Raw genomic sequence first — 56,460 nt, forward strand, 5'->3', positions numbered from 1 at the left:
GGTTCAGTACCCGTTTCACGCCGAGCTCTTTGTGTGCCCAGGCGGGCCACCTGGCTGATCTCCAGCGGGAGATCGTCCCAGCAGCCGTCTGAGCCGGAGGTCCGGTGCAGGCGGCTCTTTTGTTTGCCCGGCCACTGGAGTTGGCCGGTCGTCGTCGGTGCGCAATGGTTGCGGACCGGATTCCAAACCCGCGTCAAGAGGGTTCGATTCCCTCCACCGATGCAATTCGGGCATTTACGGATGCCAATTCGAAGAATGACAACTGCATGTATTTTTCCAGCCGTGGGCCAGTGGTAGGCCACCTCATTTGGGATGAGGGGGACGGGGGTTCGAGTCCCTCCGGCTGGACCAGGCGCCCGCAGGATGCTTGCTACCGGCCGAGCGGGCGCCGCTAGCGTGCCCTGCGCCGGAAATCCGCTGCACATCCGGCGCAGGGCGCTCGAACGCCCGTGGCTCAACCGGAGAGAGCACCTGTCTACGAAGCAGGGGGTTGCAGGTTCGAATCCTGCCGGGCGTGCTGTGTCCGAGGCCGAAGCGGTCGAGGCGCCGGGATGTGAGCCCGGAGGAAGCGGGTTCGAGCCCCGCCGGAGACCCTGCGTAGATGTTTGCTCGACACAACGTAGTACCGGCCTGGCGGCCGACACCAAGACAACCGACCTGACGTGGTGGCGTCGGGCACACTGGAGGGGAGGAGGAAGCGCATGAGCGGTGTGATCGTTCTCAACGCCTCGTACGAGCAACTGCATGTCGTGTCGATTCCACACGCCATCCGGATGCTGGTGCGCGAGGTCGCCGTCGTCGAGGAAGCGCATGACGGCGCCAGCATCGGTCCGTTCCCTCTGCCCCGCGTGCTGCGCCTTGTGCGCTATGTCGTCACCAAGTGGCGGTATGCGTCCGGCCGGCTTCAGTACACGCGGTCCGGCGTACTGAAGCGCGACAAGTACACCTGTGCGTACTGCGGGCAGACCGGCGCCACGACCATGGACCACGTCGTGCCGCGGTCGCGTGGTGGGCGTGGCGAGTGGCTGAACGCAGTGGCCGCGCATGCGAAGTGCAACGAGAAAAAGGGCTCACGTACGCCCGATGAGGCCGGCATGCCGCTGTTGTGGCAGCCGTGGATCCCCTCACGCGCGGAGTTATCGCTCTGACGTGACATCTACCTGGTGTCGCGTTGGAGCGCGATGCCAGGTGGGCGACGGTGTCCCACCCTCGGTTCTGACCCGAGGCCCCGCAGGTTCGAGCCCTGCCCTGGCAGCTGTACGGCGTCGTGGACGCATACCTGTCAACGAAGAGGTGGGGAGATGAACGCGGAGTTTCCGATCGAGCTGAGTGGGGCGAAGAACTCCACGCTCATGTGGGCGCACGAGCACGAGGTCGGCGCACAGGCGCTGCAGCAGCTGCGGAACATCGCAGCACTGCCGTGGGTGCACGGCGTCCGGGTGATGCCGGATGTGCACCTGGGCAAGGGCGCGACTGTCGGGTCGGTCATCGCGATGAAGCAGGCTGTGTCGCCGGCCGCGGTCGGTGTGGACATCGGGTGCGGGATGGAGGGTGTGCTGACGTCGCTGACGGCGGCTGACCTGCCGGACGACCTGTCGGCGATCCGCTCGCGGATCGAGGCCGCTGTGCCGGTCGGGTTCCGTGCGCACGAGGACCCGGTGAGCGTACGGCAACTGGGGCTGAACCCGCGGGCGTGGGAGTGGCTCTGGGGTTCGTTCACGAGTCTGCACGACGGGGTGCAGGACCGGGAGCGGAAAGCCAAGCAGCAGATGGGCTCGCTCGGTGGCGGCAACCACTTCATCGAGGTCTGCCTCGACGACGAGGACCGGGTGTGGCTGATGCTGCACTCCGGTAGCCGCAACATCGGCAAGGAGCTCGCCGAGCGGCACATGAAGATCGCCCGGGAGCTGCCGCACAACGCGGATCTCCCGGACCGCGATCTGGCCGTGTTCCTCGCCGGTACGCCGCAGATGACGGCGTACCGGCGGGACCTCACCTGGGCCCAGCAGTACGCCTCACGCAACCGTGCGGTGATGCTGGCCCTGGTGATGCAGGCGGTCCGCGAGTCGTTCGCCCAGGAGATCACCTTCGACGAGCCGATCTCGTGCCATCACAACTACGTGGCCGAGGAGCGGATCGACGACGTGGATCTGCTGGTCACCCGCAAGGGGGCGATCCGGGCCGGGCTGGGCGACCTCGGGCTGATCCCCGGGTCGATGGGCACCGGTTCGTACGTCGTCCGCGGGCTCGGCTCGGAGCGCTCGTTCTACTCGGCCTCACACGGGGCGGGCCGACGGATGAGCCGCAACGAGGCGAAGCGGCGGTTCACGGTCGAGGACCTGATCGCCCAGACGGCCGGGGTCGAGTCCCGTAAGGACGCCGGGGTGCTGGACGAGCTGCCCGCGGCGTACAAGGACATCGAGTCGGTCATCGCCGCCCAGTCCGACCTGGTCGAGGTCGTCGCCCACCTCAAGCAGGTCATCTGCGTCAAGGGCTGACGTCCCGGCCGGCCCGCCGGGCTCGCCGTCAGCGGGTTCGCGGCTCGGCGGGTTCGCCGGCCGGTTGGTTCGCCGGTCGGTGGTTGGTTCGCCGGTCGGTGGTTCACGGGCCGGTGGGTTGATCAGTCGGTGGTTCATTCACGGGCCGGTGGTTGCCCTCAGGCGAGTTTGCCGTCAGGCGGGTTCGTGGGGCTGCGGGCTGATCGGCGCGCGTCCTTCTTCTGCACTAAGCGTACAAGCGGGGGCAGGTTGGGTGCGGAAGTTGTCCACAGGTCGTCCGCCCGTCGTCTTTCAGGGGAGACGGCGGTCGGGCGGGGTTGGGGACGGTGTGTTCATCGATGGTTGTCGAGAGGAGGGCCGGTTGTGGCCGGGGTTAGGAAGAGGAAGCGGGTGCCGGGTGGGCGGAGTGGCTCTCCGGTGCGGCAGGGGCATGCGATGCGGCGGGTTTTGCTGGCTTGTGGGCATGTGCAGCGGGATCGGTTGGCGCATGTCGGCGATCACGTGTGGTGTGAGGCGGACTGCGCGGACTGGGTTCGGGTTGTGTCGGTTGACGAGTAGGTGATGGGGCGCCGCCGGGCGGGGTTGGGTCGGCGGCGCTTCGGGTGGTTCGCGTGGGGCGGGCTGACGAACGGGTAGTAGTGGCCGTTTGGGCGGCGGTTGCGGTGGGCTCGGGACGCGGTTGAGGGACCTTTACCCGTTGGTTGGTACAGGTGGCGGGTGGCTGTCAGCCGTGGCTTGCCCTCTGGTGGTGGATTACGCCTGGCTGTCCGAAGGCTGGGTTCCTGGTTCGACTCCGGGCAGGGGGACGAGGGTTGGGTCGTAGTGGGTGGTGAGGGTGACGGGGGCGTCGGCGCGGGTGGAGTGGATGTGGACTCGGACGGCGTCGACGGTCAAAGGGTGGGTGAGGGGGAGTAGGCGGCGGTGGCCGATGGTGGTGCCTTCGGCGATGGTTGACCAGGTGCCGGCGGTTTGGGCTTCTACGGTGAAGGATTCGACCTGTTGGCCGTTGGTGATGTCTTCGCGGAGGTCGAGGACGTTGATGGTTGCTGGGAGCACCAAGTCGGTCGAGTAGTGGTCGCGGACGGCGGCGCCGAAGGCGGCCAGGGCTTCGACGTCGGGGGCCGCGAAGTGGCCGCGGCGGTCGGGTGGGATGTTGAGCAGGAGGACGGCGTTGCGGCCGACCGAGCGGCGGTAGATGTCGAGGAGGTCGGGGAGGGATTTGACCGCGGCGTCTTCGGTGGCGTGATAGAACCAGCCGGGGCGGATGGAGACGTCGACTTCGGCGGGGTACCAGCGGAGTTCGTCGGCGGCGGCCAGTTCGGCAGGGCCGGCGACGGAGGGTGCGGTTTCGGGGGCGACCATGCGGCCGTTGGCGAAGGGGACGACGCTCCATTCGGTTTCGCGGGCGAAGCCGTCCTCGTTGCCGACCCAGCGGACGTCGGGGCCGCCGATGGCGATCGTGGCGTCGGGGGCGAGGCGCCGGATCAGGTCGAACCAGGCGTCGTAGGCGTAAGCCTGGTCGGTGGAGGTCGGGTTGGCGCCGTCGAGCCAGACTTCGGCGATCGGGCCGTACTGCGTGAGCAGCTCGTACAACTGGTTCAGGTAGAAGCGGTTGTAGTCGTCGACCTCGTAGGTGAAGTCGCCGATCTGCGAGGCGATGGCCGGGCTGCCGTTGCCGTAGTACCCGCCGGGCGCCTTCTCCTGGTAGAGGTCGGCGGGCGACAGGTAGAACCCGAATCCCAAACCTGCTTGGGCGCAGGCCGTGGAGAGCTCGCGGACGACGTCGCCGTCGTACGGCGATGCATCAACGGTGTGCTTCAGGAACTGGCTCGGCCACAGGCAGAACCCGTCGTGGTGCTTGGCGGTCAGGATCACGCTCTTGAACCCGGCATCGACCAGGCACCGCACCCACTGCGCACAGTCCAGGTCCGACGGATCGAAGACGGCCGGGTCGTCGATCCCGGTGCCCCACTCGAGATCGGTGAACGTGTTCACGCCGAAGTGGATGAACGCCGTCAGCTCCTGCTGTTGCCAAGCGACCTGACGCGCCGAGGGGCGCACCTTCGAGGGATCCATCAACGCAGCACCTTTCCAGGGTTCAACAGGCCGTGCGGATCGAACGCCGCCTTGACGCGTCGATGCAGATCGAGGCCGATCGGGCCCAGTTCGTCCTCGAGCCAGCGGGCCTTCAGCAGCCCGATCCCGTGCTCGCCGGTGATCGTCCCACCGAGCGCGAGCCCCAGCTCCATGACCGCTCCGAACGCTTCCAGCGCCTTCTCCTGAGCCGCCGGGTTGTCGCGCTCGAAGATCACCGTCGGGTGCATGTTGCCGTCACCAACATGCCCAGGGCAACAAATCAGCACCTGGTACTTCGCCGCGATCTCACCGATCCCCCGCAGCAGCTCCACCAATCGAGAGCGCGGTACGGCGACGTCGTCCACCAGCGTCACCCCCAGCGGCTCCAGCGCCGGGTTCACCAATCTGCGGGCCTCGAGCAACATCCGCGACTCTTCCGCATCAGACGCCTCGGCAACCTCGACCGCACCGTGCGCCGTGCAGATCGCGGCGATCTGGGCGACGTCGTCCGCCGCGCGCGGCCCGCGATCGGATTGCGCGATCAGCAACGACCCCACGGAGGCCGGCAGCCCCATGTCCCGATAGTCCTGAATCGCCCGCGCCGTTGGCCCGTCCAGGAATTCGAGTAACGACGGCCGCAACCCGGACGCCATGATCGCCGCCGCGGCCGCGATCCCGTCCTCGATCGACAGGAACGTCGCCGCCGCCGTCAAGGCCGCCTCCGGCGCCGGGCGCAGCGTGAGCGTCGCCTCGGTGACCACGCCGAGCGTCCCCTCCGACCCCACGATCAGCCGCGTCAGGTCGTACCCGGCCACGCCCTTCGCCGAACGCCGCCCGGTCCGCACCACCTCGCCCGAGGCGAGCACGACCTCCAGCCCACGCACGAAATCCACCGTGACGCCGTACTTCACACAGCACAACCCGCCGGCGTTCGTCGCGATGTTCCCACCGATCGTGGACATCTCCCACGACGACGGATCCGGCGGGTAGAAGAGCCCTTGATCCAGCACAGCCCGCGACAGCTCGGCGTTCACCACACCCGGCTGGACGACGGCAACCTGATCCTCGGCCGAGATCTCCAGGATCCGGTTCATCCGCGCGGTCGACAGCAGGATGCACCCGTCGATCGCATTCGCCGCGCCCGACAACCCGGTCCGCGCCCCCTGCGGCACCACCGGTACGCCGAGCGCCCCGGCCACCTTGAGCACCTCAGCAACCTCAGATGTCGTCGACGGCCGCACGAGCACCGCCGGTACGCCGGCGGCGCAGAAGGTCGCGTGGTCGTTGCGATGCGTCGCCAGGACGTCGGAATCGTCGACGACCGCCGAGTCGTCGAGCACCGATCGCAGGCGGGTCACCAGATCCGTCATAGCGCTTCGTCCTGTTCGTCCAAGAGTCGCAGAATCAACTCGGCGCGGCGCACCCGCTCACGCCCCAAAGCCTCAGCGGTCGCCAGCAGATGCGCGCCGACCGGGTAGATGTTCGGCGCGTTCCGCAGCCCCATCTTCAGATAGACCGGCGCGGCCACCTTCACGATCTCCGGTACGTCGTAGAACCGCACGTGACCGCCCTGATCGTCCGGAACCTCGATGTACATATCGATCGGCACCGACGTCACCGACCGGATCTCCGCCAGTACCGGCACCGGCAGATCGGTCGACACGTTCAAACTCGTCGCCCCCAGCCGCTCGTAGAGCCGAGCAGTCGGTGCGTTCGGCAACGGCATCAACACCGAGGTCTTCAAGACCAGATCTGCAGGCAGCGACCCGTCCACCTTCAACTGCCCCAGCAACTCCAGCACGCCGAGATCCCCGACCAGCAGGCTGCGGACGCCGAGCTCCACCGCCCGGAACGCATCACACAGCGACGCGGCAACCATCTCATTGCCCCGCGCAACTCCGCCGACCGCAGCCGAGACCTTCGCCTGTCCGCCGATGTCCCAGGCGCCACGCGGCCCGAGGAACAGACACACCTCAACCCCGGCCGAGGCCCCGAGCGCGAGCATCTCCTCGATCTCGGCGTCCGTCAACATCATCACGCCGCTGCCCTGGGAGACCCGGTCGATCGTCACGCCCCGAGCGGCCGCCTCTTCCAGCACCGCAGCCATCACCCGCGGCCCTTCACAAGACGGGATCTCGACCTTGTGCGCCGATCCGTCGGCGAAGGTTCGCGCGGACGCGCCACCCGGCCGAAATCCCCGATCCGCCAACAGGGCGCGTGCTTCGCGAAGGTTCATTCAGTACTCCACGGTCCGAGCTCACCATCGATCGTCAGGTCGCGTGCGGCGCCGGTGATCTCGAGATCGAACCGGTCCCCCGCCTCGGCCAGCAGCGCTGGTGTCACCAGCAGCTCATGCGGGGTCAGCGTGTCCCTGATCCGCGCGAGCCGCAGCTCCGACCAATCCCGCCGTCCGCACATCGTGATCGCAGCCAGGACGGCGGTCTCGTCGTCCGCCATCACCATCGGCAGCCGCGATCTCCGCGCGCCCCCGGCCCCGGACGTCAGCGCGTTCACATAGCTGGCCTGCAGATCGATCTGGGACAGGATCCGCGCCGGCATCACGTCGGCCAGACCGAGCCCGGACGCGTTCCCGTGCGATGCCGGCGACAGCGAATGCACGGTGATCGCCGCGATCGACGGCGACTCGAACTCGGGGATGCCGTGCACCCAGCACCGCCCGATCACGTTCGTGTCCATGCCGGCGCCGGATTTGTCCTTGCCCAACTCGTCGACCACCAGGACGTCGAGTGATTCGAACGGCAGTCGCCCGAGCAGACTGTTGGCCCGCTGCAACAACGCGTGTTCGGCCGCGCCCGCGATCCCGGCCGCATCCACGAGCTCGACGGCTGCGGTCTGGTCAATGGCGTTCTCCAGAATCGCCAGCCCGCCAAGGATCTTGCCGCCAGCGACAACCATCCTCGCCGACGCCTCGATGTTGCCGCCGAGTGCGGGGATCCCGCCGGCATGCAGAGCAGCCGCGCCGGAATGGTTGCCGAGGCCAATGGCCAGGATCTTCGCCAGCCCGCTCTCGATCGGCCCCCGGAAGTCCGTGTGTGGCTTGATCCGGTTCACCAGCAGAACGCCGTCCGCCGCGGCGGCAATCGCGTCGTGATGCACCGGCGTACCGTCGTCGAGGTGGCCGACAACAACGGTCTTCATCGTTGCCTCGACGCGGCAACCAACCGATTCGGGTGTGATGCCGAGCCCGGCCAGCATCTCCCGCTGCCCGTCCGCGGTCGCGCCGCCGTGCGAGCCCATCGCCGGCACCACGAACGGATCCGCTCCGACCGAGGCGAGCCATTCGACAGCAGCACGCACGACCGGTACCAGATCGTGGATGCCACGACTACCCGCCGTCACCGCGATCCGAGCACCAGCAGCGATCTGGCCGCGCAACGGCTCCAGCGCCGTCCGAGTGGCCGCGACCGGGTCGACCGTCGGCAAGTCGGACAGCAGCCGGCGGATCGGCGTGACCTGCGGAATCGTCCCGGCCGGCCGCAGCCCCCGAACCGCTTCGAACGGGCCCCAGTTCATCAGTGACTCTGCCGGGCGACGGCGGATCCGGTCCGCCCGACGAGGAAGTCGAGGTCGCAGCCCTTGTCGGCCTGGGTGACATGGTCGACGTACAGGCGGGCCCAGCCGCGATCCGTCGGCGGCGCCGGCGGCTGCCAGTCGGCGCGGCGCTTCGCCAGCTCCTCCTCCGAGACGTCCAGGTGCAGACTGCGCGCGGCGACGTCGAGCTCGATCCAGTCACCAGTCCGGACCAGCGCGAGCGGACCGCCGACCGCGGCCTCGGGCGTCACGTGCAGCACAACCGTTCCGTACGCCGTCCCACTCATTCGGGCGTCGGAGATCCGGACCATGTCGTCGACGCCGATCGCGGCCAGCTTGCGCGGGATCGTCATGTTGCCGACCTCCGGCATCCCCGGGTAGCCGCGCGGCCCCGAGTTCTGCAGGACGAGCACCGTGTCCTCGTCGACATCCAGCTCCGGGTCGTCGACAGCCTTGTCGTACTCCTCGATACTGCTGAAGACCAGCGCCTTGCCGCGATGCCGCAGGAACCGCTCGGACGCTGCCGACTGCTTGATGACCGCGCCGTCCGGCGCCAGATTCCCCTTGAGGACGGCGGTGCCCGCGCCGCTGCCGAGCGGGTTGCCGACCGGGCGGATGACCTGGATCGCGGGCTGACCTTCCTGGCCCGACCAGTCGATCCGTTCGGCGTTGGCGACGTTCTCGCCCATCGTCCGCCCGGTGACCGTGATCGCGTCGGTCTTGATCAGCGGCAGGATCTCGCGCAGCACCGCGGGCAGACCGCCCGCGTAGTAGAAGTCCTCCATCAGGTACTTACCGGACGGCTGCAGGTCGACCAGCCACGGTACGCCGCGCGCCCACTCGTCCATGTCGTCGAGTGAGAGCTCGACGCCGACCCGGCCCGCGATCGCGAGCAGATGGATGACGGCGTTCGTGGAGCCGCCGATCGCGGCGTTCGCGCGGACGGCGTTCGCGAAGGCGTCCCGGGTGAGGATGTCGGACGGCTTGAGGTCCTCCTGGACCATCTCGACGATCCGCCGGCCGGCCTGCTGAGCGATCGAGTATCGGCGCGAGTCGACGGCCGGGATCGCGGCGGACCCGGTCAGCTGCAGGCCGAGCGCTTCCGCCATACAGGCCATCGTGGACGCCGTGCCCATCGTCATACAGTGCCCGTTGCTGCGGGACATCCCGGACTCCGCCGCGGCGTAGTCCGCCTCGGACATCCGGCCGGCGTTGCGCTCCTGGGTGAACCGCCAGACCGCCGTCCCGGAGCCGATGTCGCAACCGCGGAACTTGCCGTTCAGCATCGGGCCGCCGGTCACCACGAGGGTCGGCAGGTCGACGCTCGCGGCGCCCATGATCGAGCCGGGAGTCGTCTTGTCGCAGCCGGTCAGCAGGATGGCGCCGTCGATCGGGTTGCCGCGCAGCGACTCCTCGACGTCCATGCTGAGCAGGTTGCGGAAGAGCATCGCGGTCGGCCGCAGCATGGTTTCGCCGAGCGACATCACCGGGAACTCGAGCGGGAAGCCGCCGGCCTGCCAGACGCCGCGCTTCACCGACTCGGCCACTCGGCGCAGGTGCGCATTACACGGCGTCAGCTCCGACCAGGTGTTGCAGATCCCGATCACCGGCCGCCCGTCGAACACCTCGTCGGTGAACCCTTGGGCCCGCATCCACGACCGGTGGATGAACCCGTTCCGCCCTTCCTCGCCGAACCAATGTTCGTAGCTGCGCAGGTCGCTCGACGACCGCGGCGGCGCCTCGGAGCCCTTCTCCGGGGTCGGCTCCCCCGAGGACGGCGGTACGTCGAGGTCGCGCGGATCGTCGGTCGGCGGCACGTCGCTCATCGTTTCACCTCACCTGTGCTGATGGCTCCGTCGATTCGGCGGCTGATGCCGAGTGGGTTGGCGTCGCGGAGTACGGCGGGCAGGACGGCGTCCGGCGCGTCCTGGTAGGCGACCGGGCGCTGGAAGCGGCGGGCCGCGGTGACGCCGACGCTGGTGTGGATCGAGCCGACGGTGGAGGGGAACGGGCCGCCGTGATGCTGGGCCCACGAGACTGCGACGCCGGTGGGCCAGCCGTTCCACAGCACACGCCCGGCCTTTGCCGTCAGCAACGGCAGCAGCTCGGTCGCCAGGTCGTTGTCGGTCTCCTCGGCGTGCAGGGTCGCAGTCAGGTTGCCGTCGAAGGCCGCGATTGCGGACCGCAGTTCGTCGAGGCCGTCGTATTCGACGACGATCGAGACCGGGCCGAAGCACTCTTCGAGGATCTCGTCGCGGCGGGCCAGCAGCTCGCCAACCGTTGTCTGCAGCAACGTCGCCCCGCCGGAGCCCCAAACCCGGACGCCTTCGACTTTCTCCAAGCGGGTCAGGCCGGTGTCGAAGGTCTCCTTGATTCGCTCGTTCAGCATCGTTGCCGCGGCGACGCCGCCGACTGCCTCGGTCAGCGCATCCTGGAGGCCGTGGCCGACCGGGAGGAAGAGCAGGCCGGGCTTGGTGCAGAACTGACCTACGCCGAGGGTGAACGAGCCGACGTAGCCGGTCGCGATCTCCTTGCCGCGGGCATCGATCGCGGCCTGGGTGACGAAGACCGGGTTGAGGCTGCCGAGCTCGCCGTAGAACGGGATCGGCTCCGGGCGGGTGACGGCGATCTCGTGCAGCGCTTTACCGGCCGGGACCGATCCGGTGAAGCCGGCGGCGGTGATCCGCGGGTCCTTCAGCGCGATCACGCCGACGTCGAAGCCCTGGATCAGCCCGAACGCGCCGTCCGGCGCACCCGCCGTCCGGAGTGCCTCGATCATCACCTCGGCCGTCCGAACGGACAGCTCCGGGTGGCCGGGGTGGCCCTTGACGACCACCGGGCAACCGGCCGCGAACGCCGACGCCGTGTCACCGCCGCACACGCTGAACGCGAACGGGAAGTTGCTCGCCGCAAACACCAGCACCGGCCCGAGCGGGACGAGCACCCGCCGCAGGTCCGGCCGCGGCACCGGCTTCGCCGCGGCGTCCGCGGTGTCGATGACGACCTCGAGCAACGACCCCTCGACCAAGGCGTCGGCGAAGAGCCGCAGCTGGCCGGTGCTGCGGGCAACCTCGCCGCGCAACCGGGCCTCGGGCAACGATGACTCCCGCATCGCGATCGGCACCAGCTCGTCCACGGCCGCGTCGAGCGCGTCGGCGACGGTGCGGATCCACCCGGCCCGGACGGCGGGCTCCGCGGCGCCGAAGGCCGGGGCAGCGGCCGCCGCGGCGGCGAGGGCCTGCTCGAGCTCGGCGGGCGTGGTGTCGGGGGTCATCGGTTCTCCTCCAGGTTCTGGGCGGTCAGGAACGCGAACGGCTCCCGCCCGGTGGCCACGGTGTTGGTCAGCGTCCCGAGCTCGGCGATCGTGATCGTGATGACATCGCCCTCGGCGAGCGCGAAGTCGAGCTCCGGCACGATGCCGGTCCCGGTCGCCAGGATCACGCCGTCCGGGAAGTCGTTCGGCAGGAACAGTACGTCGATCAGGTCCGGCAGCTCGCGGACCAGCTTCGCGGTGGACGTCGACCCGGTGAAGATCTCGGCGCCGGCGCGGCGGATGACGAGGTCGATCGCGAGGTCCTTGGCGTCGGCGATCTCCCAGACCGGGCGGATGCCGGTCGCGAGCGCGCAGCCGCCGGCGAAGAGTTTGGCCTGTGGGACGTAGAGCGGGTTGACGCCCTCGATCGAGCGCGAGCTCATGTCGTTGCAGATCGTGTAGCCGACGATCTGGCCGTGGCTGTTGGCAACGACCGCGAGCTCGGGCTCGGGGACGTCGTGGCCGGAGTCGACTCGGATGCCGACCGGCTCGCCGTCCGTCACAACTCGCCAGGCGGGCGCCTTCTGGAACAGCTCCGGACGGTCGGCGCTGTAAACCTTGTCGTAGACGGACTGCTCGGTGCTCTCCTCCATCCGGGCGCCGCGCGACCGCTCGTAGGTCACACCGGCGCACCAGACCTCGCCGCGACCGTCGAGCGGTGGCAGGAAGGTGAGGCCCTCGACCGGGAGCGCAGAGCCAGTCTTGGTGACTGTGGTCCGGAGCTCGTCGACGGTCAGGCGGAGCAGCTCGGCGAAGGTGGCGACGCCTTCGATCGGCGCGACGACGGCATCGGTACGGACGCCGACGACCGGGCGGCCGTCGTCCGGGGAGCGGTAGCGGACCAGGTGCATGGGTGACCCTTTCACATCGAGGTGCCGAGCAGACCGCGGGTGATCTGGAAGCCGATGTTGCGGGAGGCAACTGCTTTCGGGACGAGCCGGCGGCTCGCGACCAGGGCGATCGTGTCGAGCGCGATCCGGGCCTGGTCGGCGGCGTCGCCGGTGGCAACGGCGTCCAGGTCGTCGCCGTAGGTCGCGACGGTCTCCGGGTCGTTGCTGATCTCAACGACGGGGACGAAGCGCTGGGCCGATACGGTGCCCCCGGCAACGTGCGCGAGGATCTGCTGGACGCCGGTGGCGCCGAACCCGGTCGCGGTTTCCATCCAGTCGGTGCCGGGCATCCGCATCACATGCCAGCCGGGCGCGGTGAGCTGCTGGCCGTGAGCGACGGTCGGGCCGACGTCGTCCGGCGTACCGAACGCCGTGGTCCGGAAGCCTTCGTGCGCCAGTAGGGCGCCGCGGGAGGAGAGAACGACGGACCCGCCGGAGCCCACGATCTCCTGGCCGACCAGGGCGAGCGCCTCGGCGGTCTGATCGGTCAGCCGGCCACGGGCCTCCAGGCCGAGGGTCAGGGTGCCGAGGTTGCCGTCGTACTCAATCGGAGCCTGCAGGTCGAAGCCGCGGAACCATTCGCGCACTTTGTTGCCGACGGCATCGAGGCCGCCGTCCGCCTGGATGCTGGCCCAGCCGAAGCGGGACGGGTCCTTGCCGGCTTCGACGAGGCGGGAGCGGAAGTAGTCGTTGTGGGTCTTCTCGCAGCCGTGTTCGAGGAGCAGGGCCATTCGGGTGTTCGGGTGCAGGAGGTAGCCGAGCATGATTCGGGCGAAGGTCTCCTCGGAGGCGCCGCCACTGCTGCCGCAGCCCTCGGTGTGCGGGAGGGCGACCATTCGGGTGACGGCGTCGCCGGCCCAGTTCTCCAGCTCTGCTTGGGCTGCGAGCCGGAGAGCGATCTGGCCGGAGCAGAGGCTGGTCGGGAGGATCAGGCCGACTGCCTCGGGGAGCAACCGGTCGTCGACCTGGAGGAGTCGTGCCGGGGTGCGGGATGTCGACGTCAGGCCGGTCAGCGGGAGTCCGTCGAGGGGCGCGTCGCGGAGGTCGGCGGGGAGGTCGGTCAGGGCGCGGCTCATCCGGCCGTCGGTGCTGATCGAGACGCCGTCGCGCGGGCCTTGCTGTTTCCAGTTCCGCCAGATCGACACTTGGCTGTGGCCGGCCCGCTCGCCCGCGCTCGGCTCGCCGGAGGCGACGCGGACGGTGAGCTCGAAGGTCTCGGCGGTGAGCTCGGCCATCGGCGTACCGGTCAGGCAGCGGCCGGCGTCGACGTCCATCTCGGCGTGCAGGCGCTCGTACCGGGCGCTGGTGGTGACGAACTTGAGCGTCGGGACGAACGGGAAGTTGGTGATCGAGCCGTTGCCGGTGGTGAAGAAGATCAGGTTGCAGCCGCTGCCGATCTGGCCGGCGACCGACTCGAGGTCGTTACCAGGGCTGTCCATGAAGACGTAGCCGGGGCCGGGGAGCGGTTCGCCGTAGTCGATGACGTGGTCGAGGCGGACCTCGCGCGGGAGTTTGCGCGCGGCGCCGATCGACTTGAGGACGATGTTGTAGAGGCCGCGGTAGACGTTGCCGCCGGACGGGTTGCCCTCGGCGGTGTGCCCGTGCCAGCCGACGCGCTCCTTGAACGAGCGGATCGTGGCGAGGAAGCGGCGGGCGGTCGCGAGGTCGCGGACGTTCTTCAGGACGTACGGCTCGGCGCCGATCAGCTCGTCGGTCTCGGCGAGGACGGCGGTGCCGCCGTGTTTGATCACCTCGGCGCCGACCAGGCCGGACAGCGGGTTGGCCGAGATCCCGGAGAAGGCGTCGGAACCGCCGCACTGGAGGGCGATCCTGAGGTCGGCGAGCGGGACCTCGGCGCGTTGCTGGGCGTCGACGATCGGCAGCCAGGGCTCGATCAGCGCGCCGGCGGCGGTCAGGTCGTGTTCGAAGCCGGCTTCGCGGGTGAAGTAGGCGTGCGGGACCTTGATCTCGGGGTAGTCGTGGTCGCGCAGGAAGGCCCGGATCGCTTCGCCCGAGACGACGTCGTCCGCGGTGTCGACGATCAGGACGGCGCCGACGTTCGGGTTCAGGGTGAAGCCGGCCAGGGTGGCGAGCAGGAAGTGCAGGTTGTTCGGGGCGTCGTCCTCGCCGCCCTCGGTGTGCGCGACCGGGACGACGCCGTCCCCGGCGTCCGCGCCGTCGAAGCGGCGCGCCAGCTCGGTGACGAAACCGGAGCTGCGGGAGCTGGTCGCCAGGATGACCACGTGGTTGCGGGTGCCGGCGGCGCCTTGTTCGCGGGGGTAGCCGAGGAAGGTGCCGGGCTGCTCGACGCTGGTGACCTGTTGGCCGAGGCGAAGGGCGGATTCGTCCAGCTCGTACGGGTCGAGGGGCTCGTTGGTGGCCGACGGCTCGGCGGGGAGGCCCTGGACGCCGCGGTCGGTGACTGCTTTGAGGCTGGTCGGCGTACAGACGTAGTCGCCGGGTTCGAGATCGCGGGCGGCGCGGGCGAAGGGGGTGCTCCAGGAGGTGATCGCGGCGCCTTGCGGGATTCGGCGTACGACGAAGCGGTGGCCTTCGAGGACGGTGTGCGGGAGGGTGACCAGGGCGCCGTCCAGCTCGACCTGGGTACCGGCGTCCAGGCGGCGGGAGCAGATCGCGGCGTTGTCGCCGGGCTCGGGGAGGACCCCGATCTCTTCGAACCTCACCATCGTTGTCGGCCTCCAGTAAATCGTGCATGATGCATGATTACGGGTTCCACCCTGCCGAAGTCGACCGGCGGGGTCAAGGCCGCGATCAGGATCCGGAGGTGCTGGGCGTGGACACGGTGGACCGGCGGGTGCTGCGGCGGCAGATGCTCGCCGACGACGTGTACGAGGCGATCAAGACGATGCTGATGGACCACGTCATCCGGCCCGGCGGGCGGATCTCGATCGATGGGCTCGCGCGTGAGTTCCAGGTCTCGTCGACGCCGGTGCGGGAGGCGCTGGCGCGGCTCGAATCCGAGGGTCTGGCGGTCAAGGAGCCGCTGAAGGGCTACCGGGCCACCGCACTGCTCACGCTCGACGAGTTCGACGACCTCTACCGCTTCCGCCTGCTCATCGAACCCTGGGCCGCCCGCCGCGCCGCCGAGCTCATCGACGACGAAGGCCGCCATCGCCTCCAGGCCGAGCTCGCCACCGCCGTCGAACCCACCTCCGTCGACTACGCCGGCTACAAGTCGCTCACCGTCCACGACAGCCGTTTCCACACCCTCATCGCGGCCCTTTCCGGCAGCGACCAGGTCCGCTCCGCCTTCGAGCGCACCCACTGCCACCTCCACATCTTCCGCCTCCACTACGACCGCGACATCGGCCCCGAAGTCCTCACCGAACACCACGCCCTCGCCGCCGCCATCGCCTCCGGCAACCCCACCGCCGCCGAATCCGCCATGACCACCCACCTCCAAAACTCCATGCACCACCGCCTCCGCAAGATCTACGAGTGAAACCGTTCCCACTCGAGGTCCCTCGGGTCCTGCGGCCGTACATCTTGGAGTTCTGGTGGGACGCCGCGAAGCTGCATGCGCTCGATCTGCCGGTCGGCGAGCTGCCGCTGGAGGAGCTGGCTGGGCATCTTGAGCTGCCGTTCTGGGCGGACGGCGGCCGGCCGTTCCAGGTGAGCCCGCGGCAGGTCGCGGCTGATCCGGCGCGGTACGACGAGCAGTACGCGCGGACGCTCGCGGCCGACCTGCGGTACCCGATCGACGTCGCACGCCGGCTCGACGGGCGGTTCACCGTCCTGGACGGCGTCCATCGGCTGCTGCATGCCGAGCTGGCCGGGCGGGCGGTGGTTGCGGTTCGGGTGTTGCCGTGGGAGCGGGTGGGTGAGATCGCGGTCTAGGTGGTGAGGGGGGCACCGCCGTAGGAGATTTCGTTGCCGTCGGGGTCGTAGAAGGTGGCGTGGCGGACGCCGTTGTCGTAGGTCTCGCGGGTGGCGGGTTCGAGGCCTCGGGCGGCGATGGCTTGGAGGGTTGACTCGAAGTCTTCGACGAAGAGCGTGTGCTGGGCGTGGCCGGCGTGTTCGGGGACGACCTCGATGTAGAGGTAGCGGTGTTCGGCGAGCTCCCAGACGGCTTCGACGTCGTTGGGGAGGAAGGCGGGCGGCGCGCCCAGTAGCTGTTCGTACCAGGCGGCCGCGGTGTCGTAGTTGCTGACGGAGATTCCGGCGAACAGGTCCATGGTTCACCGTAGCGAAGGACAGGAGGTAGTCGCTGGCGGCGGTGTACGCGGGCGCTCGGTGAGCGTGGGCGGGGGCCGCTGGGCGGACTACCTCCTGTCGTTGGCGTCAGGCGGGGGCGTCTCCGTGGTCGGGGATCTCCAGCTGGACGCCGCCTTGGAGGGCCGACTGGTGGGCGTAGATGCCGGGGAGCGTGTAGCGGGCGGCGACCCAGGCGTTGACGGGCGGGAGGGTTTTGGTGCTGACGGCTTGGACGAAGTCGTCGGCGAGGAAGTGGTGGGAGCCTTCGTGGCCGTTGTGGAGGCCGTCGAACTCACGCGGGAGGCGGCTGCGGTCGTGGACCGGTGAGAGGCCGGAGCGGAAGGCGTCGCGGAGGGCGGGGTCGACGTTCGCGAGGTCGTCGTCGTTCAGGTCGCTGCTCGGGGAGGTGCGCATCAGGTCGGTGATGTCCTCGACGCCCTCCTTGTTCTGCCAGACGGTGGTGGTGGCGAGCTGCTCGAAACTGCCCTCGGTGCCGAAGACGCGCAGGCGCGACTCGCGGATGTGCGACGGGTAGCCGACGCGGCGCATCTCGTTGGTCCGCATCACGCCGCCGTCCGCGAGCGTGAACAGGGCGGTCGCGTTCGAGAAGTCGTTGTCGAACTGGCTGATCTCCTTGTCGAAGACGCCGTCCCCGCGGTCGTCCTTGACGCCGACGCAGGAGACGTGGGTCGCGTGCTGGCCGGTCACCGACAAGACGTTGCCGACGGCATGCGTCGGGTAGAGCATGGGCGGGAAGGACGCGGTCTGCTTCCAGTTCTCGCCGCCGCTGTACTGGTACGCCGCGTAGAACCCGAGATCCATGTCGTGGACGTAGTCGCCCTCGCTGTAGAACACCCGGCCGAAATCACCCGCGGCGAGCCGCTGCCGGCAGTACACCGACGACGGGTAGTAGAAACTCGTCTCACCCATCATGTAGGTCAGGCCGGTCTCCTTGACCAGCTCGATGATGCGGGCGATCTGGTCGGCCTCGATCGCCATCGGCACCGTCGAGTACACGTGCTTCCCGGCCTCGAGCGCGCGGATCGCCATCTCCCCGTGGAACCACCGCTGGGTGAAGATCGCCACCGCGTCCACATCCGATTCGAGCATCTCCTCGAACGACTGGTACGTCACCGCGATCCCCTGTTTGGCCGCCATCTCCGCCGTCCGCTCCGGCAGCACATCCGTCAGCCGCACGTCACTCACCCCCGGGTGCGCCGACCACAACCGCAGGAACGAAGGAGCGAACTGTCCGGCCCCGACCACACCGATGCTGATTCCCATGCCGCACAGGCAATCACACATTTATGTTTCACGGAAGAACAAATTCACACACTGGACTGCTCGAGGTAGGTGTGGACGGCTTGGGTGGTGAGGGTGGCGGCACGGTGGGCGGTCTGGTGAGTGGCGCCGGCTAGGTGGGGGGTCAGGACGAGGTTGGGGGTGGTGTGGAGGGGGGAGGTGGGTGCGAGGGGTTCGGTGGGGTAGACGTCGAAGGCGGCGGCGGCGAGGTGGCCGGAGTGGAGGGCGGCGCAGGTGGCTTCGTAGTCGAGGAGGGCGCCGCGGGCGGTGTTGACGAGGATGGACCCTTGGCGCATCTGGGCTAGCTGGGTGGGGCCGATGAGGTTTCGGGTGCTCGGGGTCAGGCGGGCGTGGAGGGTGACGACGTCGGAGCGGCACAGGAGGTCGTCCAGGTCTACGACCTCGATGGCGGGCGGGATGTCGGTTGCGTAGGGGTCGGTGACGAGGACTTGGGCGCCGAAGGCTTGGAGGATGCGGGCCACGCGTTGGCCGATGGCTCCGTAGCCGACGAGGCCGACAGTGGCGCCGTCGAGTTCGGAGCCGCAGTCTTCATAGGCGTAGAGGTCGCTGCGCCATTCGCCGTTCTCGACGGTGCGGTGCAGTTGGGGGATCTTGCGGAGCGCCGCCATCATCAGGGCGATGGTGTGTTCGGCGGCGGCGGTTGCGTTGCGGCCGGGGGTGGCGGCGACGGTGATGCCGCGCGCGGCGGCGGCTTCGAGGTTGACGTTGACCGGGCCGCCGCGGCAGACGACCAGGTGGCGGAGATCGGGGGCGGCGTCGAGGACGCGTTCGGTGAAGGGACCCATCTGGGTGATGGCGAGCTCGACGCCGGGTAACGCGGCGATCAGCTCGTCCTCGGCGTCCGAGGCCTCGTCCACCTCACCGACCGGGCCGTACGGGGTGCGCGGCCACGGCAAGGTGAGTTCGCGGAGGTCGAAGTGCGCATCCAACGGCTCCAGAGCCGCGGCCAGTAAGGAGTTCCGGACGAAGTGGTCGCCGGCGAGCAAGGTCTTGACGGTTCTCATCGAGCTCCTGAGGTAGGCGCCGGGTCGGCCCAGCGCGGGCCTGCATGCGCGATCCGGCGCAAATAGTGGGCGTATCCCTCGGCATAGAAGGCGGCCCGGCCCGGGTCCGGATCGACCTGCCTGGTCGGCGCGACCCATTCGGGGTCGGTCAGACGCCGGGCGCTGATCACCGCGCCCCGCGCGGCGACCTGCTCACCCGCGGTCGTGTGCAACGACGCATTCAGCACATCAGCGAGGATCTGCGTCCACTCGGCACTCCGCGCCCCGCCACCGCACACCGTCACCCGACCGCTCCACCCGGCCGCCTCCAGGCAGTGCCGAGCGGCGTACGCAATCCCTTCACAGGTTGCCCGCACCAGATCAGATGTTGCTGTGGACAATGAAATCCCGTCGATCGTCCCACGCGCCCGGGTGTCGACGAACGGCGCCCGCTCACCCGCCTCCGCCAGATACGGCAACACCGTCACGCCCCGAGCCCCCGGCGGACTCTCGGCCAACAGCCCCGGCAGCTGATCGACCTCGGCCCCGACCAGCGCGAGGATCCGATCGAGCGCCGCCGTCCCGACCATCGCCGGCATCGCGCGCAACCACACTCCCGGCATCCAAGTCCCCAGCAACAACCCGGCCGGCTCGCCGTCCACCGGCAGCTCCCGCGTCACCACCTGACAGGCCAACGTCGTCCCAACAGTCAGCAACGCATCGCCGACCTCGACGACGCCCGCCCCAGCCGCGGCGGCCGGCAGGTCATACGGCCCAGCCGACACCCGAGTCCCCCGAGCCAGCCCGGTCGAGTCGTCCCGCAACTCCCCCACCGGCCCGTCGACCACAACCGGCGCCAGCAGCTCCCGCAACGACGTCAATCCCGTCGCCGCGAGCGCACGCTCGTCATAACCCCCAGTCCGCGGATCCAAGAACGGCGCCGACGCATCCGAGACATCCGTCGCCCGCAGCCCGGTCAGCGCCTGCATGACGACGTCCTTGCAGTACGCCGCCGTCGCCGCCCGCTCAACCACCGCAGGCTCCTCAGCCAGTACGGCGGCCAACAGCGGCCCAGACGCCCCTGGAAACATCCGGTTCCCCGTACGCCGAAACACCTCCGCCGCAACCCCATCAACAGTCCACCGCTCCAGCACCCCAGCACTCCGCGCATCCAGCCAAGAGATCGCCGGTCGCACAGCCGCACCCGCCGCATCGACCAACCACAACCCGTCCCCTTGAGCCGTGATCGCCAACGCCCCAGGCCGATCCCCCACCACAGCAGCAAGTTCCCGCAACACGTCGTTGACCGAAGCAACAACCTCATCGACGTCGTGCTCGAACCGCCCAGCCTCCGGCCGGATCAACCGGGTCGGCCGCGTCGCCTCAGCCAGCGGACGCCCCGCGGAATCGAACGCGACCGCTTTGGTCACGGTAGTGCCGACATCAACACCGATGTCCATGCCGAGCCTTTCTAGAACGCTGCGACCTCCACGGTGACGCCGTGGTCGCGGAGCGGGCGGATGAGATCTTCCGGGGTCTTCTCGTCGACCACGACGACGTCGAAGTCGCTCAACGGCGCGAGCCGATGCAACGCCGTCCGCTGCAGTTTGGCGTGGTCGACGAGCAGCACCTTGGTCTTCGCGGCGCGCAGCATCGCGCGCTTCACCAGCACGATCTCCTCCTCCTGGTGGAACGCGTGCGTCGGCGAGACCGCGGAAACCGAGCAGAACAAGAGGTCCGGATGCAGCGCCTCGACCGCCTCCGCGCACGGGACGCCGCCGAACGAGTCGTGCGTGGGCGAGTAGATCCCACCCAGCGCGAGCAAGGCGATATCCCGCCGAGCAGTCAGCCGCGTGATCGCCGGCAGGAAGTTCGTTGCCACGGTCAACGGAGTGATGTCGTCGAGCAGGTCGACCAGGCCGAAGGCGCTGGTCGAGTCGTCGAGCATGATCGACATCCCCGGCTCGATCATCGCGCGGGCGTGCCGGGCGAGCGCGGCCTTCTCGGTCTGCGCCGTGTTCAGCCGGTAGGCGACGTTGCTCTCGAAGACACTCGTCGGCTGCGCGCTGACCCCGCCGCGGTACTTGCGGACGACGCCCTGCCGCTCCAGTTCGTCGAGGTCGCGGTGCACGGTCATCACGCTGACCCCGAACGCCTCGACCAGCTCACCGGCCGAAACCGAGCCGTGCTCGACGACGTACGCCGCGATCTCGGCCTGCCGCCGAGCGGGCCGGCTCAGCTCGCCGGCGTCACCGACATCCGCTGTCATGATGTCTCCATTCGTCCTGCGGGAACGTTGTACGCCTCGAGCCCCACTGTGCCGTCCTGATGCCGGAAACGCACGAGCGCGGCGGGACCGAGTGCCGGTAGCAGTCTGCGGTAGTCCTCCAAACGCAGCCCGAGCAGCCGGCATACCAACAGCCGAATGAGCGTGTTGTGCGCGACGACCAGCACCTTCCCGTCGGCATGCGCTCGCGCCACCGCGCCGAAGCCGTCGACGACCCGATCAGCCGCCGCGGCCGGATCTTCAGCGCCGGGGAAGTGGTTCCGGACCGGGTCCAACTCGAACGCCGTCGCGACCGCGGCCGGTAACTCGGCGAGCCGCTTCCCTTCGGCCGATCCGAAGTCGACCTCCCGGAACCGCGCGTCCACCGTCGGCTCCAGCCCGAGCGCCTCGGCCGTCGGCGCGATCGTCTGCCGCGCCCGCAACATCGGTGAACACCACAGCGCATCCGGCGCGAACGAGACTGCGAATTCCCTGACCTGCAAGGCCTGCTGGACGCCGACGTCATCGATCGGCAGATCGGAGGATCCGGTGTACCGGTTCCCGTGATGCCACGCCGTCCGTCCGTGCCGCGCTAACACGATCGTCGTTCTCACGAGCGATACCCCCGAGCATCCAACTCGGCGACGAAGGCGGCGTACAAGCCGTCGAGCCCGGACGGCCGCGGCTCGAGCACCCGATCGACCCGGACCATCCGCCGCGCGGTCTCGGTCACCGAACCACCAGCGGACGCCGCCAGCACCGCCATCCCGTACGCCGGATCCGGCACCGCCGGCAACTGCACCGGTACGCCGAGGACGTCAGCCCGAAGCTGATTCCAGTACGCGCTCCGCGTCGCACCACCGGTCAAGGAAACCGACCGAACCGGCTCTGCACCCAGCCCCGCCAGATGCTCGAACGCCAACCGCTCGACGAACGCCAACCCTTGCAGAACAGCGACGTAGGTATCCAAAGCGGTCTCCACGCGCCCGATGGTGAACCGTGAAGCCGCCGGCGCGACGAATGGGAACCGCTCCCCCGGCGTCGTCAACGGATAGATCGCCGCTGAGACCGGCCGGGCCATCTCGTCGAAACCCGCAAGATCGGCCCCAGGCAGCAGGGCGTTCAGCACCCCGGCCCCGCTGCTCGAAGCCCCACCAGGCAGCCACCCGCCATCCGGATGCAGGTGGCTGTACACCGCGCCGGTCGGGTCATCGAGCAACTCCGTACTCACCCCTTTGAGCACGAGCGTCGTCCCGAGCACAGAGTTCCAAGCGCCCGGGCTGAGCGCACCGGCCGCGATCTGAGCCGCGCACCCATCCGTCATCCCGGCATACACCGGCACTCCGGTCGGCGTCCGGCCGAGCTCAGCGCCGGGATGGACCACCGCGGGGAACGCCGCCGTCGGCAGGCCGAGTTTCTCGAACGCGGCCACCGGCCAGGCATCGGCGACCAGGTCGTACCCGGTCTTCAGCGCGTGGCTGGTATCGGTCGCGACCGGGTGACCAATCAGGTGCGCAGCGACGAAATCGGCGCTGTGGACGACGCGCCGGTCGTCACCCTCGGCGATCAGGTCGAGCACCTTCGGCAGCGCCCAGGTCGGCTGCATCGAGACCGCCCAGCGGTCCGGGTCGGCGTCCACGATGTGGACACGACGGGCGGCCGAGCGGGCGTCGTCGTACATCAGCGCCGGTGTGACCGGCCGGCCGGCGAGGTCGGTGAGCAGGAAGGTGCCGGACGTCGAGCAGATCGCGATGCCCTCGACGACGGACGCCGGCAGCTCGGCCAAACAGCTGTCGACCGCGGTCAGCCAGGCCTGGGGATCCTGCTCGTGCCGGACGCCGTCCCGGACACTCGTCAATGGCCGGGCAGCCCGGGCGAGGACGACGCCGCCGGGATCGATCAGCACCGCGCGCACGCTCTGCGTGCCGAGGTCGATACCGATCCAGCCCATCGCACACTCCCGTGACGGTGTTATCGATGCCGGGAAGATAACACCAAAGAATGTGAAATGAGTCGGCTCCCATCACCACGAGGGTGACGGGAGCCGGTTCGCCGCGACCGACTGCGCCTGAGCGTCGGGGCGGTGATTCAGGTACTCAGGAGTGCATGAGGACGAGCGCAGGATCCACGATGGCCAGCTCCACGCGGCCGGCGTCGACGGCCCCGAAGGCGCCGATCGGCCCACTGGCCGGGCGGCCGCTGCGGCCGACCCAGAAACCCCAGTCCTCCGGAGCGTCCGGCCAGGCGGGGTCGGGCTCCCAGCCGAGCGGCGGCCGCCAGGTGTCACTCGGCGGCTCGGGCCAATCGGGTGGCGGATTGAAACGGTACACGGGCGGTCCTTCCCAGATTCCCCAGCAAATCTGCGCCAGCGATCGCGGTCTGCGAACTGTCTGACTTCTCAACGACCTGACGCGCCGGAGGTCACGATCAAACCTTCGTAAAGTTTTCCGGCACCGAGCGATTCCACCACCAGTCGCCGGGGACGGCAAGCAGTAGCTCAGCAGGCGGACTGCACAGGCAGGTGCAGACGCGTTTGAAACCGTTGAAAACAAGGCAGTTCGTTGCCTACGGAAACGAGTCGCTCGATCACGCTCCGTCGATGATGGAGCGGTTCAGAGGTCGGCGAGGCGATCCCGGACGCGGTGGTGCGAGGTGAGCGACTCGGCGAGGGTGTAGCCGAGCTCGCGGTAGGCCTCGAAGTCCCACTCGTCGTAGAACTGATCGCTCGTCGTCCGCCGCGGGAAGTCGGAGTGGCCCAGCGCGTACTGCTCGAGATCCCAGCCGAGCTGCCCGGCCAGCAGGGCCTTCACCAGGAAGATCTCGGTCTTGTAGGGCTTCGGCTCGCCCGCGGCCTGCGGGTGTGTCGCGATCCCGTAGGTCCAGGCCCGGTCGGCGCGCGGTTTCGACCCGCGGCGCATCGAGCTCGGATCGATGTCGACCTCGATCCCGTGGTCCATCCGGGCGGTGGCGATCGCCTCGGCCAGCGCGTTGAACCGGTCCTCGGCGTCGTTCGAGGCGTCGATCACGATCACCTGCGCGGGTTTGCGGCGCAGCGCCTCGACCAGGCCGAGGTTGTCGTAGTGACCGCCGTCGGTGACGTAGATCCGCCGGTCGTACATGGACGGCGATCCGATCGCCTCCCGGAGCAGCCGGTACGGACCGGGTTTGTCGATCACGCTGCCGACGTACCGGCGGATCGCGGGGACGACGCCGCGCACCTCGGGGAACGCGGGCTCGGCGCGGTTGTTCCAGTACGGGTTCGGCAGCCAGACGCCGAGCCGGGCGTTCAGGACGGCGAGCAGCAGCCGGATCGGCCTGGTCCGGCCGTTGACGCGGCCGGTCAGCGGGCTGAGCGCGGCGCCGCTGATCGCCATCGCGGCCGGCACCGTGACCTCGCGCAGCAGCATGTCCGCCTCGCGCTCGTAGTCACCGGTCTGCCGCCGTCCGCCGTCCGGCAGCGAGCGGTCGCCGACGATTCCGATGCGCTCGGCATCGAAAACGAACGGCACGCAGTCGCGCTGGGTCGGGACGAAGTCCGCGTCCTCGACATTCGCGACGCCGGCGATCACGAGCTGCGGGCCGCCGCCGTCCGGTTTGGCCCATTCGGAGTAGCGCAGCCGTTTGTAGTAGTCGAGTGACGCCGCGGCGCCGTTCGGCTTGCGGGTCACCAGGAACGCGCGCGACAAGCGCTCACGGTAGAACGAGTGCAGCGACGTCCGGTTCGCATCGGTGAAGAGTTTGATGCCGGCGGCGATCGCGGCCAGGACGACCGCGACGCTCCAGTCGTCCGGGCGCAGGTTCTCGCCGATCGCATAGCCGCCGGTCCAGCGCAGCAACACGACGACGGACGCGAGCACGATGATCGCCGTCCCCGCCCACGGCGCCAGCTTGGTCTGGGCGAACGCGAGCAGCCGGTCCCGCAGCTTGTTCGACTCCTTACCCTCGGCCGACAACCCGTTCCAGACCGCGCGCCCGAGGCCGATCAGCACGACGACCAGCGCGCTGAACGACGCCACCCCTTGTTTGGTCGGATCGACCAGCGCCAGCAGCTCCGACGGCAGACCGGTGTCGCCCGGCAACTTGCCGAGCAGATAGAGCCCGCCCGGTACGCCGAGCAGCAGCACCGCGACCGGGACGCCGTACAGCAGCGAGGCGCTGCCGAGCGAGCTGAGGATTCGGCGGACGACGTCCGGCATCCGGGCCCAGCGATCCCAGACCTTCTCGAGCACGAACGTGGCCGCGCTGATCGCGAGCAAGGCAGTCGCAGTGATCAGGTACGTCCAGGAACCGCCCGGCCGCAGACTCACCTGGACGTCGGTGAAGCCCCGAACGACCACGCCCTGATCGGCCAGATACCAGCCGAGGACCCAGGCGATTGCGCGCAACATGATGCCGATCAGCAGCAGGTTCACGACCAGGCCGAACAGGACCGACAGCCCGGCCCGGAAGATCGCCGGGCCGCCTTGGAGCAGGTACCGCGTCTGGCGGCGCAGCCGAGCGAGCTCAGGCGATCCCTGAGCGAACGGATCGGGGCACGCCCGCCGCAGCACATGGAACGCAGCCGCCATGTACCCGCCGCCGCTGACGCCGATGACCGTCGATGCCTTGTCGTACAACCCCTGCTCCCGCAGGTGTTGCAGCGCGCCGAGGCAGAAGGACGCCGATCGGATCCCGCCACCCGAGCAGGTGATGACGAGCCGGCCGGCGTCGACCCCGGCATCGCCGTCCTGGGTGAAAGTGGCCGGCGGGTCGAGGCGGACGCCGTACAGCTTGCGCTGCCCGTAGCGGCTGGTGGCGAAGTAGCAGACCGCGAGCACGATCGCGCCGAGGACGCCGATCCCGCGCATCACCCAGGTGAACGCGCCGGTCGAGAGGTCGGCACAGGAGTTCGCGAACTCGGGCCAGAGCCGGATGTCCTCGATCACGTCCAGGACGGCGGCCACGCAGACCAGCCAGGCACCGATGGCCGCGATCCGCTGCCAGGACTGGCGATCGAGGAACTTCACGTACTTGTACGCGCGGTACGCCGCATAGACGTAGGCCATGATGAACAGGCCGTCGACCAGCAGCGAGAGCCGGGCCGGGACCTCACACACCGCCGTGGCGCTCTGCACCGCGGACCGCATCGGCGCCTGGACGACGGCCAGCACGATCGCGAGCTGCAATGTTCTCGTGAAGGTCCGGCGCCGCCCGATCTGCTCGATGGTGGCGTCGCCCTTGGTGCCTTCCGATTCCCCCAACATCGCCCCATGATGACGCCGTGTGATCACGTCGTACCAGCTCTCGGCGGTCTCGATCCGGCTACGCCGTACCGGCGGTGATCGGGTTTCGATCCTGGTGTGAGCTGTTTACAACGTCGTACTGCGCCCGGTACAAGGGTATCTACAACGTTGGCACAGCGGCTCGGAAGAGGTCTTGCCATGAGGTTCGCCCGCCCCATCCTCAGCGTTCTGCTCGCCGCGGTCCTGACCGGCACGCTCGCCGGTCCCGCGCCCGCTGCCGAGCCGTCGGAGGTGACCGCGATGTCGCAGACGTTCCGCAACCCGGTGAACCCGTCGGCGGACCCGTCGCTGATGTTCCACAACGGGAAGTACTACGTCGCGACGACGCGCGGCGACCGGATCGGGATCTGGTCCTCGCCGAGTCTCGCGACGCTGCTGGCCCAGCCCGAGCAGGTCGTCTGGCGGGACAGCAACACCAGCCGCAACACGCAGATGTGGGCGCCGGCGTTCCGGCACGTCGGGAACCGCTGGTACATCTACTACACGGCCTCGGACGGCGTCGACGCCAACCACCGGATGTACGTCCTGGAGTCCGCGGGCGACGACCCGCTCGGCCCGTACTCGTTCAAGGCGAAGATCGCCGACTTCGGCGAGTACGCGATCGACGGCGAGCCGATCACCGTGAACGGCCAGCAGTACTTCGTCTGGACCGGGCCCGGCCGCGGGATGGGCGGGCCGCAGCAGCTGTACATCGTCCGGATGAGCAACCCCTGGACAGCGACCGGCGGCCGGGTCGCGATCCCGGCGGACGGCGGCTGTCACGAGGTCCGGGAAGGACCGACGCCGATCTACGGCCAGAACCGGATCTTCCTGACCTACTCGACCTGTGACACCGGCAAGCCGGACTACCAGCTGTGGATGAAGAGCCTGGCCAACGACGCCGATCCGATGGTCGCGGCGAACTGGCAGCAACACCCCGGGCCGATCTTCTCCCGCAACGACAGCACCGGCGTCTGGGGCCCCGGCCACCACTCGTTCTTCAAGTCGCCGGACGGCACCGAGGACTGGATCGCCTACCACGGCAAGAACACCAGCACCTACACCTACGACTTCCGCACCTCCCGCGCGCAGAAGCTGACCTGGAACGCCGACGGGACGCCGAACCTCGGCAGCCCGCTCGCCGCCGGCGCCACCCAGGCCCTGCCGTCGGGCGACCCCGGCTCGTCGAACTACTGGATCAACGATTTCGACGCCGGCACCGGGATGAACCAGGTCGAGTACGCCGGGAACTGGAGCTCCGGCTCCGGCTGCGGCAACCAGTGCTTCTGGAGCAACGACCACTGGAGCAACGCGGTCAACGCCACCGCGACGATCCGGTTCACCGGCGCCAAGGTCGCGCTGCTCAGCGTCAAGGACCGCGGCAACGGGATCGCCGCGATCTCCATCGACGGCGGGCCGGAACAACGCGTCGACTACTACAGCTCGATCCGGGTCGGCGAGCAGCTCACCTACCTGAGCCCCACCTTGGCGCCCGGACCGCACACCATCCGCATCCGCGTCACCGGCGACAAGAACGCGGCATCCTCCAACACCGTGATCAGCCTGGACCGGATCGAGGTGTACTGAGCTGCAGCTGACGCGCAACCGTTTGGAAAGGATGCGGGGTCGCCTGAGAGTATGGCTGGGTGAAGCGATCGCTACTGGGCCTCGGGCTGTTGCTCGTGGCCGCGGTCGGCGGCGCCGGCGGTTACCTCGCCGGCGAGAGCTTGCCACAGCAGACGACGTCCGCATCCGAAGGCGTGGCTCCGCTGGAGCCGATCAGCATCGCTCCGATCAAGAAGCCGTTGCCGGTCAAGACGCCCGTCCCGAGTGACATCCCGGCACTGCAGGCCGGGATGAACTACGGGCGGCACAGCTTCACCGTCATTCCGGGCGGCGTGCAGGTCCGGCTCGCGCTGGAGACGCCGAACGGGTGGAAGCTGACCCGTGATCCGAAGTCGCCCGGTGAGGTGAAGTTCCTGGAGGCGGATCGGGAGCGCGGGATCCGGGTCGAGGCCATCGAGCCGGTCGCCCAGTCGACCGACGAGATGATGGCGGCGCTCGAGATCGGCCTGAAGCAGAGCCAGCCGCCGGAGAACGACGTCCGCATTCTCGGCAAGACCACCGCCCGGCTCCGGACCGACAACGGCGAGCGGACCGTCTCGACGCTCACCTACACCTACATTCCGAACCAGACGGTCCGGATGGTCATCGTGCGCTGGGTGGCGCTCGACGACGACAACGCGGCCACCGTCGAGATGAGTATCTCGGGTCTCCCGCAGGACGCCGCCGCCCTCAAGGAGATCGCCTCGAACGCGACCCGGTCGGTGCGTTCGGCCGGGTGAGAACTTTCACCGGTTCCACACCGACGCCCTAAGGTATGAACTTGGCGTTTCAGGGCGATCGAGGTGGGGAGGGACGTGGCGAGGACCTGGACCAGGCGCGCGCTGCTCGGGTCGGGGCTGGTCGTGCTGACCGGTGTCGGCGGGGCGGGCGGCTACGGCGTCGGCATTTACCTCGACAACGATGCGACGACCGTCTCCGATGCCGCCGACCCGGTCGCGCTGCCGAAAGGTTCCCGGGCGTCGGCGCCGGCGAAGAGGGTCGTGCCCGATACGACCAAGGCGCTGAGCGCGGATTCGCTGAACTACAAGACCCGGGAGTTCGTCGTCACCGAGGCGGTGAAATCCGCGGTCCGGGTGCGGGTGCCGTCGAACTGGTCGTACACGTTGCCGGAGCCGAAGGTCGGGCGGTTCACCGATCCGACCGGCCGACGGTACATCCGGATCGGCGCCGGCTTCGCGCTGGACCGGTCGCCGGAGCAGCGAATGGCCACCAAGATGTCCGATCTGAACTCGGTCCCGGCCGATCAGATGCTGACGATCAAGTCCTCGGACGTCGATCCGCAGACCAAGTCGGCCACACTCGTCTACACGTTCGTGCCGGAGAACGTCGTCCGGCATGTCATCGTCCGCTGGGTGGCCAACGGCAACGGGGACTGCATGTTCGAGCTCGCCGTGACCGGCCTCCCGCAGGACCGGGTTGCCCTCGAGGCCATCCTGAAACAGGCCGAAGAGTCGGCCTATCGGGAAGATTCCGACCTCTAGCCCCGCCTTCACGAAACTGTTACCCGGTTGATGCAACCGGAGGCCGGCCCAGCTAGTCCTTGTCTATGACTGGGGAGGTGGGGCAGGTATGGCACGTCGGGGGACGGCTTTACTGGCATCCGGGCTGATGGCGATCGTCGCCCTCGGCGGCGCGAGCGGGTACGGGATCGGCTGGCTGAGCTCGGTCGAGCAGCCGGGCCGGACGCCGTCCGGGTCGGCGCTGCCGATCAGCGGGCCGAAGCTGCCGGCCGGCACCACGACGCCGTCGGCCACGCCGACGCCGAGCGCCACGCCCAGCGGTCCGTTGCGCAAGATCGTGCCGGACGACACGGCGGCGCTGCGGGCCGGCGAGCTGACCTACAAGACCCGGATCTTCAGCGTGCAGAAGGTGCTGAAATCCAAGCTGCTCGTGAAGGTCCCGGCCGACTGGACGTTCTCGCAGCCGGACCCGCCGGTCACCGGGCGGTTCACCGACCCGACCGGCAAGCGCTGGATCCGGCTCGAGGCCGGGTTCACGATCGAGCGGCCGCCGGCCGAGTCGATGGCGCAGCGCGAGGCGCAGCTGGCCGCGAACCGGCAGCTGACGATCATCTCGAAGACCGTCACGCAGACCTCCGCGACGCTGGTCTACACCTACGTGCCGCCGGCCGCGCAGGCGCCGATCGCGAACCTGCGCTACGTGATGGTGCGCTGGATCGCCGACGAGAGCGGGAACGTCGCCGTCGAGATGAGCTCCACCGGGCTGCCCCAGGACAAGGCAGCCCTCGCGGAGGTGCTCGACAAGGCGACCGACACCGTCATCCGGCGCGACGGGGCGCTCTCGCCGTCCTGAGCGTCGCGCCGGAGATGGTTGCGCTGAGCAAGAATTAACTGACGGCTCAGCAATCAGCGGGCCAGATGGTGCGGAAGATCTGGTAGCGCAGGCGGTAGAACCGGCGGCGGGTGGACTGGATCAGGGCAGGGGACGGCCGGAGCCGTTCCGTGGGGATGCGCACGGGATTTCCTCGGACATACTCGTACTACTGGGCAGGAAGCCCATCCGCCCGGGGTCAGCCGATTTCCACCGAGTTCGCGATCTCGACCGCGCGCTCGCGGTCCTCGCTCGACATCAGGATCTGGATGAGCATCGAGTTACTGGTCCCCGTCGCCAGCACTCGTTGGAGGAGCATACCCTTTCCGCCGCCACACTCTGTCGAGATCTGGTCACGGACGGGGTGACCCTTGGCATCCGTCCCCGTACTCGCCGGCTCGATCCGGCCGCACTGGAAGCTGGGCGACGTCCCGAACTGGACGCGGTCGTACCGCACGCCGGTGTACCCGAGGAAGATCCCGGAGCCGACCCCCTGACCCCACCTCTCGTCCTCGCTGATGCGCACCGCCGGCTGCGGCTTGATCCCACCCGGCGGCTGCCACTGCGACTCGGCCCTCGACTGCATCCAGCCCCGCGGCACATTCACGTCCAGATAACCGAGGTCGTTCAGCACCAGCTGCCGATCCTGCACATAACTCTGCGCCCGCTGCCCCCCGAACCCGGCCCCCGCGCCCAACACCAACGCAGCCACCCCCACCAGCACCCGCCGCCCCCACCGCTTCTTCTTCTTGACGGAAGCCGGCTCGGTCGGGGTCAGGTTCGCAACGGCCTGCGGTTCGGCCGTGGGCTCCGGAGGGAGCTCCAAGCGCGCTGCCGCGGTGGTCTCGGTCTCCTCTTTCGCTGCCGGCTCGGTGGTCGGCTGAACCTCGAGGGCACTCTCGACGACAGACTCAGGCTCGGGGTGAGCCGGCTGGGTGGTGGCGCCGGGTTTGGCGAGGGTGGGTTGGTTGGCGTCGGAGAGGGCGGTGGGTTGGCCTTCTTCGGGTGGGCCGGTGAAGATCAGCGGGGCGACGAAACCGTGGGTGGTCTCGTCGAGGCCGCCGACGAGCTCGCGGGTGAAGGACTGGACGTCCGGCCAGCGGTTCTCCCGGTCGGGGTCGAGGGCGCGGACGATCGCGGCGTCGATCTTGTCCGGGACGGCGAAGCCCAGGGAGCTCGGCGGCGGGGCGGCGGCGACCCGGCCGGCCGCGCCCAGGCCGTCGACCTGATGCGGTGAGCGGCCGGTCAGGGCGGCGTACGCGACGGCGCCGAGGGAGTACTGGTCGGCGCGCTGGTCGAGCCGCTCACCGAGGGCCTGCTCAGGGGCGACGTACGACGGGGTGCCGCCGGGGAGCGTGATCCGGGACACCTCGTCCAGGGACTTGCCGAGGCCGAGATCGGACAGGACCGCGCGCTCGCCGTCGTCGTCGGTGCTGCGGAAGAGCACGTTGGCGGGTTTCACGTCGCGGTGCAGCAGCCCGCGCCGGTGCAGCGCCTGGAGGCCCCGGCCGACCTGGACGACGACGTCGACCGCCACGGGCAGCGGCAGCGGCTCCTTCTTCAGCCGATCGGCCAGCGTGCCCCGGTCGGCGTACGTCAGGACCAGGAAGGGACGGCCGTCCTCCAGCTCACCGACGTCGTGGACCTGGACGACGTGCTCGGACTCGACCCGGCGGAGGAACCGGCCCTCCTCCAGGAAGCGGCGCCGGACCGAGTCGTCGTGCCCCCAGTTGTCGGCGAGCACCTTGATCGCGACCTCGGCGTCCAGTTGCTCATCGTGAGCGAGCCATACCGTAGCGAAACCGCCTGAGCCCAGGCGTCGGCGCACGACATAACGACCTAGTCTGGTTGGAACCCCCATACAGGGCATTATGTAGTAAGGAGAGTCCCTCCCCGGGGCCGATCGACAGCAAAGGCGCAGATGAGCGAGAGCACCAGCCCGACCGACGACCTCGGAGTCCTGGCCGAGCGGGCCAAGGACGGCGACCGGAACGCGATGGACGACCTGCTCCGCCAGGTCCATCCGCGCGTCCTGCGGATCTGCCGCAGCGTGCTGCCCTACTCCGCGGACGCGGAGGACGCCGCCCAGGAGGCGCTGCTCAACATCGCGACCAAGATCGGCACCTACTCCGGCCGGAGCAGCTTCTCGACCTGGGTGCACTCGGTCGCGGCGAACTCGGCCCGCTCGACCTACCGCAAGCTGAAGCGGACGGCCCAGGCCGCGCACAACCCGGAGACGATGGAGAAGCCGGACCCGCGGACGACGTCCGTCATCGCCGGCACCCGCCTGGACCTCCTGGAGGCCCTGGAGACGCTCGAACGCGACCGCCCGCAGATGGTCACCCCGCTCGTCCTGCGCGACGTCTACGGGCTGTCCTACGAGGAGATCGCGGCCGAGGTCGGCGCCCCGCTGGGCACGGTCAAGTCCCGGATCCACGACGCCCGTGAGGTCGTCCGGCCGCTGCTGCGCCCGAAAGACTGACCACTCGGGGGCTGTTGCGGAACAGCGACTACCTGAAGCTGCTCAGCGGCCAGTCGATCAGCTCGGTCGGCTCGGCGATGAGCGGCTTCGTCTTCACCCTGCTCGCGCTGTCCATCACGGGTTCCCCCGTCCAGGCCGGTCTGGTCGGTACGGCGTCCGCCCTCGGGGGAACTCTGATGGCGCTGCCCGGCGGCGCCTTGGCCGACCGGCTGAACCGGCGGGCGCTGATGGTCGGCTACAGCGTCGCCGGGACGCTGCTGTTCGGCTCGGTCGCGGTCGCCGGCTGGCTCGACGCGCTGACGCTACCGCATCTGATCGCGGTCGGTCTGCTGAACGGCGCGGGCTATTCGGTCTTCATGCCCGCCGAGACCGGCGCGCTGCGGCAGATCGTCGAGCCGGCCCACCTCGGTACGGCGCTCGCGGCGAACAACGGCCGTGAGCACGCGGCCGGGCTGATCGGCGCTCCGCTGGGCGGCCTGCTCTACTCGGTCGGCCGGACGCTCCCGATCGCCGTCGACGCGGTGTCGTACCTGGTGATGACGTTCCTGCTGGCCTCGATCCGGCGCCCGCTCCCGGCCGCGCCGCCGGACGGCGGCCGGCACGAGCCGATCCTGCGCGCCGTCCGGACCGGATTGGCCTTCATTTTCGGGCAGCCGGCCCTGCGGACGATCGGGATCGTGTCGACCGTGCTCAACTTCGCCGGGACCGGCGTCCTGCTGGTGCTCATCCTGAGCATGCAGCAGCGGGGCGTTCCGGCGTCCGTGATCGGGCTGCTGACCACCTCGATGGGCGTCGGCGGGGTGCTGGGCGCGATCGCGGCGCCGAAGCTGCTGGCGACGTTCAGCGTCGGCCGACTCGCGGTCTGCGGCGGCTGGATCGTCGCGCTCGCGCTCGGCGCCACCGCATTCAGCACCGATCCGGCCGTGCTGATCGCGCTCCCGGCGTTCGGCTTCTTCCTGCTGCCCGCGGTGAACTCCGGCCTGTTCGGCTACCAGATGCTGGTCACACCGGATCAGCTGCAGGGCCGCGCGAAGAGCGCGGTGATGTTCCTGGCGAACGGCGTCAACCCGCTGGCGCCGCTACTGGGCGGATTCCTGCTCGCGACCGCCGGTGCGCAGCGGGCATTGCTGGCCTTCGGGGCGCTGTTCGTGGCCGGTGCGGTACTGCTCACGTTCAGCCGGTCGATCCGGAAGATCCCGTTGCTCTCGACCGTGAGCAATGCTCAGATGGGGGCATGAAGAAGCTCATCAACGACCCTGCCGATGTTGTGAGTGAAGCGCTGCTCGGGATGGCGGCCGCGCACCCGGACCGGCTGCGGGTGGACCACGAGAACCGGATCGTCTACCGCAAACAGGAGCCGCGCCCGGGGAAGGTCGGGCTGATCTCCGGCGGCGGTTCCGGGCACGAGCCGCTGCACGGCGGGTTCGTCGGGCTCGGCATGCTGGACGCCGCCTGCGCGGGTGAGGTCTTCACCTCCCCGGTGCCGGACCAGATGATGGCCGCGACCAAGGCGGTCGACGCGGGCGCCGGCGTCCTGCACATCGTGAAGAACTACACCGGCGACGTGATGAACTTCGAGATGGCTGCCGAGCTGGCCGCCGCGGACGCCGGGACGGAGGTCCGGTCGGTGGTGACGAACGATGACGTCGCCGTCCAGGACAGCCTGTACACGGCCGGCCGGCGCGGGGTCGGCGTCACCGTGCTGCTGGAGAAGATCGTCGGCGCGGCCGCCGAGGAGGGTCGCTCACTGGCCGAGGTCGCGGAGCTCGCGCAGCGGGTGAACGACCAGGGCCGCAGTATGGGGATGGCGCTCACGTCGTGCACGGTCCCGGCCGCGGGGAAGCCGACGTTCGAGCTGGCCGAGAACGAGATGGAGGTCGGGATCGGCATCCACGGCGAGCCCGGCCGGCAACGGTTGCCGCTGGCGCCGGCGCGCGAGGTGGCCGCACTGCTGGTCGACCCGGTGCTGTCCGATCTGCCTTACGGTCAAGGCGATTCGGTGATTGCCTTCGTCAACGGCATGGGCGGGACGCCGTTGCTGGAGCTCTACCTGATGTACAACGAGGTGGCGCAGCTCCTGGATCGAGCCGGGATCACCGTCGCCCGGTCGCTGGTCGGCAACTACATCACCTCGCTGGAGATGGCCGGCTGCTCGGTGACGCTGCTGAAGGTCGATGACGAGCTGGTCCGGTTGTGGGACGCGCCGGTGAACACCCCGGGGCTGCGGTGGGGCGCATGATCGATAAATTCGCCGCTTGGCTGCGGGATTCCGCACAGGTGCTGCACGACAATGCGGCGTACCTCACAGAGCTCGACTCGGCGATCGGGGATGCCGATCACGGCGCGAACCTGGATCGTGGATTCGGCGCCGTCGTCGCGGTGCTCGACGAGACCTCGTTCGGTTCCGTCGACGAACTGCTGAAGAAGGCCGGGATGACACTGGTGAGCAAGGTCGGGGGTGCGAGCGGGCCGTTGTACGGAACGTTCTTCCTGCGCTTCGGCACCGCGCTCGCGGGCGCCGAGCTGACCCCGGTGTCGATCGGCGAAGGACTGCGGGCCGGCGTCGGGGGGATCCTCGCGCGCGGCAAAGCTGAACTGGGGGACAAAACCATGTACGACGCCTGGGCTCCGGCCCTTGATGCGTATGACGCCGTGGTCGCGAGCGGCGGTGATCTCGAAGCAGCGCTGACTGCTGCGGCCGAGGCCGCGGCGAAGGGCCGGGACGCGACCGTCCCACTGGAGGCCCGGAAGGGCCGCGCCAGCTACCTGGGCGAGCGAAGCGTCGGCCACCAGGATCCGGGCGCAACCAGTACGACCCTGCTGCTTGAGTCGGCCGCGCGGACGCTCGCATGATCGGCATTGTGGTGGTGTCGCACAGCCGCGCGTTGGCGACCGCGGCCGTCGGGATGGCGACCGAAATGGTTGCTGACGGCAAGCGGCCGTCGATCGTGGTCGCGGCCGGGCTGGACGAGACGACGTTCGGCACGGACGCCGTGGCCGTCTCCGAGGCGATCGCGGCCGCGGACTCGGCGGACGGCGTCCTGGTGCTGCTCGATCTGGGCAGTGCGGTGCTGAGTGCCGAGCTGGCATTGGAGTTCATCGATCCTGAGGTGGCAGCGCGGGTCCGGTTGACGAGCGCTCCGCTGGTCGAGGGGCTCGTGGCCGCGGCGGTGACGGCCTCGTCCGGCGCCTCGCTGGAGGCGGTTGCCGCTGAGGCTGAGCGTGGGCTGCTGGGTAAACAAGAGCACCTCGGCGACGGCCCCGCGTCGGCGGAGCCGGCCGCCGTGGAGGCCGGGCAGTCCGTTGAGGTTGTCGTGAGCAACCAACATGGGTTGCATGCGCGGCCGGCGGCGCGGCTGGTCGGGCTGGTGAACGGGTTCGACGCCCGGGTCACCGTCACCGATGTGGACACCGGGCACGGGCCGGTCGACGCCGGCAGTCTCAGCATGGTCGCGACCTTGAACGCGATTCGCGGGCACTTGCTGCGGTTCACCGCAGACGGTCCGGAGGCTGACGCGGCTCTGGCGGCGATTCAGGAGCTGGCCACGGAGAACTTCGGCGATGACGAGCCCGCCCGTTTCCCGGCCCGCCTGAGCGCGCCGACGGACGGCGACAACGGCGGGTCCGGGCTGGACGTCGCGTACGGCCCGGCCGTCCTTGCCAGCGGCATCGTCGACGTCGACGGATATGTTGCCGGTGACAACGAGTCTGCCCGGCTGGAAGCAGCGGTCGAGGCGGTCGCCGAAGAACTGCGCAGACTGCGCGATGCGAGCCCCGACCTGGCTGGGATCTTCGAAGCACAGTTGGCGTTGCTGACCGATCGGCAGCAATTGAAGGAGATTCGCGAGGTCCTGGATCGCGGTGCGTCAGCCGTGAACGTCTGGCAGCTGGTCTACGACCGGCTCGCGGAGCGGTTCGAGGCGCTGCACGACGCGTACCAGCGGGAGCGCGCACAGGATGTTCGGGCGGTGCGCGATCGGGTGTTGCGGCATCTGACGGGCACCACGGAGGACAGCCCGATCGAGGTCGAGACGGAGCAGCCCGCCATCCTCGTCGTCCCGGAGCTGGATGCGGCGACGGCGGCCATGCTGGACGGACACCGGTTCGCGGGCGTCGCCGTACGGGCGGCCGGAGCAACCGGTCACGGCGTGATCGTGGCTCGCTCGCGAGGGATCCCGCTGATCACCGGCATCGGCGACGTGGATGTGCCGGCCGGGGCCGTGGTCGCGTTCGACGCGCGCAAGGGCTCGTTCGAGGTCGACCCCGTGGTGGAGCAGGTGCGGGCGACGATCGCGGAGCGCGTCGCCGAACAGGAGCAGGCGGCCGCGGAGGCCGAGTTGCCGGCGGTGACCGTCGACGGTCGCACGGTTGCGGTGCTGGTGAACGTCGGCACGGTTCAGGATGCGCTCGCGGTGCGGGGCGCCGACGGGTCCGGGTTGGTGCGGACCGAGCTGCTGTTCGGCGAGCGCCGGACGGCGCCGACCGTCGCCGAGCAGGTCGAGGCGTTCCGAGCGGTGGCCGCGGCGCTGCCGGGTAAGCCGATCACGATCCGCACCTGGGACGTCGGCGGCGACAAGCCGCTGCCCTTCCTGCCACAGGAGCCGGAGGCCAACCCGTTCCTCGGCGAGCGCGGACTGCGCGCCTTCCGGCGGCAGCCGGAGCTGCTCCGCGACCAACTCGAGGCAGTCCGGCAGATCGCTGCCGAGATCCCGGTGCATGTGATGTTCCCGATGGTCACCACGGCCGACGAGGTCGCCTGGGCGCTGGACGAGCTCGGCCCGCGCCCGGAGGGTCTGAAGGTGGGCATCATGATCGAGGTGCCCGCTGCGGCGCTGCGGGTGGCCACGCTGACCACTGACCTCGACTTCGTCAGCATCGGCACGAACGACCTGACGCAGTACATCACCGCGACCGACCGGACCAATCCGGCCGTGGCCGCGCTGGCCGACGGGCTGGACCCGGCGGTGCTGCAGCTGATCGATCACGTCGTCCGCAACGCCGGCGTACCGGTGGGAGTGTGTGGTGACTTGGCGAGCAACCCGCAGGCGGCTGTGATCCTCGCTGCGCTAGGTGTGCACGAGCTGAGCACCATCGCGCCGCAGGTACCGCTGGTGAAGGCCAGACTGCGGGAGGCCGATCTCAGACTGATCGACACGGCCGCAGTGCTGGCTGCGCGGGACGGGGATCAGGTACGCGCTTTGCTGTAGTAGCGCAGCTCGACCAGGTTGAAGCCGGGGGTGCGTTCTGCCTTCGCCGGAAGCGTGTAGCTCTCCCCCGGCTCCAGGTAGGTCACGTCAGGCTGCGCCAGGTCCAGATCGACGACCAGCGCCGGGTAGGCGCCGGTGCGCCAGGTGTAGGTCGCACCGGCGTCCGGCGTCACGTGCTGCACGCGGACGTCGTCCTCGTCGACGACCACCTTGGTGGGGACCTCACCCACCTGGTCGAACCCGGCCTCGGCGGTGGCCGCGGCGTCGTACGGGTCGCCGGAGGCCTCCTCCCCCAGGTCGAGCAGCTCGATCAGGCGGTTCAGGTACAGCGCGGCGCCGTCGTTGGTGAGCATGTGCACCGGCGACACCGGCCGGTAGACCGAGCCGCCGACGGTCTCGCTCAGCTGGCGCGCTGGGCTCCCGTCGAGCCAGTCCATGTGACAGGGCGACGTCGACAGGCACAGGACGACGTACGGGTTGTGGTGCAGGTGCCAGCCCTGCGCCTCGCCCGGCGCCAACTCCACCTCCCACACGCGGACGCGGGAGTTCTGCAACAGCACCCGCGTGCCGATCTCACCGAGAACCACCTCGGTGCCGTCGGGCGCGGTGACGGCAGTGCCTGCGGTCATGCGGTCTTCTCCTCGATCGCTCGTTCCATGGCGACACCGGCCAGCTTCACGCCGTCCGGCATCGGCAACTCGGCAGTCCCCACCTCGACAAACCCGAAAGCCTTGTACAGCGGCACTCCGGGCAGCGTGGCCATCAGCGCCAGCCGGGTAAACCCCTCAGCGCGCGCTGCGTCCGTACAGGCCGTCAGAATCGCCCGGGCCAGGCCGCGGCGCGTCCAGTCGCTCCGGACGAACATCGCCCGAATCCGCGCCGGCTCGGTTGCCGGGTCCAACAGCCGCTCGTCAGCCCCGGCCGTACTCGCGTTGAACAGCTTGTTCCGCCGACTCCAGCCGCCGCAGGCCACGACCTCCCCGCCGACCTCGTGCACGTAGTACGTGCCGTCCGAGATCAGCGCCGGATCCAGCGTCGTGATGTGCTCAGCCGCGCTCGCCGTCTCCACAGCATCATGAAACGCCGGAAACAGCTCCAGAACCGACGCCCGCCCCAACGCCGCCACCGCAGCGCTGTCCTCAGGCACCGCCAACCGCAACACAGGCTCCACACCCCCAGGCTATTTCACGACCCTCGGCACGGGTGAAATGGAGGGACCGGCTGCCGGACATCTCCTCTGTATGACGGTGACATCCATTGCGGCTCGAAACGGACCATGGCAGGAGGGGCTCGTGGTGGGCGCACGGCCTCGAGAGCGGTTCGAGGAGCTGTTCGACGCGCATCGGGACGCTGTGTTCGGCTACCTGCGGCGCCGGATGGACAGCGGGGACGACGCGGCTGATGTGCTGGCAGACACGTTCCTGGTCGCCTGGCGGCGGCTGGACGACGTACCGGACGGGCCACAGACCAGGGCCTGGCTGTACGGCGTAGCGCGGCGGGTGTTGGCCAATCACCGGCGTGGTGAGGGCCGGCGGCACGCACTGGGCGAGAAGCTGCGGCTGGAGTTCAGCCAGCACGCCGAGCCCGACGCGACGCTGCCAGATGACTCGGCGGCAGCGCGGGCGTTCCGCGCGCTCCCCGAGGCGGACCGGGAGCTGCTCTCGCTGGTCGCCTGGGAGGAGCTCGACTCCGCCCAGATCGGGACTGTCCTCGGCATCTCCCGCAACGCCGTCCGCATCAGACTCCACCGGGCCCGGAAGCGCTTTGCCAAGCTGCACGCGGGCTTCTCCACCAGCGAGGTTTCCTATGAAGACGCCTGAGATCGACGCCGCAGTCCGCGCTCTCGCCCCGCAGCACACCAGCACGATCAGCAACGCCGCCTGGGCCGAGCTGGCTGACGCCGTGGTGAGCGCCGACGCCGCCGCCGTCCGTACGGCACGGGCGCCGCGCAGGCCGCGGATGCTGATCGCCCTGGCCGCCTCGCTACTGATCGTCGGCCTGGTCGGTGCTGCGCTCGTCAGCCGACCTGGGCAGAACCAGCCGCAGGCGCTGTCGTTCACCGAGCGCGGTGACAAGATCATCGTCCGCGTGGTCGACTTCGAGGCCGACGCCGCCCGCTACACCGCGGACTTCCAGCGGATGGGCCTGGACATCAAGGTCAACGTCGTCCCCGTCAGCCCGCCGTTCGTGGGGCAGCTGTCCAGCTTCAGCGGCCGGACCGAGCAGGACACGTCCCAGTTCCGCTTGCTGGCGCCGGGCGAAGCCTGCAACGGGACGCTCACGGCTGCCGATCCCGGCTGCCAGGACGGCCTGGAGGTCCCGAAGAACTACAACGGCAAGTCGACCATCGAGTTCGGCCGCACCGCGAAGCCCGGCGAGCAGTATTACCACACCTCGTTGAGCGCCACCGACAAAGGCGAGCTGCTGGAAGGCCTGAACCTGGACGGCCTGAAGGTCGGCGACGCGGTCCCGCTCGTCAAGACGCGTGCGGTGCAGCAGATCGGCTACCTCGTCGAGACAGCCCCCTCCAGTTTCGACGACCGTCAGAGCGTGCCCGCGGACTGGTACGTCCACGGCACGCAGACCTTGCGCCAAGGTGAGGTCAGCCTGTTCGTCGGCCCCAGGCCGTCCTGAGTTCAGACGCGCGAGCCGCGGCGGGCCCAGGTCCAGGCGAAGTAGTTCCAGACCAGGACGCCGCCGGCGCAGAAGAGGCCGAACAGGATGTTGTCCAGGTCGCGCGGGTTGGTCAGGAGGCCGTAGCCGATCAGGAGGAAGGGCAGGGAGCAGGCGACGGCGATGCCGAAGCCGACCCAGCGCCACGGGACCCCGGCTGGGGCCGGGGCGGTCGGCTCGTCGAGCTGAGGCATCGGGAGGCCGTCGAAGACCACTGCGAGCTCGGCTCGGGTGGTCGCGGCGTAGAGACGGTCGCTTCGGCGCTTGAGCTCCTCGGTGTCGAGGCGGCCGATGCTGAACTGTTCGGCGAGCGCTGCCGAACACGCTGACCGCTCCGCGTCGCTGAGGCGCAGCCGTAGCCGGTCCTTCTCGCGGCGGATCACCGGTTGCCGCCGCCGCTGCGTGAGCGCCGCTGCGGTCACCTGACCCAGCGTGCTCCACGGCGCCTGCTGGAATTGCCGCACCAGCTTCAGCCGGCCTACTCCGGCCTCGGTGAGCCCGTACTCGGTTGGCAGGTCGTCCTGGGGGTAGCGCGCGACGAACGTCTCCGAGACCAGCTTGTCGAGCAGCTTCTGCACTTTCGGACCGCGAACGCCGAGCCGGCGAGCCAGCTCGATGCGGCTCAAGTCGCCGTGCTCCATCGCCTCGAGCAGCTTGTGCTCCAGCGCGCCGATCTCCTGCGGATCGACGAAGCTCACCACGGGCTGCTGACCCGGGACGTCGGCAAGCCGCTGCACCGGCTCCTCCAGCGGGGCCTTGCGCCACTCGCGCGTCCGCTGCTCCTCCGTGGCACCGCTGCGATCGCGCAGCTGGGCGATACCGCGCACAGTGAGGCTGTAGCTCGTCGGCTGCGGTGGCCGCGGCAGCGCGTGCACCAGGGCGCGCGCGACGAATACGTCGAGCACCTCCTGCACGGAGCGCTCGGACGCACCCGTCCGCCGAGCCAACTCCGCGCCGATCAGCGCCGAGTCTTCGAGATGCGCGAGTACTGCGAACTCCAGAGCCGAATCCCCCACCGGAGAAGTATCGCCCGGCTACGGAGAGCTAGTCGAATGTCAATTGCAGCAATCCACCGGAGTACGTCGGACGCAGTGCGGCCTCCACTCGGACGTGCTGCGCCCGTACCGGCGTGAAGGTGGTCGTGTTGAACCGATCGCGGGCCACCTCGTACGCCGAAGCCCCCGTGACCGGGCGCCAGGTCGCACCGTCCAGCCAGAGCACCCGCCACGACGCAGGTACTCGGCACTGGCCGAGGCCCGTGTCGTCGAACCAGTACGCCGACACCCGCCGCAGCTCACGCGCTTCGCGCAGGTCGTACTGGATCCACTCCGTCGTGCCGCGCCGGTCCCACCAGGTGAAGCGCGGGATCGAGGTGTCCGCTGACGACGAGGGCAACCGTCCGTCGTCCGCTGCCTCTAGCGAGTCACCGTCCCAGACGTGGGACGCCGTGACCCGGGTGCGCCGGAGCCACTGCTGCCCCTGCGCCGCGACCTGTGGGAAGGAGCTCACTCGCAGCCGTGCAGCGCCCATGGGGATCAGATTGACTGTTTCGACCGGCTGGACTGAGCGGGCTGGGCTCTGCTGCAACAAACCGACGACATTCTCGCTGTCGGTCTCCCATTCGGGGATGCGCCGCGCTTGCGTGGTCAGGGCGACCGGAACACCCGCTGTGGTGAAGGGGTTCGCGCCAGCGTCTGTGCGTCGGCGTACCGGCTTGAACTGCGCGTCTTGGACCAGACCGTAGTTCCACGGCGACTCTGGATGCACTGCGAGCTCCGGCCAGTCCGCAGTACCGCCGATCTGTTCGTAGCGCTCGTCGATGGCCAGTGAGTAGGTCAGTGGGCCGCGGTCGACGGATACCGAGTCCTGGTTGGCCTCCCAGACCCGCGTGCGGACCTCCATCGGGAGGACGAGCCGGACTCGGTCATTGGCCCGCCACTGCCGGTCCAGCTTGATCCAGCCGCCTTCGGAGCGGACTCGTTGCCGCTCTCCGTTCACAGCGACCGTGAAGCTGTCCGCCCAGCCGGGAACCCTTAAATACAACGGGAATCGCGCGGATCCCTGCACTGTGAGGTCGACGGTGTCGCCGAACGGATACTCCGTGTCCTGGACGATGCTGACGGTCTGACCGCCGGCGACTTTGGCTGTCACCTTGCTGGCGGCGTACATCGAGGCGGCCAGGCCGTTGTCGGTCGTCGCCAGCCATAGCTCCTGGACGTAGTACGGCCAGCCCATGCCGTAGTTGTGCGGGCAGCAGCGGTACTGGTGCACGCCGTACTTGTAGGCCTGCATGGCGAAACCGTTCTGGAACTGGCCGTGCTTGATGCGGTCGTCCAGGTCGACGCTGTTCGCGCAGGTGATGTAGTGCATCACCTGCTGCTGCGGGTCGTACGACGCCGGGAGCGAGTTGAACGCCAGCTCTTCACAGCGGTCGGCCCAGACCGGCTCACCGGTGAAGCGGGTCAGCATTTCGAAGCTGTGCATCATTTCGACGATCCCGCAGGTCTCGAACCCCTGACGCGGGTCACCGAAGCCGGGGCGCGAGTTCTCGTCCCCGGCGAAACCACCGCCCGGGAACTGGCCGTACTGGCCCATCACGGTCGCGTAGTTCCGGTACGTCGCCGCCCGGTGCTGCTCGTCGCCCGACAACAGCCAGTACTGCAAGGGCTCGCGGAAACCCTGGGCCAGGTTGACGTTGTGCCAAGTGGGGATGCCGTTGACGTAGTCCGCAGAGCCGGAGTGCATCTTGTTGACCAGGTCGAGCAACCACTGGTCACCGGTGCGGTTGTACAGCCAGTACGCGCTGTCGATGTTGTCACCCCAACGGAACGCACCCCACGAGCGGTTGAACACCTCAGCCGGCTGCGTGTTCTGGAACCGCAGGTACTTCGTCATGAACGGAACGACGCGATCGTCACCGGAGTACTCGTGCCAGGACCGGAACGCGCCCAACAGTGGCATGCCCGGCCAGAAGTCCGGACCGCTCTCCAGGGAGGTTCGGAGTCGCTCGGGGCCGAACCAGCCGTCTGCGGCCTGCGTGCGCAGGATGCCGTCGATCCAGCGATGTGCACGCGTCAGTACGCCGGTGTCGCCGGTGACGTAGCCGAGGTCGCCGAAACCGCGCAGCCAGTACGGCAGCTCCTCCCAGGCGCCTTTGGCCGGGTCGACCCAGCCGTTCGTGTCGTAGACCAGGAAGTCGGAGATCTCGTCGTACCGGCCGCACAGCCCGCGGACTTGGAGGTCCAGCTGCTGAGCCAGCCAGCCGCGCGGCTCGATCGCGCCCGGCGGCAGCTTCTGGAACGGCACCGGACGCAGCGGGGCGCGCTGCGGCACGTAGTGGCCGCCGCGACCCGCAGGTGGGGCCAGCGGCGCGACGGCTTCGGCAGTGGTCGGTTCGAGCGCGCTCACGGCAGCCGCCGCGGCAAGGGTGACGCCAAGGAATTCACGGCGTGGGAGTCCCTTCGATGGAGTCATGGCACAACCTGCTTTCGGGTGATTCGGGGGCGGACGATCACACCTGTACGGAAAAACGGCACACGTTTTCCGTGCTGTTAAGGTAGCACCATGAAGCGGCCGGCGGTACGGATCACGGATGTCGCCGCGTTGGCCGGGGTCTCGGCCGGGACGGCGTCCAAGGCGCTCAACAACACCGGCCAGCTCAGCCAGGAGACGCGCGCCCGGGTGCAGCGAGCGGCCGCGCAGCTAGGTTTCACGCCGGATGCGCGCGGCCGGGCGTTGTCGTCGGGTCGGACGTACACGGTCGCGCTGCTGACCACCGACAGCTCGGGCCGGTTCAGCATCCCGATCATGCGCGGCGTCGAGGACGTGCTGAGCGCGGGTGAGCTGGCGACAGTCCTGTGCGACACCCGCGACGATCCGCTACGCGAGCAGAGCTATCTGCGGTCGCTGGTCGCGCGTGGGGTCGACGGCATCGTGGTGACCGGCCGCCGGACGGAGCCGCGCCCGCCGATCGACGTCCCCCTGCCGGTCGTCTACGCGATGGCAGCGTCGTCCGACCCGTCCGATGCATCGGTGCTCGTCGACGACGCAGCCGGCGCCGCAGCGGCCGTCACGCACCTGCTCGAGCTGGGGCGGAGCCGGATCGCACACATCACCGGCCCTGCCGACCACCGGTCTGCGATCGAGCGGGCCCAGGCGGTCGCCGCGACGACCACGCTGGTCGGTCCGCCCCTGTTCGGCGAGTGGAGCGAGCAGTGGGGCCGTCAGGCGACGGACGTCGTACTGCGCACCCACCCGGCCGTCGACGCGATCAGCTGTGGCAGTGACCAGATCGCGCGCGGCGTGTGTGACCGGCTGCGTGAGCTGGGGCGCGACGTACCGACCGAGATCGCCGTCACCGGCTACGACGACTGGCCGGTGATGGCGCTGGCAAGCCGGCCGCCTCTCACCTCGGTCGACCTCCGCCTCGAAGAGCTCGGACGCCGAGCCGCACAACTCCTCCTCGACGCGATCGCGGGCCGGCCACACCACGGCGTCCTCGAACTCCCCGCCGTCCTCATCCCCCGGGAATCGACGCTAGGCAGCTGACCCTCAGCGATTGGCCCCTTGGCGAGCCCAGCGGAAAGCCAGCGCCGTCCAGAGCAGCGGCGGAATGCCAAAGATGGCAGCGGCCACCTCGCGGCCGAAGACCAGAAAGAGTAGCCCCAGCAGGAAGAACGGGGCAGCAACCCACACCGCGCCCACGAAGGCAGCCCAGCGCCACCGGCCGGTTGGGCGGCGGACGGGCTGGTAGAGCGAGGGGGTAGGGAGGCCGACGAACGCCTGCTGGAGATGCGCGTGGGTAACGGCCTCCTGAACGAGATCGACCCGGCGGTGCAGCTCGTCTTCGTCCAGCCGCCCCAGGGCGAACTGCTCGGAGAGCTCGTCGATACCGACGCGGCGCTCCTCGTCAGTGAGGCGAATATTGGCCACGCGACGGCGCGCCGCAACCACCCTCGCCTCCTGCCCCGCAGCCGCAGCTCGCCCCATCAGGTCAGCCGGCTTGACCGGACGCCGCTCCACCATCCACCTCACCTCACACTCTCCCTACGAGTGTGCCAGACGATGGAGCAGCGCCAAGTTCGGTCAGTTCAGGGCGTTCGGGAGCGTGGCGGTCCAGGCTTCGCGGAGCTCGGTGAGGGGGAGTTCGAACTGGTCCTGGAGATCGAGGGTGTCGCCGGTGATGACGCCGATCCTGGTGTGCGGGAAGCGGCGGGCGGTGCACATGTCTGTGAAGCGGACCTCTTCGGTGCGCGGGACGGCGACGACCGCGCGGCCGGCCGACTCGGCGAACAGGAAGAGGAACGGGTCGAGGCCGTCGGGAGCCCAGACGCGGGCGCCGACACCGCCGCGGAGGGCGGACTCGACCAGGGTCTGGGCGACGCCGCCGTCGGAGACGTCGTGAGCGGCGTCGATCAGGCCGTCGCGGGAGGCGTTGATCAGGATGTCGGCGAGCTGCTGCTCGGCGGCCAGGTCGACCGCCGGCGGGCGGCCGCCGAGGTGGCCGTGGACGACGTGCGCCCACTCGGAGCCGGACAGCTCTTCGGCGGTCTCACCGAGCAGGTAGAGCTGGTGGCCCTCCATCGCGGTGGTGAAGCCGATCGGCGTCCGCCGGGTGACGTCGTCGATGACGCCGAGGACGCCGACCACCGGCGTCGGCAGGATCGGGGTCTCGCCGGTCTGGTTGTAGAAGGAGACGTTGCCGCCGGTGACCGGCATGCCCAGCTCCTTGCAGCCGTCGACCAGGCCTCGGATGGCCTCGGTGAACTGCCACATGACGGCCGGGTCCTCGGGGGAGCCGAAGTTCAGGCAGTCGGTGACGGCGACCGGGCGGGCGCCGGTGGTGGCGACGTTGCGGAAGGACTCGGCCAGCGCGAGCTTGGCGCCGGTGTACGGGTCCAGCTTGGCGAACCGGCCGTTGCAGTCGGTGGAGACGGCGACGCCCAGGCCGCTGGTCTCATCGACGCGGATCATGCCGCTGTCCTCGGGCTGCGCGAGCACCGAGTTGCCGAGCACGTAGCGGTCGTACTGGTCGGTGACCCAGGACTTGTCGCACAGGTTCGGCGAGGCGACCAGCCGCAGCAGGGTGTCCCGCAGCTCCTCGGCGGTCTTCGCCCGCGGCAGCTTCTCGGCGCCGTCGGCCTGCAGCTCGTCCTGCCAGGACGGCCGCTCGAACGGGCGGTTGTAGACCGGGCCGTCGTGCGCGACGCTGCGCGGCGGCACGTCGACGACGCGCTCACCGTGCCAGTCGATCTCCAGCTTGCCGGTGTCCGTAACCTCGCCGATCACGTCGGCCTGGACGTCCCACTTGGCGCAGATCTTCAGGAAGGCCTCGACGTTGTCCGGCGTGACCACCGCCATCATCCGCTCCTGCGACTCGCTCATCAGGATCTCTTCCGGGGCGAGCGACGCGTCCCGCAGCGGCACCTTGTCGAGTGAGACGTGCATCCCGCCGTCACCGGCGCTGGCCAGCTCGGATGTCGCACAGGACAGCCCGGCGCCGCCGAGGTCCTGAATCCCCTCGACGACCTCGGCCTGGAACAGCTCGAGGGTGCACTCGATCAGCAGCTTCTCCATGAACGGGTCGCCGACCTGGACGGCCGGGCGCTTGGTCGGGCCGCCCTCCGCGAAGGTCTCGGACGCGAGCACCGAGACGCCGCCGATCCCGTCGCCGCCGGTCTTGGCGCCGTACAGGATGATCTGGTTGCCCAGACCGGTGGCGTTCGCCAGGTGCAGGTCCTCGTGCCGCATGACGCCGACGCAGAGCGCGTTCACCAGCGGGTTGCCGAGGTAGGTCGGGTCGAAGACGACCTCGCCGCCGATATTCGGCAGGCCGAGGCTGTTGCCGTAGCCGCCGACACCGGACACGATCCCGGGCAGCACGCGCTTGGTGTCCGGCGCGTCCAGCGGGCCGAAGCGCAGCGGGTCCATCACGGCGACCGGCCGGGCGCCCATCGCGAGGATGTCGCGGACGATGCCGCCGACGCCGGTGGCCGCGCCCTGGTAGGGCTCGACGTACGACGGGTGGTTGTGCGACTCGACCTTGAAGGTGACCGCGTAGCCCTCGCCGATGTCGATGACGCCCGCGTTCTCACCGATCCCGGCGAGCATCTTGCCGGCCGGGGTCTCCTGCGGGATCTCGCCGAAGCGCCGCAGGTGCACCTTGGACGACTTGTACGAGCAGTGCTCGCTCCACATCACCGAGTACATGGCCAGCTCGCAGCTGGTCGGACGCCGGCCCAGGATGTCGCGGATCCGCTGGTACTCGTCCGGCTTCAGGCCGAGGTCCGCCCACGGCTGCTCGACGTCCGGGGTGCTCTCGGCGTTGGTGACGGTGTCAGTCGACACGATGGGACTCCTGCACTAGGTGGGACTCAGGTGAAACGGTAACCGGCGACGCGAGGAGGTGCGCCACCAGCAGCGGTACGGCGAAGCCGGTCATGATCGCGGGCAGCGCGACCCCGGCGTCGTTCAGGAGCATGCCGACCAGACCACAGGTCGACAGCGCCAGCAGAGCCGGCCGGATCATCGGCAGACTCGAGTAGAAGGCCCGGTACGCCGGGAACGGGACGCGGCCCGGTAGGACGGTGGCCAGCATCGCGACCACGACGCCGGCCAGCATCGCCCAGCCGGCGACGCCGTAGAAGAACTGCATGGCCATCTGCAGCTTGCGGATCAGGACGTCGGCGGCGTCGCCGTCCAGCAGACGGGCGAAGAACGTGCCGAAGTGGCTGCGCTCCGACGCCGGCCGCAGGTAGTCGAGGTAGGCGACACCTGTCACCGCCAGCACGCCTGCCGCGCCCACACCGACCAGCGCACGGAACGAGATACTCCCCCGCCAGGTCAGCCAGGCCAGCAGCAGTACTGCGGGGGTCAGCGCGATGATGCCGCCGAAGTCCGTCCCCCAGCCCGGTCGGCCGTCGACCACGATCGCAGCGCCGCCAATCGCGAGTACTGCGAGCGCAGCCTGCATACGGCTCTTGTCGACCAGCCGCTGTGCCGCCCAGCCGGCCACAACGAGCGCAGCGACCGCCAGAGTGGCGAACGTCGAGTTGCCGAAGCCGTAGAAGCGCCCACCGATCACAGGGCCGTCGGTGAACATGCTGCCGAACTGCAGCGGCGTACCGAGGACGCCGTCGATCAGCAGGATCACGTACGCCACGAGCGCGATCCCGAGGAACGCATAGCGTTTCAGGACCACCTGTGCGAGCCCAGCGATCAGAGCGCTGATCCCCAACACCACGCAGTACAAGGAGAATCCAGGCGCCGGCCACCGCCACCAGAGGGTGATCGTGGACAGAAAGACCGCAATGAAGAAGCCGGCCTGGGTGAGCAGTGCGAACGTCGCTGCGGTGCGAGAGCGCGGCGTACGGCGCAGCCAGAACCAGGCCACCGCCAGCAGCTCCAGCACGAGGATGGTCATCGAGACCGCGACCAGCATCGGCCGCGGCTGCTCGAAGCGCTGGTTGGTGTCCAGCCGCTCTTCGATCACCGCAGCCGCGTCACCGTGCCGGTCGCCGTCGACCCGCACCGGACTCCCGTCGAGGGAGACGGCGGGAAGCACGGTGGCCGTGACATCGGTGAGCTGGATCAACTTCGGCCGCCGGGTCGAGTCGCTGGTGAGCCACCGGCCGCCGTCGTCCGTCGGGAACCGCATCGCGACCAGGAGCTGCTGGTGTGCGTTCGCCAGCTCCTGCCCGACCCCGACCAGAAGCACTCGACTGTCGGTCGCCATGGCCTGTTCGACCAGCCCTGCGACCTTCTGACGCGCCTCCTTGCGGCCCTCGCGGGGTGGCATCGCCCCGGCATCGACGATGGCGTGAGCGCAGTCGCTGCCGACCACCTTCGCCGGGTCGAACGTCGGGAACCAGTTGGCGACCGAGCCGTCCTTCTTGGCGACCGCGAGCGCGGCCCCCGGACCGAACCCGCAGACACGGCTCTCCTCGTCGGCCAGGCGGCCGAGGAGCGCATCGGTGTGCCGCTCGCTCTGCAGGTCGACGTACGACTGCCAGCCGGGGATCTTGCCGTCGGTGACCTGCGGCAGCTCACACGGCCGGTCGGGGTCGCTGGCCCAGGCTCGGGTGCCCGCGCTGAGCGTGAGCCAGCCGTCCACCGGGCAGGTGTGCGGGCCGGCCGTCTTCACCGTGATCGACCCGACGTCGGCCTTGCCGATCAGCGCGGTCAGCTCCGGCGACGCCTGGACGTCCGCCCAGGTCAGGCCCGGCACGCCGATCACCACGACCTTCGGCGTCACAGCGGCACTCGCCGGAGCCGCTCCGGCGCAGGCCAGCAGGCCCGCGACGGCGACAAAGAGGGTGCGGAGCAGGTGGCGCCGCAGCCCTGAGCGTCTCATCAGGAGGCGACGACGGCCTTCAGCACCGAGGTGAAGAAGCCCAGGCCGTCCGTGGTCGGTCCGGTGAGGTTCTCGACGGCGTGCTCCGGGTGCGGCATCAGGCCGACCACGTTGCCCCGCTCGTTGGAGATCCCGGCGATGTCGCGGTACGAGCCGTTCGGGTTGCCGAGGTAGCGGGCGACCACCCGGCCCTCGCCCTCCAGCCGGTCGAGTGTCGCCTCGTCGGCGACGAACGAGCCGTCCTGGTTCTTGAGCACGATCGTGATCTCGTGATTCGCGTCGTAGTCGCTCGTCCAGGCGGTGGTGTTGTTCTCGATCCGCAGCCGCTGGTCCTTGCAGACGAACTTGCGGTGGTGGTTCTTGATCAGCGCGCCGGGCAGCAAGTGCGACTCGCAGAGCACCTGGAAGCCGTTGCAGATACCGAGCACCGGCAGGCCCTCGCCCGCCTTCTTGATGATGGTCTCCATCACCGGGGCGAACCGCGAGATCGCGCCGGCCCGCAGGTAGTCGCCGTAGGAGAAGCCGCCGGGCAGGACGACCGCGTCCACGCCCAACAGGTCGGCGTCGCCGTGCCAGAGCGCGACCGCCTCGGCGCCGGCCACCGCGGCCGCGCGGCGGGCGTCGGCGTCGTCCAGCGAGCCCGGGAAGGTGACGACCCCGATCTTCACTGTGCGTCGCTCTCGACGTGCAGGGTGAAGTCCTCGATCACGGAGTTGGCCAGCAGGGTGTCCGCGGCCTTGCGGATCTCGGCGACCCGCTCCTCGGTCGCCTCACCGTCCAGGGTGATCTCGAAGCGCTTGCCCTGACGGACATCGGCCACGCCGTCGAAGCCGAGCCGGCCGAACGCGCCGTGCACCGCCTTGCCCTGCGGGTCGAGGATCTCGGGCTTGAGCATGACGTCGACGACAACGCGAGCCACTGACTACTCCAGGTCTCGTTCCGGGGTGACGCCCGAATCCTACCGACCGCCTCCCGGATCGCCCCAATCCGGACTATTAACACAGTACATACACTGTGTGTATAGTGACGCTATGGCAACAGCTGAACTCGTTCTGGGACTGCTCTCCGGCGGGCCCGCGCACGGGTACGACGTCAAACGCGGGCACGACGCCTGGTTCCCGGACAGCCGGCCGCTGGCGTTCGGGCAGGTGTACACAACGCTCGGGCGGCTGGAGCGGGACGGCCTCGTCGAGGTGGTCGAGAAGACCTCCGGCGGCGGCCCGGACCGGACCGTCTACGCGCTGACCGGCAAGGGCCGCGACCACCTCACCGATTGGCTCACCGATCCAGTCCCGCCGGCCTGGGGGAACGCGGACGAGATCCTGCGCAAGCTGGTCGCCGCCGTCCGGACCGGCGGCGACGCGGCCGCGTTCGTCGCCCGGCAGCGGGCCAGCCACCTGCGCCGTATCCGCGAACTGCAGGACAACCCCGCCGAGCAGGACCCGACCTCACCGATCGTTCGCGACTACATCGTCGCGCACCTGGACGCCGACCTGCGATGGCTCGACGGCGCCCTGGACCGCATCTCCCAGCAGGAGGTATCCGAATGACCACGCCGGCTCTCGAGCTCACCGACATCGAGTACAAGTACCGCCGCAACGTGGCGCTGCGCGGTGTCTCGCTGCAGATCAACCCCGGGGAGATCGTCGCGATTACCGGCGCCAGCGGGTGCGGTAAGTCCACCCTGCTGCATTGCGCGGCCGGCATCCTCACTCCGGACGCCGGAGCGGTGCGAGTCAACGGTCAGGAGCTCGCATCCCTGTCAGCGGACGACCGTGCGGCGCTTCGGCGTACGCAGATCGGCGTCGTACTGCAGTTCGGCCAGCTCGTCCCGGACGTGAAGCTGGTCGACAACGTGGCCCTACCGCTCCTCCTCGCCGGCCACTCGCGCAGCGAGGCACATGTGCAGGCGCTGGAGTGGCTGAAGCAGGTGGGCATCGAGGGTGAGGCGGACGCCGTCCCGGCGGAGCTGTCCGGCGGTCAGAACCAGCGAGCCGCCGTCGCACGCGCTCTGGTCACCGGTCCGTCCATCGTGCTCGCCGACGAACCCACCGGCAGCCTGGACAGCCGCGCGGGCAAGGAGCTGCTCGAAGTACTCGTCCAAGCGGCCCGCTACCGCGGAACCGCCTTGGTGATGGTGACCCACGACAACCTGGTCGCCGCTTCCGCAACCCGGGAGATCCGGCTGCGGGACGGCGTCGTCCAACACGAGGTGGTGCTCTGATGACTGTTGAAACCATGCTCCAACTGGCCCGATCCCGGACGCCGGCGGACCGCAGCCGCATCCGGCTGACTGTGGCGGCGTTGTCCCTGAGCGGAGCCTTCCTGCTGGGCGCGCTGCGCGTGCTCAGCCTCGGCGGCGGCACAATGTCCGCCGACGTCTACAGCAACTACGTTGCCGAGCCCGGGCTGCGGATCGGTCTGAGCGCGATCCTGGTCCTTCTGGCTGCGCTCACCGCCGGGCTGGCTGTCCAGGCCTTCCGGCTCGGCACAGCGGCCCGGGAGCGGCGTCTGACCGCGCTCCGGCTGGCAGGCGCTTCCGACAAGCAGGTGCGGCGGTTGTCCGCGACAGACGCGGCCACGGCGGGGTTGGCCGGCGGTCTGATCGCGGGGCCGGTCTATCTGGCGCTCAGTCTGCTGCTGGGAGCGCTGCCGCGGGTGGCGCGCATTCTGCCGGGCGTTCAGCTTCTGGACCTGGCTGCGTGGCTCGCGGTCATCGTGGTGACCACTGCGGGTGGCGTACTGCTCGCAGTCCTACTCCATCGAGACGATCTGGAGCCACGAGCCGAGCACCCGCCAGTGCGGCCCGGTCTGCCCAAACTGGTGGTCGGGGTTGTGCTGACGGTCATCGGCGTCGTCGCTGCGCCTTGGGTCGGTCTCATCGCGGCAGCGATGGGTCTGATCGGAGTCGCGCTCATTGCGCACAGCACGAGCGCGGTGTGGGTTCAGGCTGTGGGACGGCGACTGTCCAGCTCAGGCGACCCTGTTCAGCTGCTCGCCGGCAGCAGGCTGATCGCCGAGGGCCGGGCGTCGGCCCGGCTCGGTGCGCTGCTCGGCTTCTGCGGCCTGCTGGTCGGAGCCACCCTCAACGCGATGACAGCCGTGATCCGGTCCGACCGGAGCATCGACGACCTCCAGTTCTACGGGACCGGGTTCGGGTTCGCGGCCTTGGCGCTACTGCTGGTGGCAGGCACTGTGCTGGCAGCACTGGTGGTCGGCGTCGCCGATCAGTTGGTCGACCAGCGCCGCCAACTGGCATCCCTGACCGCCTTCGGTGTCGACGTTCCGTTCCTGCGGCGCGTCGTCCAGCGGCAGCTCGCACTGGTTGCCGCCCCGGCCCTGGGGATCGGGATGGCGGCCGGAATGCTGATTTCGCTCGGAAGGTTGATCGGCGGCACCCGCGAGCCCTACGACCCGGTCTACATCCCGCTCGCGGTGGCGCTGCTCGTCATTGGCGGTCTGCTCGCGCTGGGTGGTGCGGCGCTGGCTGGGCTCTTCCTGCGCAACCAACTGAAGGACGCGCTGCACCCGGAAAATCTCCGGGCCGCCTGATGAGGTCGCCGTATCCCCAGGCATGGGACTGGGGCTAGCACTACCGACACCGGCTGCCGACTCCACATACGCTCGGGGCATGTGGGTTTGGCAGCTGGTGCTGGCGATCGGGTTCGGGATCGGGTCGGCCATCGTCCCGGTCCTGAACGCCGAGGCCTACGTCCTCGGAGTGGGCGTCTCCGGCAAGCTCGACCCGGTGGTGGCCGCGATCGGCGTCTCGGTCGGGCAGACCATCGGCAAGGTCGCCATGTTCCTCGCCGTCCGCTATCGGCCCGGATACGCCGACCGGAAGACCAAAGAGCCCAAGCCGGTCGACCTGGACACCCGCTGGGGCCGGTTCGTGCAGTGGAACCGCGGCGTCAGCAAACGGCTGCTGGACGCGATGAGCGACCGGCGCTGGGGCGTCCCGGTCACCTTGCTCAGCTCGTCCGTCGGCATCCCGCCGCTGTACGGCGTCGCCCTGATCGGCGGCGCCTCCCGGATGGGCGTGCTGACGTTCAGCGTGTCCGTGCTGATCGGCCGAGCCGCCCGCTTCGTCCTGCTGGCACTCGGCGTCGGCCTCTTCTAGGCCTTGAAGGTGTTGCCGGTCAGCTGCTCGTAGGCGGCGATGTACGCCGACCGCGTGCGCTCCACGACCTCATCGGGCAGCCGCGGCGGCGCCTCGCCGGAGTGCCGGTCCCAGCCCGAGTCGTACTGCAGCCAGTCCCGGATGATCTGCTTGTCGTACGACGGCTGCAGCCGGCCCGGCTCCCACTGGTCGGCCGGCCAGAAGCGGCTCGAGTCCGGCGTGAGGACCTCGTCGGCCAGCACGATCGTCCCGTCCGGCCGGGCGCCGAACTCGAACTTGGTGTCGGCCAGGATGATCCCGCGCGCTTCGGCGGTCGCCCGGGCCCGGGAGTAGATGTCCAGCGTGGTGGCCCGCAGCGCGGCGGCGGTCTCCGCACCGACCTTGGCCACGACGGCGTCGTACGAGACGTTCTCGTCGTGCTCGCCCAGCTCGGCCTTGGTGGCCGGGGTGAAGATCGGCTCGTCCAGCCGGGACGCTTCGACCAGACCGGCCGGCAGCTCGACGCCGCAGACGGCGCCGGTCGCCTGGTAGTCCAGCAGGCCGGAGCCGGTCAGGTAGCCGCGGGCGACGCACTCGACCGGGAACATCTCCAGCTTCTCGCAGATCACCGCACGCCCGGCGACCTCGGCCGGGACGTCGGTGGACAGGATGTGGTTCGGCACGCCGAGGTGCTCGAACCACCACAGGCTCATCGCCGTCAGGACCTTGCCCTTGTCCGGGATCGGCGTCTCGAGGATCCAGTCGAAGGCGCTCTGCCGGTCGCTCGCCACCATCAGCAGCTCGCCGGACTCCAGCTCGTACAGGTCCCGAACCTTGCCGGAGTGGATGTGCTTCGCACCGGGGATGTCAGGAGCCTGCGGAGGTGTGGTCACGTGCTGATTGTTCCATCAGCGCTTTCTGCGCAGTGCCGCAGCTCCACGGGTTACTCCGCCGCCCGCCCAGAGCAGGAGGTCTCGCAGCCAGATCGCCGCCGGGTTGTCGAGCTGTCCGACCCGCCCGATCTGCCGGGAGCGCTTCACCAGTTTGGTCGCGATCGGACGGCGTTCGGCGTCGTACTGCGCCAGCGCGGCGACCGGGTCGGGCGTACCGCTCAGATGACGGGCGAGCGCGCCGGCGTCCTCGATGGCTGTGCAGGCGCCGCGGCCAAGGTTCGGCGTCATGGCGTGGGCGGCGTCGCCGAGGAGGGCGATCCGGCCGATCGCGAACGGGACCAGTGGGAGCGGCAGGTCGTAGATGTCGTTCTGGAGGGTGGTCCGCGTGTTGGCCAGGAGCTCCGGGATGGGGTCATGCCAATTGCCGTAGCGGCGGATGACCGTGGCCAGGTCACCACCTTGGCCGGCGGGTTGGTTGGCGGTCGCGTACCAGTAGGTGCGGCCGTCGATCAGTTGAGCGATGCCGAAGCGCTGCGCCGGGCCCCACGTCTCACCGCCGCCCGTTGCCGGGATGTCGGCGATACCCCGGTAGGCCGTGTAGCCCGAGTACTGCGGACCGGCGTACTGCGGGTGGAGCGCGCCCCGGACGACGCTGCGCAGCCCGTCCGCCGCGACGAGCAGGTCGGCGCGCAAGCTGCCGTTGACCAGGACGCCGTCGTCGTCCTGGCTGACCGTGGCGACTTTGTAGCCCGTACGGACCGTGACGGCCGGACCGAACTCCGCGGTGATCAGCTCGTGCAGCTGCGCCCGGTGGATCATCACCGGCAGCTCTACGCCTAAGTCGGTCGCAGCGACCACCCAACTGCCACGGGCCTTCCGCAGCCCGGCCGGACCGGACAGGGCTCCCGACTTGTCGATCCCCTTCACGCCGAGCTCATTGAGGACGGTGACCGCCCCCGGCCAGATCGAAATGCCCGCGCCGACCTCCCCCAAGGCCGGTGCGCGCTCCAAAACCATTACCTCCCAGCCACAGCTCTGCAGCGCCACGGCCGCAGTCACTCCGCCGATCCCCGCTCCCACCACGATCGCCGTCCTCATGCTCTGGACTCTACATATGTAGAGTCCGGTTGAGAAGTGCGAGGATGACGAGTGTGACGAAGCAGGTGCCGCTGGGGTCGGATCGCCGGGATGCGATCGCCGACGCCGCGATCCGCCTGGTAGCCGAGCGCGGGTTGCGCGGGCTGACGCACCGGGCGGTCGACACCGCGGCCGGGCTGCCGCCTGGCTCGACGTCGTACTACCTGCGCACGCGCAGCGCCCTGCTGACCGCCTGCGTCAACCGGATGCTCGAACGGGACATGACCCTGGTGGCGCCGCCAGAAGCCACGCTGTCGCCGGTGGAGCTGGTGACGGCGATGGT

General features: G+C 69.4%; 50 protein-coding genes, 4 tRNA genes and 1 pseudogene (1 of these 55 only partly in view). 26 read left to right on the top strand and 29 right to left on the bottom strand.

The genetic code is table 11. From position 1 onward, the window contains the following. Positions 1–152: 152 nt before the first annotated feature. From HPO96_RS13985 to HPO96_RS14010, 6 genes are all read left to right on the top strand, one after another. Positions 153–224, top strand: a tRNA-Trp gene (locus HPO96_RS13985). A gap of 52 nt (positions 225–276) precedes the next feature. After that, positions 277–351 (top strand) — tRNA-Pro (locus HPO96_RS13990). A 92-nt stretch (positions 352–443) separates the two neighbouring features. Beyond that, a tRNA-Arg gene (locus HPO96_RS13995) sits at positions 444–517 on the top strand. 2 nt (positions 518–519) lie between these two features. After that, positions 520–593: transfer RNA gene (locus HPO96_RS14000), tRNA-His, on the top strand. 108 nt (positions 594–701) lie between these two features. Further along, entirely contained in the window at positions 702–1,148 is a 447-nt protein-coding gene (locus HPO96_RS14005; protein ID WP_171673874.1) for an HNH endonuclease, read from the top strand. Between the two features lie 153 nt (positions 1,149–1,301). Further along, complete coding sequence (locus HPO96_RS14010) at positions 1,302–2,498, top strand: RtcB family protein (RefSeq protein WP_171673875.1); 1,197 nt, start codon at positions 1,302–1,304, stop codon at positions 2,496–2,498. 753 nt (positions 2,499–3,251) lie between these two features. Here the strand turns inward: HPO96_RS14010 and HPO96_RS14015 are convergent. The 8 genes from HPO96_RS14015 to HPO96_RS14050 are packed head-to-tail and all read right to left on the bottom strand — an operon-like array spanning position 3,252 to position 15,016. Further along, positions 3,252–4,574, bottom strand: a complete 1,323-nt coding sequence (locus HPO96_RS14015; RefSeq protein WP_171673876.1) for an alpha-L-fucosidase — start codon at positions 4,572–4,574, stop codon at positions 3,252–3,254. Continuing rightward, positions 4,574–5,944, bottom strand: coding sequence for an FAD-binding oxidoreductase (locus HPO96_RS14020; RefSeq protein ID WP_171673877.1), 1,371 nt, complete (start codon positions 5,942–5,944; stop codon positions 4,574–4,576). Before HPO96_RS14020 ends, HPO96_RS14015 begins: the two co-directional genes overlap by 1 nt. Continuing rightward, entirely contained in the window at positions 5,941–6,810 is an 870-nt protein-coding gene (locus tag HPO96_RS14025) for a U32 family peptidase (RefSeq protein ID WP_171673878.1), read from the bottom strand. Before HPO96_RS14025 ends, HPO96_RS14020 begins: the two co-directional genes overlap by 4 nt. Beyond that, the gene (locus tag HPO96_RS14030; protein ID WP_171673879.1) at positions 6,807–8,108 is read right to left on the bottom strand and encodes a nickel pincer cofactor-dependent isomerase, group 22; all 1,302 of its coding nucleotides are present in this window, start codon (positions 8,106–8,108) and stop codon (positions 6,807–6,809) included. Before HPO96_RS14030 ends, HPO96_RS14025 begins: the two co-directional genes overlap by 4 nt. Beyond that, on the bottom strand, positions 8,108–9,952 hold the full coding sequence (locus HPO96_RS14035) for an IlvD/Edd family dehydratase (protein ID WP_238355127.1): 1,845 nt from the start codon (positions 9,950–9,952) through the stop codon (positions 8,108–8,110). Before HPO96_RS14035 ends, HPO96_RS14030 begins: the two co-directional genes overlap by 1 nt. Then, positions 9,949–11,400: an aldehyde dehydrogenase (NADP(+)) gene (locus tag HPO96_RS14040; protein WP_171673880.1), complete on the bottom strand. Its 1,452-nt coding sequence runs from the start codon at positions 11,398–11,400 to the stop codon at positions 9,949–9,951. Before HPO96_RS14040 ends, HPO96_RS14035 begins: the two co-directional genes overlap by 4 nt. Beyond that, positions 11,397–12,290 (bottom strand): fumarylacetoacetate hydrolase family protein, encoded by an 894-nt coding sequence (locus tag HPO96_RS14045; protein ID WP_171673881.1) that lies wholly within the window; start codon positions 12,288–12,290, stop codon positions 11,397–11,399. Before HPO96_RS14045 ends, HPO96_RS14040 begins: the two co-directional genes overlap by 4 nt. A gap of 11 nt (positions 12,291–12,301) precedes the next feature. Further along, entirely contained in the window at positions 12,302–15,016 is a 2,715-nt protein-coding gene (locus HPO96_RS14050) for a UxaA family hydrolase (protein ID WP_171673882.1), read from the bottom strand. Positions 15,017–15,123: 107 nt separating this feature from the next. Between HPO96_RS14050 and HPO96_RS14055 the strand changes: the two genes are divergently transcribed. Then, on the top strand, positions 15,124–15,792 hold the full coding sequence (locus HPO96_RS14055) for a GntR family transcriptional regulator (protein WP_337796633.1): 669 nt from the start codon (positions 15,124–15,126) through the stop codon (positions 15,790–15,792). Beyond that, complete coding sequence (locus tag HPO96_RS14060) at positions 15,789–16,187, top strand: ParB N-terminal domain-containing protein (protein WP_171673884.1); 399 nt, start codon at positions 15,789–15,791, stop codon at positions 16,185–16,187. The genes HPO96_RS14055 and HPO96_RS14060 overlap by 4 nt, the downstream gene beginning before the upstream one ends. Here HPO96_RS14060 and HPO96_RS14065 read toward each other — a convergent pair. The 9 genes from HPO96_RS14065 to HPO96_RS14105 all read right to left on the bottom strand — a co-directional run bounded on the left by HPO96_RS14065 (position 16,184) and on the right by HPO96_RS14105 (position 26,359). Then, the gene (locus tag HPO96_RS14065; RefSeq protein ID WP_171673885.1) at positions 16,184–16,525 is read right to left on the bottom strand and encodes a VOC family protein; all 342 of its coding nucleotides are present in this window, start codon (positions 16,523–16,525) and stop codon (positions 16,184–16,186) included. The genes HPO96_RS14060 and HPO96_RS14065 overlap by 4 nt on opposite strands. 106 nt (positions 16,526–16,631) lie before the next feature. Beyond that, positions 16,632–17,828 (bottom strand): Gfo/Idh/MocA family protein, encoded by a 1,197-nt coding sequence (locus HPO96_RS14070; RefSeq protein ID WP_171673886.1) that lies wholly within the window; start codon positions 17,826–17,828, stop codon positions 16,632–16,634. A gap of 44 nt (positions 17,829–17,872) precedes the next feature. Further along, on the bottom strand, positions 17,873–18,871 hold the full coding sequence (locus tag HPO96_RS14075; RefSeq protein WP_171673887.1) for a 2-hydroxyacid dehydrogenase: 999 nt from the start codon (positions 18,869–18,871) through the stop codon (positions 17,873–17,875). Continuing rightward, a complete protein-coding gene (locus tag HPO96_RS14080) occupies positions 18,868–20,310 on the bottom strand; it encodes an FGGY family carbohydrate kinase (protein WP_171673888.1) in 1,443 nt (480 codons plus the stop codon). Before HPO96_RS14080 ends, HPO96_RS14075 begins: the two co-directional genes overlap by 4 nt. 11 nt (positions 20,311–20,321) lie before the next feature. Next, positions 20,322–21,119, bottom strand: a complete 798-nt coding sequence (locus tag HPO96_RS14085) for a DeoR/GlpR family DNA-binding transcription regulator (RefSeq protein WP_171673889.1) — start codon at positions 21,117–21,119, stop codon at positions 20,322–20,324. Next, positions 21,116–21,730 (bottom strand): histidine phosphatase family protein, encoded by a 615-nt coding sequence (locus HPO96_RS14090; RefSeq protein WP_171673890.1) that lies wholly within the window; start codon positions 21,728–21,730, stop codon positions 21,116–21,118. The genes HPO96_RS14085 and HPO96_RS14090 overlap by 4 nt, the downstream gene beginning before the upstream one ends. Beyond that, positions 21,727–23,067, bottom strand: a complete 1,341-nt coding sequence (locus tag HPO96_RS14095; RefSeq protein ID WP_171673891.1) for an FGGY-family carbohydrate kinase — start codon at positions 23,065–23,067, stop codon at positions 21,727–21,729. Before HPO96_RS14095 ends, HPO96_RS14090 begins: the two co-directional genes overlap by 4 nt. A 145-nt stretch (positions 23,068–23,212) precedes the next feature. Continuing rightward, a complete protein-coding gene (locus HPO96_RS37590) occupies positions 23,213–23,446 on the bottom strand; it encodes a hypothetical protein (protein ID WP_202885961.1) in 234 nt (77 codons plus the stop codon). A 282-nt stretch (positions 23,447–23,728) separates the two neighbouring features. Beyond that, positions 23,729–26,359, bottom strand: a complete 2,631-nt coding sequence (locus HPO96_RS14105) for a patatin-like phospholipase domain-containing protein (RefSeq protein ID WP_171673892.1) — start codon at positions 26,357–26,359, stop codon at positions 23,729–23,731. 177 nt (positions 26,360–26,536) lie between these two features. Here HPO96_RS14105 and HPO96_RS14110 point away from each other — a divergent pair, with 177 nt between their 5' ends. From HPO96_RS14110 to HPO96_RS14125, 4 genes are all read left to right on the top strand, one after another. Beyond that, positions 26,537–27,964 (top strand): family 43 glycosylhydrolase, encoded by a 1,428-nt coding sequence (locus tag HPO96_RS14110; RefSeq protein WP_171673893.1) that lies wholly within the window; start codon positions 26,537–26,539, stop codon positions 27,962–27,964. A 59-nt stretch (positions 27,965–28,023) separates the two neighbouring features. Continuing rightward, positions 28,024–28,722 (top strand): hypothetical protein, encoded by a 699-nt coding sequence (locus HPO96_RS14115; RefSeq protein ID WP_171673894.1) that lies wholly within the window; start codon positions 28,024–28,026, stop codon positions 28,720–28,722. Between the two features lie 75 nt (positions 28,723–28,797). Further along, complete coding sequence (locus tag HPO96_RS14120; RefSeq protein ID WP_171673895.1) at positions 28,798–29,484, top strand: hypothetical protein; 687 nt, start codon at positions 28,798–28,800, stop codon at positions 29,482–29,484. Between the two features lie 88 nt (positions 29,485–29,572). Beyond that, positions 29,573–30,316 carry a hypothetical protein gene (locus tag HPO96_RS14125; RefSeq protein WP_171673896.1) on the top strand — a complete coding sequence of 248 codons (744 nt, stop codon included), beginning with the start codon at positions 29,573–29,575 and terminating at the stop codon, positions 30,314–30,316. 217 nt (positions 30,317–30,533) lie between these two features. Here HPO96_RS14125 and HPO96_RS14130 read toward each other — a convergent pair whose 3' ends face one another. Continuing rightward, the gene (locus tag HPO96_RS14130) at positions 30,534–32,162 is read right to left on the bottom strand and encodes a protein kinase domain-containing protein (RefSeq protein ID WP_337796634.1); all 1,629 of its coding nucleotides are present in this window, start codon (positions 32,160–32,162) and stop codon (positions 30,534–30,536) included. Between the two features lie 93 nt (positions 32,163–32,255). On the opposite strand from HPO96_RS14130, the gene HPO96_RS14135 reads away from it, so the two are divergent. The 6 genes and pseudogenes from HPO96_RS14135 to HPO96_RS14155 all read left to right on the top strand — a co-directional run bounded on the left by HPO96_RS14135 (position 32,256) and on the right by HPO96_RS14155 (position 38,023). Beyond that, positions 32,256–32,816, top strand: a complete 561-nt coding sequence (locus HPO96_RS14135) for an RNA polymerase sigma factor (protein WP_171673898.1) — start codon at positions 32,256–32,258, stop codon at positions 32,814–32,816. Between the two features lie 14 nt (positions 32,817–32,830). Then, positions 32,831–34,054, top strand: a complete 1,224-nt coding sequence (locus HPO96_RS14140) for an MFS transporter (protein WP_171673899.1) — start codon at positions 32,831–32,833, stop codon at positions 34,052–34,054. After that, positions 34,051–35,055 carry a dihydroxyacetone kinase subunit DhaK gene (gene dhaK, locus HPO96_RS14145; RefSeq protein WP_171673900.1) on the top strand — a complete coding sequence of 335 codons (1,005 nt, stop codon included), beginning with the start codon at positions 34,051–34,053 and terminating at the stop codon, positions 35,053–35,055. Before HPO96_RS14140 ends, dhaK begins: the two co-directional genes overlap by 4 nt. Beyond that, positions 35,052–35,669: a dihydroxyacetone kinase subunit DhaL gene (dhaL, locus tag HPO96_RS14150; RefSeq protein ID WP_171673901.1), complete on the top strand. Its 618-nt coding sequence runs from the start codon at positions 35,052–35,054 to the stop codon at positions 35,667–35,669. The genes dhaK and dhaL overlap by 4 nt, the downstream gene beginning before the upstream one ends. Next, positions 35,666–36,073 (top strand): annotated as a pseudogene (dhaM, locus tag HPO96_RS39625) (dihydroxyacetone kinase phosphoryl donor subunit DhaM); the annotation flags it as partial. The gene dhaL and the pseudogene dhaM, both read left to right, overlap by 4 nt. A 27-nt stretch (positions 36,074–36,100) precedes the next feature. Continuing rightward, positions 36,101–38,023 (top strand): HPr family phosphocarrier protein, encoded by a 1,923-nt coding sequence (locus tag HPO96_RS14155; protein ID WP_337796693.1) that lies wholly within the window; start codon positions 36,101–36,103, stop codon positions 38,021–38,023. Here the strand turns inward: HPO96_RS14155 and HPO96_RS14160 are convergent. Next, complete coding sequence (locus HPO96_RS14160; RefSeq protein WP_171673903.1) at positions 38,002–38,652, bottom strand: cupin domain-containing protein; 651 nt, start codon at positions 38,650–38,652, stop codon at positions 38,002–38,004. The two genes, HPO96_RS14155 and HPO96_RS14160, sit on opposite strands and share 22 nt — an antisense overlap. Further along, a complete protein-coding gene (locus HPO96_RS14165) occupies positions 38,649–39,194 on the bottom strand; it encodes a GNAT family N-acetyltransferase (protein WP_171673904.1) in 546 nt (181 codons plus the stop codon). Before HPO96_RS14165 ends, HPO96_RS14160 begins: the two co-directional genes overlap by 4 nt. 124 nt (positions 39,195–39,318) lie before the next feature. Here HPO96_RS14165 and HPO96_RS14170 point away from each other — a divergent pair, with 124 nt between their 5' ends. Together HPO96_RS14170 and HPO96_RS14175 are read left to right on the top strand one after the other, a co-directional pair. Then, a complete protein-coding gene (locus HPO96_RS14170) occupies positions 39,319–39,843 on the top strand; it encodes an RNA polymerase sigma factor (protein WP_337796635.1) in 525 nt (174 codons plus the stop codon). Then, positions 39,830–40,657, top strand: coding sequence for a hypothetical protein (locus tag HPO96_RS14175; RefSeq protein WP_171673906.1), 828 nt, complete (start codon positions 39,830–39,832; stop codon positions 40,655–40,657). The genes HPO96_RS14170 and HPO96_RS14175 overlap by 14 nt, the downstream gene beginning before the upstream one ends. 2 nt (positions 40,658–40,659) lie before the next feature. Here HPO96_RS14175 and HPO96_RS39630 read toward each other — a convergent pair whose 3' ends face one another. Together HPO96_RS39630 and HPO96_RS14185 are read right to left on the bottom strand one after the other, a co-directional pair. After that, on the bottom strand, positions 40,660–41,712 hold the full coding sequence (locus HPO96_RS39630) for a DUF1707 domain-containing protein (protein ID WP_171673907.1): 1,053 nt from the start codon (positions 41,710–41,712) through the stop codon (positions 40,660–40,662). A 28-nt stretch (positions 41,713–41,740) separates the two neighbouring features. Next, positions 41,741–44,170: a beta-L-arabinofuranosidase domain-containing protein gene (locus HPO96_RS14185; protein WP_171673908.1), complete on the bottom strand. Its 2,430-nt coding sequence runs from the start codon at positions 44,168–44,170 to the stop codon at positions 41,741–41,743. 90 nt (positions 44,171–44,260) lie between these two features. Between HPO96_RS14185 and HPO96_RS14190 the strand changes: the two genes are divergently transcribed. After that, positions 44,261–45,244, top strand: a complete 984-nt coding sequence (locus tag HPO96_RS14190) for a LacI family DNA-binding transcriptional regulator (protein WP_171673909.1) — start codon at positions 44,261–44,263, stop codon at positions 45,242–45,244. A gap of 3 nt (positions 45,245–45,247) precedes the next feature. Here the strand turns inward: HPO96_RS14190 and HPO96_RS14195 are convergent, their stop codons facing one another. Genes HPO96_RS14195 through purS form a run of 5 tightly spaced genes read right to left on the bottom strand, consistent with a single transcriptional unit; the run spans position 45,248 to position 50,967 of the window. Continuing rightward, positions 45,248–45,721 (bottom strand): DUF1707 SHOCT-like domain-containing protein, encoded by a 474-nt coding sequence (locus HPO96_RS14195; RefSeq protein ID WP_171673910.1) that lies wholly within the window; start codon positions 45,719–45,721, stop codon positions 45,248–45,250. Positions 45,722–45,781: 60 nt separating this feature from the next. Next, entirely contained in the window at positions 45,782–48,043 is a 2,262-nt protein-coding gene (purL, locus tag HPO96_RS14200; protein WP_171673911.1) for a phosphoribosylformylglycinamidine synthase subunit PurL, read from the bottom strand. Then, positions 48,033–50,048, bottom strand: a complete 2,016-nt coding sequence (locus tag HPO96_RS14205; protein ID WP_171673912.1) for a DUF2339 domain-containing protein — start codon at positions 50,046–50,048, stop codon at positions 48,033–48,035. The genes purL and HPO96_RS14205 overlap by 11 nt, the downstream gene beginning before the upstream one ends. Next, the gene (purQ, locus tag HPO96_RS14210) at positions 50,048–50,716 is read right to left on the bottom strand and encodes a phosphoribosylformylglycinamidine synthase subunit PurQ (RefSeq protein ID WP_171673913.1); all 669 of its coding nucleotides are present in this window, start codon (positions 50,714–50,716) and stop codon (positions 50,048–50,050) included. The genes HPO96_RS14205 and purQ overlap by 1 nt, the downstream gene beginning before the upstream one ends. Next, the gene (gene purS, locus HPO96_RS14215) at positions 50,713–50,967 is read right to left on the bottom strand and encodes a phosphoribosylformylglycinamidine synthase subunit PurS (RefSeq protein WP_171673914.1); all 255 of its coding nucleotides are present in this window, start codon (positions 50,965–50,967) and stop codon (positions 50,713–50,715) included. The genes purQ and purS overlap by 4 nt, the downstream gene beginning before the upstream one ends. A 112-nt stretch (positions 50,968–51,079) precedes the next feature. Between purS and HPO96_RS14220 the strand changes: the two genes are divergently transcribed. The 4 genes from HPO96_RS14220 to HPO96_RS14235 all read left to right on the top strand — a co-directional run bounded on the left by HPO96_RS14220 (position 51,080) and on the right by HPO96_RS14235 (position 54,168). Beyond that, the gene (locus HPO96_RS14220; RefSeq protein WP_171673915.1) at positions 51,080–51,598 is read left to right on the top strand and encodes a PadR family transcriptional regulator; all 519 of its coding nucleotides are present in this window, start codon (positions 51,080–51,082) and stop codon (positions 51,596–51,598) included. Further along, positions 51,595–52,272 (top strand): ABC transporter ATP-binding protein, encoded by a 678-nt coding sequence (locus HPO96_RS14225; RefSeq protein WP_171673916.1) that lies wholly within the window; start codon positions 51,595–51,597, stop codon positions 52,270–52,272. The genes HPO96_RS14220 and HPO96_RS14225 overlap by 4 nt, the downstream gene beginning before the upstream one ends. Next, the gene (locus HPO96_RS14230) at positions 52,272–53,600 is read left to right on the top strand and encodes an FtsX-like permease family protein (protein ID WP_171673917.1); all 1,329 of its coding nucleotides are present in this window, start codon (positions 52,272–52,274) and stop codon (positions 53,598–53,600) included. Before HPO96_RS14225 ends, HPO96_RS14230 begins: the two co-directional genes overlap by 1 nt. Before the next feature lie 79 nt (positions 53,601–53,679). Beyond that, positions 53,680–54,168: a YqaA family protein gene (locus HPO96_RS14235; RefSeq protein WP_171673918.1), complete on the top strand. Its 489-nt coding sequence runs from the start codon at positions 53,680–53,682 to the stop codon at positions 54,166–54,168. Here the strand turns inward: HPO96_RS14235 and HPO96_RS14240 are convergent. Together HPO96_RS14240 and HPO96_RS14245 are read right to left on the bottom strand one after the other, a co-directional pair. After that, the gene (locus HPO96_RS14240) at positions 54,165–55,040 is read right to left on the bottom strand and encodes a phosphoribosylaminoimidazolesuccinocarboxamide synthase (protein ID WP_171673919.1); all 876 of its coding nucleotides are present in this window, start codon (positions 55,038–55,040) and stop codon (positions 54,165–54,167) included. The two genes, HPO96_RS14235 and HPO96_RS14240, sit on opposite strands and share 4 nt — an antisense overlap. 15 nt (positions 55,041–55,055) lie before the next feature. Continuing rightward, on the bottom strand, positions 55,056–56,138 hold the full coding sequence (locus tag HPO96_RS14245) for an FAD-dependent monooxygenase (protein WP_171673920.1): 1,083 nt from the start codon (positions 56,136–56,138) through the stop codon (positions 55,056–55,058). Positions 56,139–56,191: 53 nt separating this feature from the next. Between HPO96_RS14245 and HPO96_RS14250 the strand changes: the two genes are divergently transcribed. Next, positions 56,192–56,460, top strand: partial view of a TetR family transcriptional regulator C-terminal domain-containing protein gene (locus tag HPO96_RS14250; RefSeq protein ID WP_171673921.1) — the 5' portion only. Its footprint extends 325 nt past the window's final position; the window shows 269 of its 594 coding nt (coding positions 1–269); its start codon is at positions 56,192–56,194; the stop codon falls past the right edge of the window.

This window comes from Kribbella sandramycini, from assembly GCF_013131805.1.
Lineage (GTDB): Bacteria > Actinomycetota > Actinomycetes > Propionibacteriales > Kribbellaceae > Kribbella > Kribbella sandramycini.

Excerpts from the sequence above, each read along its gene's own strand:
- HPO96_RS14105 (WP_171673892.1), bottom strand. The coding sequence starts at position 26,359 with ATGTTGGGGGAATCGGAAGGCACCAAGGGCGACGCCACCATCGAGCAG.
- HPO96_RS14025 (WP_171673878.1), bottom strand. The coding sequence starts at position 6,810 with ATGAACCTTCGCGAAGCACGCGCCCTGTTGGCGGATCGGGGATTTCGG.
- HPO96_RS14205 (WP_171673912.1), bottom strand. The coding sequence starts at position 50,048 with ATGAGACGCTCAGGGCTGCGGCGCCACCTGCTCCGCACCCTCTTTGTC.
- HPO96_RS14005 (WP_171673874.1), top strand. The coding sequence starts at position 702 with ATGAGCGGTGTGATCGTTCTCAACGCCTCGTACGAGCAACTGCATGTC.
- HPO96_RS14185 (WP_171673908.1), bottom strand. The coding sequence starts at position 44,170 with ATGACTCCATCGAAGGGACTCCCACGCCGTGAATTCCTTGGCGTCACC.
- HPO96_RS14035 (WP_238355127.1), bottom strand. The coding sequence starts at position 9,952 with ATGAGCGACGTGCCGCCGACCGACGATCCGCGCGACCTCGACGTACCG.
- HPO96_RS14045 (WP_171673881.1), bottom strand. The coding sequence starts at position 12,290 with ATGCACCTGGTCCGCTACCGCTCCCCGGACGACGGCCGCCCGGTCGTC.
- HPO96_RS14020 (WP_171673877.1), bottom strand. The coding sequence starts at position 5,944 with ATGACGGATCTGGTGACCCGCCTGCGATCGGTGCTCGACGACTCGGCG.
- HPO96_RS14065 (WP_171673885.1), bottom strand. The coding sequence starts at position 16,525 with ATGGACCTGTTCGCCGGAATCTCCGTCAGCAACTACGACACCGCGGCC.
- HPO96_RS14225 (WP_171673916.1), top strand. The coding sequence starts at position 51,595 with ATGACCACGCCGGCTCTCGAGCTCACCGACATCGAGTACAAGTACCGC.
- HPO96_RS14110 (WP_171673893.1), top strand. The coding sequence starts at position 26,537 with ATGAGGTTCGCCCGCCCCATCCTCAGCGTTCTGCTCGCCGCGGTCCTG.
- HPO96_RS14135 (WP_171673898.1), top strand. The coding sequence starts at position 32,256 with ATGAGCGAGAGCACCAGCCCGACCGACGACCTCGGAGTCCTGGCCGAG.
- HPO96_RS14040 (WP_171673880.1), bottom strand. The coding sequence starts at position 11,400 with ATGACCCCCGACACCACGCCCGCCGAGCTCGAGCAGGCCCTCGCCGCC.
- HPO96_RS14015 (WP_171673876.1), bottom strand. The coding sequence starts at position 4,574 with ATGGATCCCTCGAAGGTGCGCCCCTCGGCGCGTCAGGTCGCTTGGCAA.
- HPO96_RS14080 (WP_171673888.1), bottom strand. The coding sequence starts at position 20,310 with ATGGACATCGGTGTTGATGTCGGCACTACCGTGACCAAAGCGGTCGCG.
- HPO96_RS14235 (WP_171673918.1), top strand. The coding sequence starts at position 53,680 with ATGTGGGTTTGGCAGCTGGTGCTGGCGATCGGGTTCGGGATCGGGTCG.
- dhaL (WP_171673901.1), top strand. The coding sequence starts at position 35,052 with ATGATCGATAAATTCGCCGCTTGGCTGCGGGATTCCGCACAGGTGCTG.
- HPO96_RS14095 (WP_171673891.1), bottom strand. The coding sequence starts at position 23,067 with ATGGGCTGGATCGGTATCGACCTCGGCACGCAGAGCGTGCGCGCGGTG.
- HPO96_RS14030 (WP_171673879.1), bottom strand. The coding sequence starts at position 8,108 with ATGAACTGGGGCCCGTTCGAAGCGGTTCGGGGGCTGCGGCCGGCCGGG.
- HPO96_RS14050 (WP_171673882.1), bottom strand. The coding sequence starts at position 15,016 with ATGGTGAGGTTCGAAGAGATCGGGGTCCTCCCCGAGCCCGGCGACAAC.
- HPO96_RS14075 (WP_171673887.1), bottom strand. The coding sequence starts at position 18,871 with ATGAGAACCGTCAAGACCTTGCTCGCCGGCGACCACTTCGTCCGGAAC.
- HPO96_RS14010 (WP_171673875.1), top strand. The coding sequence starts at position 1,302 with ATGAACGCGGAGTTTCCGATCGAGCTGAGTGGGGCGAAGAACTCCACG.
- HPO96_RS14085 (WP_171673889.1), bottom strand. The coding sequence starts at position 21,119 with ATGACAGCGGATGTCGGTGACGCCGGCGAGCTGAGCCGGCCCGCTCGG.
- HPO96_RS14195 (WP_171673910.1), bottom strand. The coding sequence starts at position 45,721 with ATGGTGGAGCGGCGTCCGGTCAAGCCGGCTGACCTGATGGGGCGAGCT.
- HPO96_RS14070 (WP_171673886.1), bottom strand. The coding sequence starts at position 17,828 with ATGGGAATCAGCATCGGTGTGGTCGGGGCCGGACAGTTCGCTCCTTCG.
- HPO96_RS14125 (WP_171673896.1), top strand. The coding sequence starts at position 29,573 with ATGGCACGTCGGGGGACGGCTTTACTGGCATCCGGGCTGATGGCGATC.
- HPO96_RS14190 (WP_171673909.1), top strand. The coding sequence starts at position 44,261 with ATGAAGCGGCCGGCGGTACGGATCACGGATGTCGCCGCGTTGGCCGGG.
- HPO96_RS14160 (WP_171673903.1), bottom strand. The coding sequence starts at position 38,652 with ATGACCGCAGGCACTGCCGTCACCGCGCCCGACGGCACCGAGGTGGTT.
- HPO96_RS14175 (WP_171673906.1), top strand. The coding sequence starts at position 39,830 with ATGAAGACGCCTGAGATCGACGCCGCAGTCCGCGCTCTCGCCCCGCAG.
- HPO96_RS14230 (WP_171673917.1), top strand. The coding sequence starts at position 52,272 with ATGACTGTTGAAACCATGCTCCAACTGGCCCGATCCCGGACGCCGGCG.
- dhaK (WP_171673900.1), top strand. The coding sequence starts at position 34,051 with ATGAAGAAGCTCATCAACGACCCTGCCGATGTTGTGAGTGAAGCGCTG.
- HPO96_RS14245 (WP_171673920.1), bottom strand. The coding sequence starts at position 56,138 with ATGAGGACGGCGATCGTGGTGGGAGCGGGGATCGGCGGAGTGACTGCG.
- HPO96_RS14220 (WP_171673915.1), top strand. The coding sequence starts at position 51,080 with ATGGCAACAGCTGAACTCGTTCTGGGACTGCTCTCCGGCGGGCCCGCG.